The sequence below is a fragment of the Pedobacter sp. AK013 genome (genome assembly GCF_014205835.1).
Classification (GTDB): Bacteria; Bacteroidota; Bacteroidia; order Sphingobacteriales; family Sphingobacteriaceae; genus Pedobacter.
The window spans coordinates 57,672-115,342 of record NZ_JACHCQ010000004.1; the positions used below are offsets into that span (position 1 = coordinate 57,672).

Genomic DNA, 57,671 nt, shown 5'->3' on the forward strand with positions numbered 1-57,671 from the left:
ATGGTCCTTATCAAACGTTTAAAGGTTCTCCATTGTCTAAAGGTAAATTCCAGTTCGATTTATGGAATGTTACGCCAGATAGCGGCCGTTGGGACTGGAATGCATTGCGCAAAAAAGTAGTTAAAGATGGGGTTTACAACTCATTATTGGTTGCGCCAATGCCAACTGCATCTACTTCTCAGATTTTAGGTAACAACGAATGTTTCGAACCATATACCTCTAACATTTACACCCGTCGTGTATTAAGTGGAGAGTTTGTAGTGGTAAACAAACATTTATTGAAAGACTTAGTTGCATTAGGTTTATGGAACAATGATATGAAAAACCAGATCATTTTGGCTAACGGTTCAATCCAGGCTATTGATTCCATTCCAGATTATATTAAAGAATTGTATAAAACCGTTTGGGAGATCAAGATGCGTAATATCATCGATATGGCTGCCGATCGTGGTGCCTATATCTGCCAGTCGCAATCGTTAAACTTGTTCGTAAATGCACCAAATACATCAAAATTAACTTCAATGCACTTCTATGCATGGGAAAAAGGTTTAAAAACTGGTATGTATTACTTGCGTACACAAGCCGCTTCTCAGGCAGTTAAATTTACAGTAGAGAATCAAGGTGGTAAAGCAATTGAAGCCGTTATCCCTGCTGAAATGACACAAGATCAGGTTGCAGAAGAAATCGTTGACGGACCAGTTTGTTCAATGGAAGAAGGTTGCATTAGTTGCTCAGGTTAGTCTCGAATAATCGTCATGCTGAATTTAGTTCAGCATCTATCAAGCAGATCCTGAAACAAGTTCAGGATGACGAATCTAATAATATCGTAAGGTTTTGGGCAAATGCTCAAAACCTTATTTTTTGTCCTTACTTTTGTGTTTAGTTCAATAGTTCATTCGCCATTGGTTCATTGGTTTTAAAAAAGCCAATAGAGAATTTCACTAATGACTAATGAACCCGCGAACAATTGAATATTAAAAATGTCTGCACATTTCCATAGCGCCAAACACGAAATCATTCCCTGCGAAAGATGTGGAACCGCTATTGAGTGCAAAGCAAATGCTTATACCAAGTGCCAGTGCAGTGTGGTACAGCTTAGTATAAACGAAGTACAGCATATCTCTGAGCTGTACGATGGCTGTCTCTGCGCCAAATGCCTGTTTGAGTTACAGCAAGAGTATCGGGAAGAAATTGGCTTATAAAACTTATGATCTCTGTATCTTAGTGTTTAAAATCATTTGAAAAGTGAGTTCCTGCACTTTTGGGTTAGCCCCAAGTCTCACAGGTGTACTCCAATCTGGTCATTGATATAGGTCTAAAAAAGGACATGTTTTTCCTATTAATTGTAATTTGTACATTTAAAATTTCCCCCGCTATATCATAAAACCTAAAAGGGTAGTTTTTAGCGTTTATAAGCGTTTAGCTGGGGTAATCTTCAAAATGTCATCTGCAGTTGGTTCTTTACTTTCATTCGATCCTACATCGTCTTTTAGGCCTTAGAATCAATAAAAAATAGTTTAAAAATAAGTGTTAAAAACAGTAACAAAGCACACCGTTTGATATCTATATCGTGCTTGATAAATGGTTTATCGAGTTTAAAAAACAGAAAAATACAAAACATTATGGAAGCGCTCATTTCTAATTATTGGTGGGTTTTAGTGGCACTGTTGTGCGTGGTTTTATACAAATATATTTTACGTTTCTTATTCGGGATGGTGATTGTACCCGAAGATAGAATTGGGTTGATTACCAAAAAATTCGTGCTCTTTGGCTCCGACCGGGAGCTGCCCGATGGACGGATTATCGCTATTAAAGGCGAAGCTGGTTTCCAGGGAAAAACTCTGGCGCCAGGGTTATATTTTGGGATGTGGTTCTGGCAGTACAGCGTAACCATGGAACAATTTACCATCATCCCGGAAGGTAAAATCGGGCTGATTATGGCCAAAGATGGAGCAGAGATCCCAACAGGGAATATCCTCGGACAAAAAGTGGAGTCTGATAATTTTCAGGATGCCGTGAAATTCCTCGAAAATGGCGGTCAGAGAGGTCGGCAAACCTCTTATATTACCTCGGGTTCTTATCGTATCAATACCATGTTATTTCAGGTCTCGGTTACTGATATGATCCGGATTCAGGAAAGTATGGTAGGTATTGTAACTACTTTGGATGGCTTGCCTATTGAGGCCAATCAGATTGCCGGTAAACTGGTAGAGGGGCATAATAATTTTCAGGATTTTGATGCCTTTGTTAAACAAGGTGGTAACCGCGGTTTGCAGCCGCAGGTAATTTTAGCCGGTTCTTATAACCTCAATCCCTGGGCTATTCAGTTAGAAGAAATCCCCATGACTGAAATTGCCATTGGTTATGTAGGAGTAGTGATTTCATTCATTGGTAAAGAAGGAGATGATTTAACTGGTGTCGATTTTAAACATGGAAATATTGTGGCTAAAGGATCGAAAGGGGTTTGGCTGGAACCACTTGGCCCTGGTAAATACCCAATTAATAAGTACATTATGAAGGTAGAACTGGTGCCTACAACCAATTTGGTATTGAACTGGGCATCGGCACGCAGCGAAGCACACAATCTGGATAAAAACCTATCCACCATTACTGTGCGTTCGAGAGATGGTTTCCCGTTTAATTTAGATGTGGCACAGATTATCCACGTGCCTACTACCGAAGCACCTAAAGTAATTGCCCGTTTTGGTAATATGGTAAATCTGGTTTCGCAGGTTTTGGAACCTACTATTGGTAACTATTTCCGTAACTCTGCACAAGGCAGTGATGTAATTGCTTTCTTGAGTACCCGTAAAGAGCGTCAGGAATCGGCTAAAGAACACATTCGGAAGGTGCTTGATGAATATAATGTAAACGCGGTGGATACGCTAATCGGTGATATTGTTCCGCCAGAGTCTTTAATGAAAACCTTAACTGACCGTAAAATTGCGGAAGAGCAAAAGGTTACTTACGAAACCCAAAAACAGGCCCAAGAAACACGTCAGGGGATGGAGAAAGAAACAGCGATTGCTGATATGCAAAAAGATATTGTGAAAGCACAACAAAGTGTAGAGATTGCCGAACGTACTGCAAGTGCAACGGTAAAAAAATCAGAAGGTGATGCGGCCGGAGTAAAACTGGCAGTAGGAGCAGAGGCTGAGGCCACTAAAATGAGGGCGCATGCAGAAGCAGAAGCAACCAAAGCAAGAGCACAGGCCGATTCGGAAGCGATTAAGTTAAGAGCGTCAGCAGAAGCAGAGCAGATTTCGTTAACTGGCAGTGCCGAAGCGGGTAAAATTTTAGCCGTAGGTAAATCAACTGCCGAGGCTTATGAGCTTGCTGTTAAGGCTTTGGGTGGCGAAAACTTTACCCGTTATAAAATTACAGAAGAGTTATCTAAAGGTAACGTGAAACTGATTCCTGACGTGTTGATTGGTGGTAGTGGCGGTAATCATGGAGGATCGGCTATGGATGGCCTACTGGGCTTGAAACTAATGGAACTCATGGATCCCGAAAAACGTAAAGAGGTAGTTGCCGTAGCGGGAATTGTAGAAACAAAACCAAAACCTAAAAAGGATAATATTAATCCTTAATCGGTTTTAAATTAAAACCGAAAGCCCTGGCGTAAACTGGGGCTTTTTATCTTAATTTTCGATGCTTTAATTTCCAACTATAAAACTAAAAATGAATAATAGGAAGATTACGTTTTTTATTGTTTTACTAATTGCTATTAGTGGCTTTTTAATTTTCTATCCATTACGGTTTGATTTATATGAATGTGCCAAAGCGAAGAAGATAATCGATTATATCACTTTATCAGTGGGTATATCTGGAATGATATATTTTATTTATCGCAAACTTAAAAGTGGCGATTACATTTTATTGGATTCGATGGTGAAAACATTATTCCTCATCATTATAATCTATTTTATTGTAGTGAGGAGTTTGTTAGGTTGCGCATTAACTTTTATGAATTCGATATATGAAAGAAATGAAGTTGTTAAAATTAAGGGGGTTGTAATAAAGAAAATCGAAAAAAAAGGGCGTTATAAATCAGTTGATTTATATGAACTTACCATACAGGACCAAACAGGGAGGGAAATAATCCTTGAAACGAAACCCAGTATCCTTAAAAACTATGTTTTAAACGATAGGGTAGAGATCGACATGAAAAAAGGAATCTTAAACTTGTTATACAGGTAGGCAACAGTAAAAGAAAGCTGGTTCTAATTACATTTACTTTTTTATATAACTTACAACCGCAGCCCCTATACCTTAAACCTTTTTAGTAACTTTGCAGCCGATTTAGAATGATAGAATTTTGAATGGCTGAATGATACTGTGAAAGTACACATTCAACCGTTCTCTCATCCAATAATTTTAAAAAATGAAGAAGGTAAAAGTTGGCTTGGTGCAGATGAGCTGTACTAAAGATAAGCAGGAAAATTTAGATAAAGCGATTACGAAAGTAAGGGAAGCCGCTGCAAAAGGTGCACAGATTGTGTGTTTGCAAGAGCTTTTTACTTCTTTGTATTTCTGTGATGTTGAAGATTACGACAATTTCGACTTAGCTGAAGCTATTCCAGGGCCATCTACTGATGCTTTACAGGTGGTAGCGAAAGAATTGGGTGTGGTAATTATTGCTTCTTTGTTTGAGAAACGTGCTGAAGGTTTGTATCACAATACCGCAGCTGTTTTAGATGCCGACGGTTCATATTTAGGTAAATACCGTAAAATGCATATTCCTGATGACCCTGCTTTCTACGAAAAGTTCTATTTCACCCCAGGCGACTTGGGTTACAAGGTATTCCAAACCAAGTTTGCTAAAATTGGTATCCTGATCTGTTGGGATCAATGGTATCCTGAAGCTTCACGTATTACGGCTTTAATGGGTGCCGATATCATGTTCTATCCGACCGCAATTGGCTGGGCGACTGACCAGGATGAAGAAACCAATCAAGATCAATACAATGCTTGGCAAACGATCCAACGTTCGCATGCAGTTGCAAACGGTGTGCCTGTAGTAAGTGTAAACCGTGTAGGTTTTGAGCAAGATGGTGCAATGAAATTCTGGGGTGGAAGTTTCGCCACAAATGGACAGGGCAAAATACTTTATTTGGGTTCTCACGATCAGGAAGAAACCGAGGTGGTTGAACTCGATTTATCAGAATCTGATTTCTTCCGGAAACACTGGCCTTTTTTAAGGGATAGAAGAATAGATTCTTACCAGCCGATTACTAAGAGATATATTGATGGCGACTAAGCTTAAAGACCAAAGCATAAAACGAGAATCCATGGTTCGTGTCCTCACGGACCATTCATTTTATAAATTAAATCAGATGTCAAATTTCCCTCCTAGAGAAAATTTAAATATTAATCAATTCGATTATTCTCCAAAGCAGCAGGGTTATGCTTTTCCTGCCGAGTGGGCCAAGCATGAAGCTACCTGGTTGAGCTGGCCGCATAAAGAAGCTTCATGGCCTGGAAAGATCGAAACAATTTACGAACCGTATTGCCAGTTTATTAAAGCTGTTGCTGAAGGTGAAAAGGTACGCATCAATGTTAAGGATGAAGAAATGAAAGCTTTTGCGGTTTCTGAATTAACAAAAATAGGTGCCGATTTAAGCCAGATTAAATTTTATTTCAACGAAACCAACGATGCCTGGTGCCGTGACCATGGTCCTGCAATTGTGCTGAAAGGAAATGAAAAAGCTGTTGTAGATTGGGGATACAATGCCTGGGGTGGAAAATATCCACCATTTGATCTAGACGACGTTGTGCCAACTAAAATTGCCAAACATTTCAATCTGCCTTTATTTACACCAGATATTGTGATGGAAGGAGGTTCAGTAGAGTTTAATGGTGCCGGAACAGTTTTAACCACAACAGCCTGTTTATTGAACAAAAACCGTAATCCACATTTAACCAAAGCGCAGATTGAACAATATTTGCTAGAATATTATGGCCAAGATCAGGTATTATGGTTGGGTGATGGAATTGTTGGAGATGATACGGATGGCCATATTGATGATATTACGCGTTTTGTAAATGAAGACACGGTTTTAACTGTTGTAGAAAGCAACCCGCTGGATGAAAATTATATCTTGTTACAAGAGAATCTAGAGGCCCTAAAAGCCATGAAGCTTAAAGATGGTAGACCATTGAACATTGTTGAATTGCCAATGCCTTCGCCAGTTATTCATGAAGATACTCGTTTGCCTGCCTCATATGCAAACTTTTACATTGCCAATGCAGCAGTAATTGTTCCGATTTTTAACGATGTAAACGACCAGAAAGCTTTAGATATTATTCAAGATTGTTTCCCTGATCGGAAAGTGATCGGTATTAATTCAGTAGATATTATCTGGGGATTGGGAAGCTTTCATTGTTTGAGTCAGCAGGAACCTGCAGTATAATTTATTGATATGAAACTGAGCAGAATAATTTTATTCGGTAATGATATTAGTGCGCTAAAGGTCTTTTATCAGTCCATTTTTAATTTTTCGTTAATCGAAGAAATTGAAAACGAATGGCTAGTTTTCAACGCAGGAGTTATCGAAATTGCATTTCATCGGATTGGGGACTCATTCAGAAATGAGGATTCTTTTCATGCAGAAAGTAATGTTAAACTAGTTTTCAGTATTGAAGAAGATATTGAAGAGGTTCGAAAAAAACTTATAGAAAGAGGTGCAAAAATGAAAGATATCAAATCTTTTGAAGGCATTGATTTTCTTTTTTGCGACGGGGAGGACATAGAGGGAAACGTTTTTCAGCTTAGCCGGAAAAAAGCATAATCTTTTATTGCTTTAAATTATAACTTTACAACATTAAAATATTTCAATTTTACAACATTTCATAATGAAATTATTAGAAGGAAAAACAGCGTTAATTACCGGCGCATCTAAAGGAATTGGCCGTAAAATAGCGGAGAAATTTGCAGCGCAGGGTGCTAATGTAGCATTCACCTATTTATCATCAGTAGAAAAAGGTGAAGCCTTGGAACAAGAATTACAAAGTTTTGGAACAAAGGTTAAAGGTTACCGTTCTGATGCGTCTAAATTTGCTGAAGCTGAGCAATTGATCAATGATATTGTAGCTGAATTCGGGACCATTGATATTGTGGTAAACAATGCTGGTATTACTAAAGATGGTTTGTTAATGCGTATGAGCGAAGAAAACTGGGATGATGTGATTAATATTAACTTAAAATCGATCTTTAATGTAACCAAAGCAGCTTCTAAAGTGATGATGAAAGCGCGTAAAGGTGTTTTTATAAACATGAGTTCGGTTGTTGGTATTACTGGTAATGCAGGTCAGGCAAATTATGCAGCTTCTAAAGCAGGTATTATTGGTTTTACCAAATCAGTAGCTAAAGAATTAGGTTCGAGGAATATCCGTGCTAATGTGGTTGCACCAGGCTTTATCCGTACCGAAATGACTGAGGTTTTAGATCCAAAGGTTGTTGAAGGCTGGGAAAAAGATATTCCATTAAAACGTGCTGGCGAAACGGAAGATATTGCTAATGTTTGTGTGTTCTTAGCATCAGATATGAGCGCTTATGTAACTGGTCAAACTTTATCTGTTTGCGGTGGGATGCTGTAGGGAGGTAGAAGGCATAAGGTTTAAGGTGGAGGTTTTCTTTCCAAAGCCGTAAAATAGTAAAGGCGTAAGGCGGGTAGTTACCCTAAACCTTACGCCTTTTAGCTTTTACCTTGTTTAAGAACAGAACTTTATAACATTTCAACTACTTTACAACATATTTCCCTTTTACCTCACTTACATTAGCTTGGTTTTTATTTTTCTCAAAAGCTAAATACCCTGGCTGCAATGATTTCCAAAAACTTGCCTGAGCCGGAAACTGTGCTGAATATTTCTTTAAATTTTCATTTGTCATTTTGAAAGGATAGATGTTAACAGGAATCTTCTCCTGACCTGCATTTCTGGCTTCAACGCCCAAAACATAAACTTCTTTAATTTTTTCGTCCGTTAATGGAATACAGCCCACAGTAACACAATTGCCGTGGATGTAAATATCACCTCCAGGTTTTCTATCTTTTCCTGTTCTGGCATAATCTACCGTATTTGGGTAATTCACCCCAAGAGATAAGTGAAAATTACTCATTGGGTTGAAAACGTTAACGTAGTAGAAACCTTCCGGCGTTTGTCCGTCGCCTTCAATTACTTTTGGACCAATAGTACCAGAATGTGCACAGAAATCGTAAGTTCTGAATAAAGAATAGGTTTTAGCAGAATTACTCCTTAACCATACTTCCAGTTTGCCTTCAGTTTTGTAGGCATTGATTATCATAGAGAATTGATCTCCATAACCACCAGCCTGAATAAATTTTTTCAGCGTTTCCCATTTTTCATTATAGGCCTTTTCTACTCTTTCAAATTTGATTTGAGTTTCTTTAAAATTATTTTGGGCATTCACCATGAGGCTTAGAGATAGCAGAAACGTTAAACAGATTAATTTCATAAAGATTGATTTGGTTAAAACTAACGAATTTATCTTTTTTAACCGCTAAGGTCGCCAAGATTTTCTAATTGTCGCGCGCAAAGGACGCTAAGTTTTGAAATTGCAGGATGTACATTTTCATTATGGTACTTTACGTAAATTCTTTGCTCAATTACGGTTAATACCCTTGAAAATTTCCTCAAAATTACCATCTTTATAAAAGTATGAATAGTTTTTTTTCAGGTACATCTATTTTGTTTTTTCTCGGTTGCTTGGCTTTGGGTGTGCTGTATGCCTGGTTGCTTTATCGCGACAACAAAAATTTAGATAAAAAACTTCAGTATGGCTTAACTGCATTACGGATTATCGCAGTAACTACCATTGCTTGGTTAATATTTGCACCACTTATCAAAACGCTAAATTACACCTTAGATAAGCCCATAATTATTATCGGACAGGATAATTCCCTCTCTGTAGGTCAGGTTAAAGCGGTTGGTTTCGACCAAAAATTATATGAGCAAAACCTCAAAACTTTACAAGATAAACTATCAGACAAGTACGAAGTGAAAACGCTTCACTTTGGCGACCAGGTATCAGATGGTTTTGATTTTAAAAATCAGGGAAAATTAACTGATGCTTCGGCCTTTTTTCAGAAAATTAGAGATGAATATACCAACAGAAATGTTGGTGCCATTATTTTAGCTACGGATGGTATTTTTAATCACGGTGGAAATCCGCTGTATAGCGTTAATCAGATTAATGCCCCGGTATACACGGTTGCCTTGGGTGATAGTATTCCAAAGCGTGATCTATTGATCTCAAATGTAAATTACAATAATATTGTGTATTTGGATGATGACTTTACGGTTGAAGTTCAAGTGCAGGCTTTTCAAAGCAATGGTGAAAACACCTCTTTAACGGTTAGTCAAAACGGAGCTAAGATTGAGCAACAGAACATAGCCATTAATGGAAGCGCTTTTGTTAAAACGATTCCTGTTAAGATTCATGCAGGTAAAATTGGCGTTCAGAAATATACAGTGCAATTGGGAGCCCTACAAAATGAAATCACGACCAGAAATAATAGCCAGACCTTTTACGTAGAAGTTATTGACGGTCGGCAGAAGGTATTGCTTGCAGCGGCTGCACCACATCCCGATTTAAGCGTATTAAAAGAGGCCATTTCACTCAATAAACATTACGAAGCTAAATTAGCCCTTGCTGATGGCTTGAATGCGGCAGATCCTTCTAAATTCGATTTAATTGTATTATATCAATTGCCAGATGCGCAGAATATTTCATCAGCCTTTCTCAAGAAGTTGACAAACCTAAAAAAACCACTTTGGTATATTTTGGGTGCACAGAGCAATATCAATACTTTTAACCAGATCCAAAATCAGGTGAATTTAAGTGCTACCAATGGTTCGCTCCAGGAAGTATATGCCGATCCTGCTAATGGATTTACTAGTTTTAATCTTACGGAGGAAGATAAAAAACAAATTTCTACCTTCGATCCTTTGCTTAGCCCATTTGGAAGGTTGAGCGTAAATGCAGGCGCAATACCTGTTTTTAACCAACGCATAGGCAAAGTAAGTACGCAACAACCATTGTTGTTTTTTGCTAACGAAAACGGCACTAAAGCAGGTTATTTAATGGGAGAGGGGTTATGGCGCTGGAAACTTTCAGAAGCCGAAAATGAAAGTAATCAATCAGTTTTAAACGACCTGGTTTCAAAAACAGTTCAATACCTTTCGGTTAAAGATGATAAGCGGAGGTTTAAGGTGTTTACTTCAAAGTCTGCTTACGATGAAAATGAAAGCATCCAGTTTAATGGCAATCTTTATAACGATAGCTATCAACCTGTAAATGAGTCGGAAGTTAACCTTCAGGTTAAAAATGAAGCAGGCAAAGTGTTTAGTTATATTTTTTCTAAAACAGAAAATGGTTATCAGCTAGATGCAGGAACCATGCCTGCAGGAAATTATTCTTATTACGCCAATACCGAACTGGGCGGAAAGAAATTTACAGCTACCGGTAGTTTTTATATAAATGCGCTGATTTCGGAATTCCAACAAACAACAGCCAATCACCAGCTTTTAAATACCCTATCTAAACAAAGCAATGGCAAATTGTTTATGCCAGAAAACCTGCTTAAAATAGCCGACGAGATTACTAAAAATGAAAATATTAAAACCATCAGCTACGAAGACCGTAAGTACGATGAACTGATTAGTATGAAATGGCTGTTCGGCTTAATTTTGATTTTGCTAGGAGTTGAGTGGTTTTTAAGAAAGCGGAACGGGGAACTCTAAGTTTGGAGTTGGGTGGGCAGTCAGATGTTTTCATCTGACTGCTAGATATCTTCTGATAAATAGTTGAAGCTCTTAGATTAATTCGAAAAGTGTCAGCTGGTAACACCTGACACTACGGAAATTAAAACCCCCAACTGTTTTAGTGCCATTCGTCCCGGTAAACAAACTTGGGCATGTGCCATTCGAAACGTATGGAAAGCAACCTTAGTGTTAAGCCTACTATGGCAGCCAGAACAGTAGCCAGCATTTCTGAACCATGAAAATGCTCTATGCCGATATAAATGGCACCGGTAACAATAGCTGCACTGGCATAAATCTCTTTTCTAAAAAGAAATGGAACTTCATTACAAAGTACATCGCGAAGCACGCCGCCTGCACAACCGGTTATCATGCCGCTAAAAAGTACAATTAAATAAGGTAAATGGATTTGCTGCGCTACCTGACAGCCAATAATGGTAAATACCACTAAACCTAAAGCATCGAGATAAAGAAATAACTTTTTAAGCTTAGTCATGATCGAAGCAATAAATGCAGCAAGCAAGGCTGCGGCAGCGGTAATCACTAAATATTCAGGGTGTTCTACCCAGCTCATCGGGTAATGCCCAAACAGTACATTTCTAACTGTTCCACCACCTAATGCTGTAACCCAGGCAATAATACAAACACCAACCCAATCCATATCACGTCTACCAGCAGAAAGCGCAGCAGTCATAGCTTCGGCTGTTATGGCGATAATGTAAAGGATGTGGAGCATTCGAATGGTTAACTGTTTGAATTGGTTAATCGGTTAACTTTTTGGCGAATTGTTTAATAGTTGGATTGTCAACTGCCAATTGAAAATTGTCAACTGAAAACTAATCTTTTTTCTCTTCCTGGATAATCACAAAAACATCTTCATTGTCTTTTTTCATGAAATATTTTTCGCGGGCAAATTTTTCAGCTGTATTCAGATTGGTGTTTAGTTCGTTTAAATCTTTTTTAACCTGAGCGGTTTCTTTCTCAAAATATTCTTTTTCTTGCTGCAATTTGTTGGCCTGACTACGGTATTCGTATTGCGACATCATATCGTTTTTATCGAAAAATAGCATCCACATCGCAAAAGCGACAGTTGCAAGGAAATATTTATTGCGGAAAAGATCTATTAAACGTTTCATATTTTTCTCGAAAACCGTTATTAAGCCTGTAAGGTTTGTAGAACAAATATAGTATTAAAATAAAAACATCCGAAGATTTAAAATCTCCGGATGTTTTCCAAATAAGTTTTTCAACTTGTTAACATTAAATTGGATTGTCATGTTGAGCCTGTCGAAACATCTATCGAAAAGTTCTTCGACAAGCTCAGAATGACACTCAACATAAGGACTATTTCTTAGCGTATTTGAATTTTGAACCGATGAAACGTGCATTTTCACCTAATTCTTCTTCAATACGTAATAATTGATTGTATTTTGCAATCCTGTCTGAACGAGATGCAGAACCGGTTTTAATCTGTCCGCAGTTTAATGCAACAGCTAAATCAGCGATGGTAACATCTTCAGTTTCACCAGAACGGTGACTCATTACCGAAGTATAACCACTGTTTTGCGCTAAAGTTACTGCATTGATGGTTTCAGTTAAAGAACCAATCTGGTTTACTTTTACCAAAATTGAGTTAGCAGTAGCCTCGTCGATACCACGTTGTAAACGCGTAACGTTGGTTACAAATAAATCATCACCAACCAACTGAACATGGTCGCCGATTTTATCTGTTAAGCTTTTCCAGCCAGTCCAGTCGTTCTCGTCCATACCATCTTCAATAGAGATAATTGGATATTTTGCAGAAAGATCGGCTAAATACTGTGCCTGCTCTTCGCTAGAACGAATTACACCAGTAGCACCTTCAAATTTAGTATAGTCGTATTTACCATCTTTGTAGAACTCAGACGATGCACAATCTAAAGCTAAACAGATCTGTGATCCTGGTTTGTAACCAGCAGTTTCAATTGCTTTTAATACGGTTTCAATTGCATCTTCAGTACCATCAAAAGTTGGTGCAAAACCACCTTCGTCACCTACAGCAGTAGATAAACCTCTATCGTGAAGAATTTTTTTCAAGCTATGGAAAACTTCAGTTCCCCAACGTAAAGCCTCAGAGAAAGAAGGGGCACCAACTGGCATAATCATAAATTCCTGGAAAGCGATAGGCGCATCAGAGTGAGAACCACCGTTAATGATGTTCATCATCGGAATTGGTAAAGTGTTTGCATTAACACCACCAATATAGCGGTATAATGGTTGACCGATTTCATCAGCAGCAGCTTTAGCAGCCGCCAAAGAAACGCCTAAAATAGCATTAGCACCTAAGTTACTTTTGTTTTCAGTACCATCTAGGTCTAACATGATTTTATCAATTGTATTTTGCTCAAAAACATCAATACCTCTTAATGCATCAGCAATTTTAGTATTTACATTTTCTACAGCTTTTAAAACACCTTTACCTAAATATGTAGATTTATCACCATCACGTAATTCAACAGCCTCATATTGTCCAGTAGATGCACCGCTTGGTACAGCTGCACGGCCAAAAGCACCTGCTTCTGTTACAACTTCTACTTCTACTGTTGGATTGCCTCTCGAATCGAGAATTTGTCTGGCATGGACATTAACGATTATGCTCATTTTTATTTGATTTTTTATTGATTTTTTAACCTGCTTAGTGTATAAAGTACAATTACTAAGCGCAACATCAAAGTTAGTATATTTTTTAAATAAATAAAGCGTTTTAAGGCTTAATGTTACGATAGTTGTCTGAGTTAACTGATGGTTAATTTTAAGTTAATATTAGCGTTCTGTAATGCTGAGGTTATAATTTATTATATAAAAATCAATATAAATTGCAGAAGATTTCTATTATGGTGATAGTCTGTGATAAACCGTCATTGCAATGACGATCTTTCTATCCCCTTATTTTTTAGCCTCGGCCAAAAGTTCAGAATTTAAGCGCACATATTCATCAATCTTTTGTGCTTTTGCAGCCTCAATTCCCTGTTGTGCTGTAACTGCTGCACTTGCTTTATCGCCCATTTTTAACTGGATACGGCCTTTCCATAGCTTAAACCAAGGTGCTTTTAGATCTGATTTTTCTGCTTCAGTCATCCACTCTAAAGCTTGTTTTAAATCTTTTCCATTTTGAAAATAATATTGTGCGGCCGCAAAATATGGTTTCTTTTCACCTTTCATCGCTTCAACAATATTAGCCATTACTTTTTCATCAATAGAAGTAGTAATATTAATGGCGTATGCACTATTCTCCCACATCATATTTAAAGTAGCCGAGGTTTCGCTTACAGCCGAAAATTGCATGGTTAAGGTTTCTACTTTATCCTTTAAAGCTGTCGTTTTTACTTTTACACGCAGTATATCGTCACTTTCTTTATAAGTGTAGGCTCCCCATTGATCGGGCGTTTTGCTAAAAATAACCGTCCATTCGTTTTTACCTGGGATGCTGAACAGGCCATATTCGCCCGCAGGCAGATCTTTGCCCTCAATTTTAACATCATCGGTAAATTTGATGCGTGTTGCTGCATTTGCGCCATTGCGCCAAACCACGCCCATAGGTTCCATACCGCCAAAAATTTTACGGCCCTTAACATTAGGACGTGAGTAGGTTAAAGTTATTTTGCCCAATCCAAAATCCTGGATTAAGGTTTGCCCACTACTGGCTTGTGGGAATTTGACCCCCTGGGCATTGGCAAGATCTATTGCACCCAAAAGTGCAATAAACAGCACTACTGATTTGATCGATAATTTCATTGTTTTGTTGTTTTTGGTTTGTACGAATTTACGCAATAAGCTTTGAGTTTAACAAAATGTTTTAATTCCGTTCTTAGCTTAGCTGATGTTTCCTGAACCCGAAAATTAATTCATCAAAGTATTCGCCATTTTTAAAAATGGTTCCTTTCAACTCCGCCTCGAAAACAAAACCAGCTTTTTTTAAAACATGTTGTGAGGCCAGGTTGGTATGTGAAGTCCTGGCGAAAATCCTTTCGATATCAAATGTTTCGAAACCGTATTTAAGCATTTCTTTTATAACAAGTGGAACAATGCCCTTGCCCCAGTGTTCCTCAGCAATCCAATAACCCATTTCTGCACTTTTGCTGTAGATATCTGCAAGTTGATGCACACCTATCGATCCGATTACTTCATCATTCAACACAATAGCTTTGATCTGTAATGGATCGTGACTCTGAGCTAACTGTATAAAAGCCTCTCCATCTTTTTCTTCGTATGGGAAAGGGAATTTATTGGTCAGGTATTTAGAAATATTAAAATTATTGGCATGTTTAACCAAATTTTTAACATCACTAGGTTGATAAGGGCGTAAAACTAATTGCATCGTTTATAATTTTATCAAGATAAATAAGATCTGTAACTTTTTATTAAAACTAAAGTCAGAAATAAAATGGTTTTATGTTACACTTCAATCAATTTGAAAAATCTTATTTCAATCATCTTATTTTAAAGATAGATAATATTAAAATCCCGGAAGGCATTTTCTGGATAAAAGGTAGCAATGGGGTAGGCAAGAGCACGCTGCTGAAAGCAATTGCTGGAATATTGTCTTTTAAGGGCGATATCGCAATTGGTACAGTCTACTTGAAACATCATGGCGTTTCTTATCGAAAGCTTGTAAATTTTGCCGAAGCCGAACCGCTATATCCTGAATTTTTAACCGGATTTGAAATGGTCGATCTTTTTGCTAAAGCAAAAGAAGCTGTCTCCGGCCAAGGAGATACTTTAATAACTGATATGGGAATGAAACCATACATCCATAACCCGGTGGGTTCATATTCTAGTGGCATGTTGAAAAAGCTATCGTTGGTTTTGGCTTTTTTAGGGCAACCAAGGTTAATCTTGTTAGACGAACCTTTAAATACAATTGATGTAGAATCTTTAGAAATATTATACCGTTGGATCAATAAAAAGTATCAAAATGAAAAAATCAGTTTTCTATTGTCTTCACATCAATCATTAGATGAAGCGAAACTGCCTGGATTAAAACAGATTAATATTGAAGATAAAAAAATAACATTGAATTTTTAATGTCTTTGCTTTCTAACACCGCCTTAAAGAAAATATTTGTTGATGGATTTTACCGTACCCATGCAGGTATGTTGGTATTCATCTTCGTGATACTGATCAGTTACTGTTTGTTTATTAATACTTTGGGCACTGTTCGGCCAGAGCAAATAGATTTTTGGCAGTTTTTCTTTACCGTTAGTATAGTGAGTAACCCACTTATTTTAACTTTTTACCTGATAGGAAGTTCTCTTTATGCGTATAAAAGCTTAAAATATGTTTTAAGCCAGCTTGCTTTGCCCCAACAAGAGTTTCTCTATTATAGTTTTACCGCATCAAGTAAAAAACAGCAGTTTAAAAATTGGTTTATTGTACAAGTATATATTTTCATCCCGGTTTTAAGTTATACCTTATATGCAATAACCATTGGACTGATATTTGGTTTCTATTTTATTTCTATAGTTATATTACTTTTTCAGCTGCTTCTGATTATGGCCGGTGCATATATCTGTTTAAAAGAAAGTAATTGTTTAATCGATGCTAATAGACCCAGTTGGTTGATCAGGATTACCGGAAAATGGAATAAGCCGGTCTTTTTGTTATACAGTTTTCAGGTTTTCAATCAATCGAAGTTGGCTTATACGCTTACCAAGCTGCTTTCATGGGGATTGATTTCGAGCGTGTTTTTCGTTTTTATTGATCTTAAAGATAATGACAAGTTACTTATGCTGATTACTTCCTGTATTGTAGTGGCACATGTGATACTCATTTATCAGGAAAAGATCTTTAACGATCGCTACCTGTCTTTCCTCTCAAATTTTCCATTTACCAAATCGAAGATATTTTTTAGCTTTTGCTTAAACTATCTCGTTTTATTATTGCCCGAAATATGTTGGATATTTACCAACTTTGGCATTTTAACATCGTTTGAGTTAATCATATTTGCCTTTTCTGCAATCTTGTTGTTTAGAAGTTTGCTTTTACTGAATGGAATTCAGGTTAAAGGATTTTTGATAAAAGTTTTTAGCCTGTTTTTCTTTTTTTACATCGTTATTATGTTTGGCTTAGGCTTAGTGCTAATTCCTGTAAATATTATTGCTGCTTGGATGGTGTTTAGAAGGAATTATTTGAATGATAATGCGATATCGTAAAAAGTAAATAATTAATTTACGAATGTTCTGTGAAAACACAGATCATGGAGTGGGAGAGTAATGTTTTGTGTTGATATTACTTCAATTCATCTAATACCCTAAACAGCTTCTTGTTAATCGCGCTTCCGCTATAATTATTAATATTAATCACTACCACATATTTGTTGCCTGCAGCATCAGTATGGTAACCTGCAAACGCCGAAACGTCATTTATCGTTCCGCTTTTAATCTTCATGCCATTGTATTCTGGCAGGGCTTTATAATAATCAGGAAACCAATTTTCTTTTTGAATCTGGAAAAGTATACTGGCCATTGACGAGGTTGTTATCCTGTCACCTGGAGAAAGTCCGCTGCCGTCGATAATATTCAATGCCGTTCTATCGATGCCTTTATCAGCCCAAAAATTGATTTCGGTTTCTGCTCCCTTGCTTGTTGTACCCGTTTTTCCTGATTTTACAGCAATGGTTTTCAAAAGTGATTCGCCATATAAATTGATGCTTTTCTTTAAAAACCAATAAGTGATCTCGCTTAAACCTGGCGAACTGATCGTGTTGATTTTCTGTGTAACAGAAGGAATAACCTGATTGTTTAAAGCCATTAACCTCGTAGTTGTGGCCTGTAGACCGGTCGAAATGCCCAATCTTTTTAAAGTATCCTGTAAACGGTAGGCGCAATCAAAAGCAGGGTCGGGGAGGGCGACTGAAATGCCCGCTTTAGCGATGCCAATTCCCCAGCTTCCACGGAGATAGGCAACATTACTATAAGGTGGAAGAAAAGCATAACTTCTATCTCCCGTACCAGATGCGCCGGTTTTTAGTTCATTTACTAGCTGCACATAAGGTGTAGCCGGAACTGTTTTTATAATTTTTACCTCGTCGTCAGTGCTATTTCCAGGTTTCAAATGGATATCGAACTGATTTTCGCGCCAGGCTAAGCCAGAAGTTCCGGCACCGTAGTAATTGCCTATATCCTGCCAAACCCAGCCTTCGGGTGTAGTTTGTGTACCAAAAATACGGTCGTCGCCAATTACGGCGCCTTCAATTTTTTTTATGCCAGCCAATTTTATAGCTGCAACCCATTGTGTTAAAACGGTATTTTCTTTGTTTTGGTAACGCCACGAACCTAAGGTAGGATCACCGCTGCCAATAATCATTAAATTCCCTTTTAATGTGCCATCAGCACTAACTATACCCGTGTAAGCCAAAGTAGTTTGGAACTGAAAATCTTTTCCTAATATACTAAATGCAGTGGCTGCGGTAATGGTTTTTAAGGTTGAAGCGGTAGCCAAACCGATCTGCTCATTTTTGGCATAAAGCGTTTTACCTGTATTGGCATCCAAAACACAAAGTGAAACAATAGCATGCTTTGCCTGTTCGTCGTTCAATAAATTATTAAAAGCTTTTTCGATGTTTTGAATTCGGTTTTGGGCATCAACAATGTTTGCAGCAAAAATTAAAAGGAATAGTGAATATATTTTTAATCGCATGGGGATTTTATCTGTTTGAGGATTAGCAAAGATAAAATTAATTAAAAGGTGATGGTTGTTATGATAACATCTTTACAAATGTTTGAGCCTGCGGGCAATAATACCATCAACTACATTAGTTAGCAAACCAATGAATATTAATATAATGGCTAGAGAGGGGTAATGTACAGCCTTAAAAACACTGAGTAGAATAGTTGCAAAACCAATCAATTGCCGCGAGTAAATTAAGGCCAGCGGAATATTTTTTTATAAATGGAGCGCATAAAAAAGCCCCCCGATTTTACATCGGGGGGCTTGTATTTATTGATTAAACCAATTCTTTTTGAACCAGGTATTCGGCAATTTGAACTGCATTGGTTGCAGCGCCTTTACGTAAGTTATCGGCAACAATCCAAAGGTTTAATGCTTTTGGTGCCGATTCGTCTCTACGGATACGACCTACAAAAACTTCATCTTTTTCATGTGCATCTTTTGGCATCGGGTATTTTAGGTTGGCAACATCATCTACAACAATTACGCCTGGTGCCTTTTCTAAAATGCTGCGTACTTCAGCTAAATCGAAATCATTTTCGAACTCAATATTAACAGACTCTGAGTGACCACCCATAACCGGGATACGAACGGTAGTAGCGGTAACTTTAATGGTATCATCGCTCATGATTTTGTTCGTTTCCTTAACCATTTTCATTTCTTCTTTGGTATATCCGTTGTCTGTGAAAACATCGATATGCGGAAGAACATTCAAATCTATTTCGTATGGATAAGCCTTAGGACCATCAACGCCTTTACGCTCGTTCATTAACTGCTCAACTGCTTTAACGCCTGTACCGGTAACCGATTGATAAGTAGAAACGATTACACGTTTAATTTTGTATTTATCGTGCAAAGGTTTTAAAACCACAACCATTTGAATGGTAGAACAGTTCGGGTTAGCAATTATTTTGTTGTCGATAGAAAGTTCGTGTGCATTAACTTCTGGTACAATTAATTTAATTGCAGGATCCATTCTCCATGCAGATGAGTTATCGATAACGGTTGTTCCGGCTTCTTTAAAACGTGGCGCATGTTCCAATGAAGTATTTCCACCTGCTGAAAACAAAGCGATATCTGGTTTCATGCTGATTGCAGTATCCATGCTAACAATTGGGAACTTCTTACCCTTAAAAGTAATTTCCTTGCCAACACTCTTTTCTGATGCTACGGGAATTAACTCTGTTAAAGGGAAATTTCTTTCCTCCAATACTTTTAACATGACAGTGCCCACCAATCCGGTGGCACCCACTACTGCTACTTTCATTTTAAATTTTAATTATTTTTTATTAAACATTTGATATAAGGCCAAATATGCTAAAAATTAAGCTTATATCCCTATCGTTGCCAATTTAATTTGCTTTTAATGGCAGAAATATTATTTTTTCAATAAATAATGCGGTTTTTTGAAGAAAACGCAATAGAATCAGGTGGGAGACGGCTTCAAGGCCGGAAAAGGGAATAAACCTTGCAGGGTATTAACCTGCAAGGTTGAGAAAGTTTATATCAAATTGGCTTTGATGTAATCGCAGCTTGTTTTGATTGAACCAATAGGATCAGGTTGATAATTGGTTTCGTGCTCTACAAAGAAATGTTGCATGCCCGAAAGTTTTGCCTGGGCAAAAATGCTTTTAAAATCAATAGAACCTTTACCTACTTCGGTATTCCATTCAGGTTTGGCTTTATCCATATCTTTAACATGCCACATTGGGAAGCGGCCCGGATATTTTTTAAACAAAGCAAGCGGATCATTACCCGAGCGTACTACCCAGTATAAATCCATTTCGAAATTGACCAGATTTTTATCGGTTTCGCTTAAGTAAACATCATAACCGGTGGTATCGCCTAATTTTTTAAATTCGAAATCGTGGTTGTGATAAGCAAATTTTAGGCCCGATGTTTTTGCAATTTCGGCAACTTTGTTAAAAGCTTCAGCAGTTTTCTTAAAGCCATCCACACCTTTGCTCGTATCTACGTGTGCACCAGCAATGGTAAAGAATTTACCACCAATAGCTGCTGAAGATTCGATATCTGCTTTTAATTTATCAGTTTTGCCTGTTTTTAAAAAATCATCCATACCATAATGACCGCTTGGTGCTTTTAAACCATTGGCATTAAGTAATGCTTTAAATTCTTTTGGTGTTAAGCCCCAAAATTTTCCGTTAGAAAAACCATAGGTTTCAACTTCTTTGTAACCGGCCTGTGCTACTTTTTCGATAATGCCTTTTACATCTTTTGGCAATTCATTACGTAAAGAGTACAGTTGTAAACCAATATTTTTATTTGCTTTATCAAAGGCAAAGGAAGGGATTAAGAATGCTGCTCCGGCAGCTAACCCTGCTTGCTTTAAGAATGTTCTTCTTGAATTCATCTCTTTTAAATAATCTCCTTTTTAATATAAGCACAACTTGCTGCAACAGATGCCATTGGGTTTGGTTTGTAGTTGGTTTCGTGCTCTACAAAGAAATGTTTCATGCCCGAAAGTTTAGCATCGGCAAAAATTGGTTTGAAATTTATAGCGCCGGTTCCAACTTCAGCATTTAAGGCTGGATTAGCTTTATCCATATCTTTAACATGCCACATGGTAAAACGGCCCGGATTTTCTTTAAACAGTTTTATAGGATCGTTTCCTGAACGTACCACCCAATACAGATCGAGTTCGAAATCGACTAATTTTTTATCGGTACCTTTTAACAAAATTTCGTAACCGGTGGTATCGCCAATTTTTTCGAATTCAAAATTGTGGTTGTGGTAAGCTAAACGGATGCCAGCTGCTTTACACATTTTCCCGGCTTCATTTATTCTGGCTGCAATTTTCTTATAATCCTCAGCATTCTTTCTGATGCTTGAATCTAACCAGGGAATAGTTACATATTCGCTTTTAAGTACTTTTGCTGCTGCAATTGCAGCTTTTAATTCGGTGGTATTGCCGTCGCTTAAATAAGTGCCTAAACCGTAATGACCACTTGGAGCTTTCAGTCCATTATCATCTAGCAGTTTTTTAAATTGAGCAGGCGTTAAACCCCAAAACTGATCCTTTATTGAAAAACCATATGTTTCAACTTCTTTAAAACCAGCTTTGGCAATTTTTTCTATTGTCCCTTTTACGTCTTTTGGCAATTCTTCTCTTAAAGAGTACAGTTGGAGGCCAACCGCTCTTTTATCGGCTGCTGCAAAAACAAATGAAGGAACTAAAAGTGCCGCTGCCGCAGCCATGCTGCTGTTGATTATAAAATTTCTTCTTGATATCATAGTGTAGATTAAATATCGCAGATCTCAACAGCCTTTTTTAATGAGGCAATTTTATCTGCTTGTTTAGGTATAAATTCTTGTGCCACGTAACCTTTAAAGCCGGTTTCGGCAATGGCTTTCATAATAGCTGGGTAATATAGCTCCTGGGTATCGTCTATTTCATTACGGCCAGGTACGCCTGCAGTGTGATAGTGTGCAATATACTGGTGATAATCTCTGATGTTTCTGATTACATCACCTTCATCAATTTGCATGTGATAGATATCGTAAAGCAATTTGAAGTTTTCTGAACCCACACGTTTGCAAAGCTCAGCGCCCCATGATGTTCTATCGCATTGGTAATCTTTATGGTTAACTTTGCTATTTAGCAACTCCATAACCAATACCACATTGTGCTTTTCGGCCAATGGAATTAACTGTTTTAATCCTTTAACGCAATTGTTCCAGCCAGTTTCATCATCTTTACCCCGACGGTTTCCACTAAAGCAGATCAGGTTTTTATAACCAGCTTCGGCAACAAGCGGAATCATTGCGGTATAATTTTGAATTAACTTTTCGTGGAATTTTTCGTCGTTAAAGCCGTCTACTAAATTGATCTCTGCACCATTACACATGGTCGATTCTAAACCATGTTTTTTTAAGGTAGGCCAATCTTTCGGTCCCACCAAATCAATGCCTTTGATACCTATTTTTTTTGCTTCGATGCAGAGTGCTTCTACCTCGAAACTACTAAAACACCAGCGGCATACGGCATGGTTAATATTTCCTTTTAGCCTAAGCGGCTCGTTTGATTCTCGTTTATCCATTGCGAGGGCAGATAGTCCTGAAGAAACTCCAATCGCAGCGGTTCCTGCGACGATGTTCTTTAATGCATTTCTCCTATTTATGTTTGAGGTCATGTTAAACTGCTTTAGCGTCTATTTCAGACTTGGTTTTATCGTTAAAAACTAGTGCAAATAATAAAAATACCACTAGGGCAATCCCAGCGGGTATAATCCAGATCATTTTCCAATCCATTACCCCATCTGCAGCTTTGTAGGCGTCAGAAATTCTACCTGCTACAGCAAATCCAATCAACATACCAACACCATAAGTAGCTAAGGTAATTAAGCCTTGCGCTGAACTTTTAAAACGTTCACCAGCTTTTGAATTGGTATAAATCTGCCCTGAAACGAAAAAGAAATCGTAGCAGACGCCATGTAAAGCGATTCCTAAAATTAACATAAAGCTCAATTCGCCTGCGTTACCGTAAGCAAATAATGCATAACGTACTGCCCATGCCAGCATACCGACCAAGATGGTCATTTTGAAACCGAATCTTTTAAAAAATATAGGAATAAACAATAAGAAAATAACTTCTGAAGCCTGGCCAATAGTCATTTTTCCGGTAGGGTTATCCATACCAATATTTGAAAGGAATGGATTTGCATTTTGGTAGTAAAAAGCAAGAGGAATACAGATCAAAATAGATGAGATAAAGAAAATCAGGAAGTTCCTGTCTTTTAATAGTTTTAAAGCATCAAGGCCTAAAACATCAGAAACAGTGATTTTTTCGTCCGCAGAAACTTTTGGTGGTGTTTTAGGCAGTGTGAAACTGAATAAGCCCAGGGTTAAAGAAACAATACCTGCCATTAGGAAAGTGTTTTTCAATAAACCAGCTTCGGTACCTTCTTTTGAATCCCAGTGAAAAAGGTAACTGATTAATAAACCAGCTGCAATCCAGCCAATGGTACCGAAAATACGGATAGAAGAAAATTCTTTCTCGGGATCTTTCATTTGATTGAAAGAAACAGAATTTACCAGGGCAAGGGTAGGCATGAAAAGGATCATGTAACCTAAAACGTAAGGATAAAATACGCTTATATCGGTGGCATTGTACATTTGATACATTAATATTGCACCAATGATATGAAGTACGCCTAAAATTCTTTCAGCGTTAAAATACCTGTCGGCTATTAAGCCTACAATAAAAGGTGCGATGATGGCGCCCCATGATTGTGTTGAAAATACGGCTCCGGTTTCTGAACCAGTAGCTTTAAGATTGTTTCCTAAGAAAGTCCCAAGTGTTACAAACCATGCGCCCCAGATAAAAAATTCTAGGAACATCATGGCAGAGAGTTTAAAGCGGGTAGTGCTATTCATTTGGTTATATAAGGTTATTAGGTTAGGGCGGAGGATTTAAAGTGTAAGGTTTAGGGGAGAAAAATCCCCAACCTTTTACCTTATGCCTTTAACTTCGGTTATAGTTCTTTTATAGAGATATTTTTGTACCAAACTTCATCTCCATGATCTTGTAGGGCAATTTTACCAGTCTTAAAAGTTCCCCAGTTTTCCCAGGTAGCAAATTTACTGCCAGCAACAATCTTTTTCCAGTTATCATCCCAAAGGGTGGTTTTTACCACTTCAACACCATTTAAAATTAGCGTTAATTTGCCTTTTTTGCTGATAATTTCGGCTTTGTTCCATTCGCCAACCGCTTTAACAGGTTCTGATGAGCTTTTCACCAGATCGTACAGATCGCCGGCACGGTGTTTAGTGATTTTTCCATCGGGGTGGCCATCGTTATCAATAACCTGCATTTCTAAACCTGTAGAATAGGTAGCATGGTATTTAGGTTCTTCGTGAACATAAAAAATCAGACCGCTATTTGCTTTTGGAGCCACTTTCCACTCATACTTCAAATGGAAATCGCCGTATTCTTTATCGGTAACCAAATCGCCGCCACCATCAGTGCCCTTTTTAGCTAAATCTAAGTGTAATGCACCATCCTGAACTTGCCAACCGCTACCAACAGTAGTTTTGTTGTAAGTATGCCAACCTGTTGTTGTTTTACCATCAAATAATGGCTTAAAGCCTTTTTGTGCTTTTGATATTTGCGTAACTGCTAATAGGATAAAAGCAGAAAGAAAGATTTTTTTCATTTTTTTAAATTTAAACCTGATGGGCTTTAAAACCCATCAGGTTTGTAAGTACTTTTTATTAAAGCGTTAAATTGTTCCAGCCTTTACGATATTCGCGTTTTACAAACTGGTTTGCTTCATCAAAATTGGTCACTTTCATATTATCGTTATCCCATAGCATTTTGGTATACCTGCCTGGATAAGTAATTTTATTGTTTACCGTTTTTTGGATATCGAAACTTCTGATTGCCAGGTTAGCCATCAATAAAGCTTCTGTTAATGGACCTGCAATTTCGAAAGGCGAACTCACCTCTTGTTTGCCATAACCAGCAATTGCAGCTTCAACCCACTGCTTGTAGTGGCCGTTTGCGCCATCTGGTACGCGGGCATATTTTGGTGCAACTTTAATGTCTTTGTTTTTACTTAAAGGCAATAATTTTGGATTTGCACTATATGTTTCAGACATCATTTTACCTTTTGTTCCGATAAATAAGGTTCCGTTACCACCATCGCCAAAAGTTTCGTTTGCTTCTAACTCCTCTGGGCGTTCTGGTTGAATACCGCCATCCATCCAATGTAAGGTTACATCACCTTTGGTTTTGTTGGTTTTAGGGAATTTTAAGGTAACATGGCTTGATGGCGGACAGCTTTCAGGGAAGTAACCGCGTTTAAATTCATCTACATAAACAGAACCTACGCTGGCCTCAACTTCTTTGGCGTATTTTAAGTTTAACACACTAAAAGGAGCTTCGATCAAGTGGCAACCCATATCGCCCAAGGCACCGGTTCCGTAATCCCACCAGCCACGCCAGTTAAAAGGAACTAATTTATCTACAAAATCCTTTTCAGGGGCCGTTCCCAACCATAAATTCCAATCTAACTCTTTAGGTATTTCTGCTTTTTTGCTTGGCCAAGGAATACCTTGAGGCCAAACCGGACGGTTGGTCCAGGCATAAACGGTATGTACGTCGCCGATTAAACCAGCTTCGTACCATTCTTTCATTTGCCGTGGGCCGTCATTTGATGCACCTTGATTACCCATTTGCGTAACCACTTTATATTTTTTTGCAGCTGCGGTTAGAATACGCGCTTCATAAATATCGTGTGTTAAAGGCTTTTGAACGTAAACATGTTTGCCCAACTGCATAGCTGCTAAAGCCTGGATGGCATGGTTATGGTCAGGAGTTGAAACAGAAACAGCGTCGAAGTTTTTATGTTCTTTATCCAACATCTCGCGCCAATCTTTATAATATTTTGCTTTAGGGAAAGCTTTTACACTATTGGCTGCACGGCGATCGTCTACATCACACAGAAAAGCAATATCTGCTTTTCCGCTTTTGTAAAACATGTCTAAATCGCTCTGACCTTTTCCGCCAACACCAATGCCGGCAACCAATAGGCGATCGCTTGGTGCTAAATAGCCTGTTCCGCCCAAAACATGGCGCGGAACAATCATAAAGGCAGCGGCAGCGATTGCCGAAGTTTTAATAAAATCACGACGGTTACTCGTGTTTTTATTTTCTTGCTCTGTTTTCATATGTAGTAAATCGATTTGCTAACGGAATTCGATTATTTTTTCTTTAGAGATAAAATATACTTTACCATCAATTTTGCATCGTCTTTTTTTAGCGTAGCATGAGCGCTCATTGGCATGTTGCCCCAAACTCCTGTTCCACCTTTAATAATCTTATCTGCTAACATGTCGATGTTTTTCTCTGTAGCCGGATATTTTTTTGCAATGTCTACGTAAGCAGGACCAATAATTTTGTTGGTCTTATTGTGGCAACCTAAACAATCTGATTTATTGATCAGTTTTTCGCCTGGATTTGATTGAAAAGCTACATGGTTTGTTGTTGTCGTTGCAACCACGGTTTTCTCTTTCGCTAAATCTGCTTTTGAAAACGACGCCATAAAAATGACTACAGCGCCTAAAATTAAAAATGTTTTTTTCATGTGTGTTTATTGTTTTTATTGATATTCAAGCTTTGCATAAGCAGTATTGTTTGTTAGTTGATACTTATGCATGTTTTTGTGTGTCCTGTTATTTTTATAATCCTAATATTCTTTTATTGAAAGCACTATCACTACCTGATGCCGCAAAATCGTCAAATGCTTTATCAGTTACGTTAATGATATTCTTTTTGATAAACGCTGCACCTTCGCGGGCACCATCTTGCTGGTTTTTGATACAACATTCCCATTCCATAACGGCCCAACCTTTAAAATCATACTGCGCCAATTTACTAAAAATGGTTTTAAAATCAACCTGACCATCACCAGGCGAGCGGTAACGACCAGCACGGTTTGCCCAACTCTGGTATCCACCAAAAGTGCCTTGTTTGCCTGTAGGGTTAAATTCTGCATCTTTAACATGGAAAGCTTTTATGCGTTCGTGGTAAAAATCGATGTATTGAATGTAATCCAATTGTTGCAACACAAAGTGAGATGGATCATACAATAAGCATGCCCGAGGATGATTATTTACGGCAGCGAGAAACATTTCGTATGTTTCGCCATCAAATAAATCTTCACCTGGATGTATTTCGTAGCAAACATCAACACCACACTGGTCAAATTCGTTTAAGATGGGGGTCCAGCGTTTTGCCAATTCCGCAAAACCTTCTTCAACTAATCCGGCAGGGCGTTGTGGCCAAGGGTGGAAATACTGCCACAACAACGAACCACTAAAAGTAGCGTGTGCATTTAAACCTAGGTTTTGAGATGCTTTGGCAGCATATTTCATCTGTTGTACAGCCCATTCCGTTCTGGCTTTTGGATTTTTATGTACTTCTTTTGGTGCAAAGGCATCAAACAAGTCGTCGTAAGCAGGATGAACTGCAACTAACTGTCCTTGTAGGTGTGTAGAAAGTTCAGTAATTTCTAAACCGTAAGTTGCAATTTTACCTTTTAATTCATCAGCGTAGGTTTTACTTTCAGCTGCTTGTTTAAGATCAATAAAGCGGGTATCAAGCGTTGGCATCTGGATACCTTTAAATCCTAAATCTGCAGCCCATTTGCAAATATTATCAAGTGAATTAAATGGAGCTTCGTCGCTTATAAATTGGGCTAAAAATACTGCTGGTCCTTTTATCGTTGTCATGCCTGATTATTATATTTTATAATCGAACCATTTTTGATCTGATTGGCTTGAAGCCACTACATTTTCAATAAATGCCATTCCTCTGATTCCATCCGAGGTACCAGGGAAATCGAGCATTTCTGCTGTTGGTTGCTCATTATTTAATTTTGCATTTACGGTAAGTGCAAAGTTTTTATAAATGTTAGCAAATGCCTCTAAATAACCTTCAGGGTGACCACCTGGTGTACGGGTATTGTGTTTTGCAAAGCTACCCATATAGCCATTACCGGTTCTGTAGATCTGGGCAGGTGCATTTAACCATCTTACAATTAGTGTATTTGGTTCCATCTGGTGCCATTCTAAACCACCTTTTTCGCCGTAAACCCTAATTTTTAGTGCGTTTTCTTCGCCGGCAGCAATTTGTGAGGCCACCAATACGCCGTTAGCTCCATTATTGAATTTCAACAGTACGTTACCGTCATCATCAATGGCTCTTCCAGGCACTACAATATTCAAATCAGCACAAATTTTAGTAATTTTTAATCCCGAAATATATTCGGCAAGGTGTGCTGCGTGTGTACCAATATCACCCATACAACCACTTTTTCCGGTTTTAGATGGGTCGGTACGCCAAGCTGCCTGTGCATTGCCTTCGCGCTCAGAAAGTGTACTTAACCAACCTTGTGGATATTCTACCACAATTTTACGGATAGCACCTAATTCACCTTCACTTACCATTTGTTTGGCTTGCTTAACCATCGGGTAGCCCGAGTAAGTGTGTGTTAAACAAAGGGTTAATCCGGTTTCTTGTACTTTAGCCTGTAGCTGTTTAGCTTCTTCTAAGGTTAAAGTCATCGGTTTTTCTATTACCACATTGAAACCTTTATCCAATGCCATCATTGCAGGTGCAAAGTGAGCAAAATTTGGGGTAACAATGGTTACAAAATCAATTCTTTCATCAGCTGGCAATTCACTTTCTTTTGTCAGCATTTCTTCGTAACTGGTATAAATCCTATTGTCAGGAAGAAAAAGGATCTTTCCTGATTCGTAACCAATTTCGGGATTTATACTAAGCGCTCCGGCAGATAATTCGATTAGGCCGTCCATATTGGCAGCCAAACGATGTACGGCACCGATAAAGGCGTCTTTTCCACCGCCTATCATGCCCATTCTTAATTTTCTTTTCATTTTATAAAGGTGTGAGGTTTAAGGTAAAAGGTTTAGGGTGATTTCCCTATGCCTTAAGTCTTCGGCCTCTTGCTCTGTTTTTTATTAGGTTTTGATTTTAATTTTAGTGTTATGGTGTAAGGTTTACGGTAATTTTCCTGTTCCTGCTACCTTAAAAAGGTTCAGGGTAAAGGTTCATGGGTTTCGGGTTATTAAACCTTATATCCTATGCCTTCTACCTCGAACCTTTTACCTTAGACCTTTCTAGATATTCTTTTTCTTTAATTCTTTTACTGCGTAATCTGCAGCGCGTGCAGTTAGTGCCATAAATGTTAATGAAGGGTTTTGGCAAGCAATTGATGGCATGCACGATCCGTCAGTTACAAAAACGTTGTTTACTTCGTGCATCTGGTTCCATTTATTTAACACGGAAGTTTTAGGATCGTTACCCATTCTAGCGGTACCCATTTCGTGGATCGCCATACCTGGATAACAGCCATTATCGTATGTTTGGATATTTTTCATGCCAGCTTTTTCTAACATTTCAGCCGCATCGTTCATCATATCCACACGCATTTTTTTCTCGTTCTCTTTGTATTCGCAATCGATAGCCAATACAGGTTGTCCCCATTTATCTTTTTTATTATGGTCGATATAAACCTTGTTTTCGTAGTAAGGAAGCATTTCTCCGAAGCCACCCAAGCCCATGGTCCATTTGCCTGGTTTGGTCATTTTCTCCTTCAGGTCTGCACCAAATGATAATTCGGCCACATCACTTTGCCAGTTGGCCCTGCTTGCACCGCCCTGATATCCGAATCCACGCAAGTAATCGCGTTTATCGTTACCGATGTTCTGGTACCTTGGTACGTAAATACCATTTGCACGGCGGCCATAAGTATATTTATCGTCAAAACCTTCTGCTTCGCCAGATGCTCCACAACGGAAATGGTGATCCATTAAATTGTGCCCCAACTGGCCACTTCCATTGCCCAGTCCGTTTGGATGTGCTTCTGATGTAGAGTTTAACAAAATGAATGTTGAACCTAGTGTAGAACCATTTACAAAAACAATTTTAGCATAAAATTCCATCGTTTTGTTGGTCTGTGCATCAATAACCATTACGCCTTTAGCTTTTTTGGTATCTTTATCATAAATGATATGATTTACGATAGAATATGGCCTTAACGTTAAACGTTTGGTTGCCATTGCTGCAGGCAGGGTAGAAGATTGTGTACTGAAATATGCACCAAACGGACAGCCACGGCTACATAAATTTCTGTACTGGCAATTACCGCGGCCTTTATGCGGAACAGTAAGATTGGCTGTACGGCCAATCATCATGATCCGTTCTCTCTTATAATACTCTTCAATGCGCGCTTTTACCGATTTTTCTACAATGTTTAAATCCATTGGGGGTAAAAACTCCCCGTCAGGGCAGGTAGGCCAGTTTTCTTTCGAACCGCTGATCCCTGCGAAACGCTCTGCATAATCGTACCACGGTGAAAGTTCTGCATAACGAAGCGGCCAATCACTTCCGTGACCATCTTTTGCATTGTCTTCAAAGTTATGGTCGCTTAAACGGTAACTCTGACGGCCCCACATCAAGGATTTACCACCTACATGGAAACCACGGTACCAATCGAAACGTTTATCTTCAGTATATGGACATTCTAAATCGTTTACCCACCATTTTTCGTTTGCTTCCTGGTAAGGATAATCTCTTTTTTGTACTGGGTGGGTACGTTTTTGCTCTTCGGTAAGTTTACCTGCATGTTTAAAATCCCATGGATTTTTCATAGCATTTTCGTAACCGGTAATGTGCTCGATGTTCATTCCTCTTTCGAGCATTAACACGCGCAAGCCCTTCTCGGTAAGTTCTTTCGCAGCCCAGCCGCCACTAATCCCCGATCCTATAACAATAGCATCGTAAGTATTTTCTGCTTTTAAATTTGTATTTAAATTCATGATGTTTTGTAGTTGTTGTTAGAAATTACGTTGCCCAAGATCTTTGGCCGGGTTTTAAAGGTGCGTTGCCGTCATATCGGCCTGGAATAAGCACATATTCACGTGCTTTGGTGCAACCAATTTCTGAAGAATAATAACCGAGTAGGGTTAAATCTCTTGCGGTAATAAAAAAGTAGGCTAAATCTTTGTTCTCTTCCGATTTGCTCTCTTTTTGGGCAAGTGCAATTGTTCTCAAATCGATCATTAGTTTTTTACGGTCGGCAGGTGTTAAGGTAATGTAGCTTTTTCCGAAATCTTTCATTGATTTAGCCTGAAGATCTTTAAATCCTTGTGCAAATGAGGCTTGCATTGTAGCAGGATAACAATCTTTCATCATCATAGGAATAAACTTTCCTAAGCCTGCAGCTTTGGCTCCAGCAGATGATTTGGTCGTCGGGACAATAATATCAGCGAATTCAGCAAAGATCTTTTCATCTTCGAGTGAATAAAGTACAAAATTCTTTTCGTTTTCCGGGAGCGTAAAACTTTCAAATAAAACGCCCATTGTACTTGCCGAGATTGCTCCTCCCAGCAAAAATGCAACGTTTTTGAGTGCTTCTCTTCTGTGCATTGTCTTTATGATTTTATATATTGGTTACATATGTGTTGAATTAGTAATATTAGAAAAAATATAGCGGAAAGAATAAATTTTTTAAGTTAAATTATTAGTATGCAATGTGATTGTTACCGAGTAGAATTATTCTAAATAGACGGTATTTTACCGCTCTATTGTGGTTTAAAGCATGTTTTTACGTGGATTTTACTTGGTGTAAAAAGTACATTTAGTATAGGTGAACATATTATTTACCAATAAATTTAAAAACACCGATTTTTTTAAGAGAAAATCGGCCTAAAGTAGATTTTTTTTGATGTAATTATAGCTTTCTGTTATACTCTCGTAGGGTGGTTTTTTAATAATGTCTTGCTCTATGAAAATATAATCTACTCCGGCGAGTTTCGACGCTGCAAAAATGCTTTTGAAATGGATCCTTCCAGAACCCACTTCTACAAAAACGGCTTTATCTGTTTTGTCCATATCCTTAACATGGAACATTTTAAAGCGTCCGGGATTTTTCTTGAACATATCAACCGGATTTAAGCCTGCATTCACTGCCCAAAAAATATCGAGTTCAAAACCTACCAGGTTGGTATCGGTTTCGTTGAGCAGGATTTCGTAACCCGTAACACCATTTCCCTGATCTTTAAATTCGAAGTTGTGATTGTGGTAGGCCAATTTTAAACCTGATTTTCGGCAAAGCTCGGCTGCCCGGTTAAATTTTGCGGCCATGTGTTTATAATCATCCAATGTTCCATTGGCTCTGATATCGGTGGGCAAGGCAGGGATAACGAAATATTTCTGTCCAACAGTGGCCGCAGTTTCAATGTGCGATTTTAGCACTTTATCATCACCTGAGGATAAAAACTCCGTTACATTGTAATGGCCGCTGGGAGAGGAGAGACCATTTGCTTTTAACAACGCATTGAAGTCTTTTGCCTCCAAACCCCAAAAGCCTTTTACCTCATATTTGCCCGGATAGCCATAATAGGTTTCTACCTGATTATAACCAATTTTGGCAACCTGCTCAATGGTGGCTTTTACATCTGCCGTTAATTGTTCGCGTAGGGTAAAAAGACCGATTCCGATTTTTGAGACTTTGGCAGATTGGGCTAAAGCTGTTGTAATGATAGATGGACTTAAAAAAGCTGCTGCACCAGCAACGCTTACCTTTTGTAAAAATGATCTTCTTGTTGTCATGATGTTTTTAGAATTAAAAAAACCGGAGCGTAAACTCCGGTTTTATTTGTTAAAATGAATAAGCTAATGATCCCCAGAAGGTACGTTGAAGTAAAGTTCTGCCAATCATTAATTGACCAGGGCTTACTGTTGAGAAATCTCTAAACTGATCTCCACGAACATCACCCTCTGTCAACACTTTTGCATTTAACAAGTTGTCTGCCCAAAATCTTATTGCTATTTTCTTAGTAAAGTTATAACCTGCACCAGCTTTCATTACTACGTAACTTGGTAGTTTATAACTTTCGCTAGGTGAAGTGAAACGGCTGCCAACGTAATTGGCTGCTACATACAGGTTGAAGTTTTTGTAGTCGTAATTGGCACCAAGTTCTGTGTTGAGTACTGGAACACGTTCGGTTCTATTGCCTGTGAAACTGTAAATACGATTGCCAAATTCGGCCGCAACAGCAGCATTTCCACTTGTGTTTGCTTCGTAATCTGTGTATTTAGAATCTTGCAATGTTCCTGTCAAACGTAAGCTTAGTGGTTTGGCAATTTTGTAAGAAACCTCATACTCGGCACTCCAGGTACGTGTAGAACCAAATGCCACCAGTGCCTGTAAGCCCGATGCAACTGTAGGAACATTGATGGTTAATGATGTGTTTTTAATTGCCGAGTAACTGCCGGAGGCAAATATAGCCAGGTTATTTTTAGCATATTTAAAACCAACTTCACCTAAATAAACAGGACGTTTTTTAATGTTTGCCGCATTGTAAGCTGACGCGTTGTAATCGCCAATGTTTGGTGCATTGTAAGCTTTGGTTGCTCTGGCGAAAATACTTGATGTTGCATTTATTTTATAGTTTGCACCTATTGAAGCTGCCCAATTGGTTAAAGTTTCATCATAATGCGTGTAACCTAAAATTGTAGGGGTTGCACTGGCGGTTGTATTAACTGTGCCATCAGCCTTTAATGCATAGTATGGCCGGTCGCCTTTAACATTCTGATTGTCAATCCTTGCTCCAATATCCAAACGCCATTTTTCTGATATTTTAATTTCATCGCCTGCATAAGCAGATAGCGTTCTGGTATCGCCAATGAAAGTGTTTTTTGTTTGAATGGTGCGTTCTGCCGCTGTTGGTGATTGTAATAAAATGCTTGGATGTTCTTTAAATTCGGTAAATGAACGGAAAGCATAACGTAAATCATCTCTGTTATATTGGTGAATGCCCAATCCGATGTTAATGCTATGATCTTTTACTTTTTTTCTTAAATCCAGGTAGTTAATGATCTGAACATCACTGTTAATTTGTCCCTGTGCGTTAGAGGTAATTACATAATCTCCGGCTACAAAAGGCGCTACTGAACCACCGGGGTAGTAATAAGGTGTTGCTGCTGTTCTCGCTACAATGCCTGCAGGGGCTGTATAAGTAGAATTAGTATGTGTATTTTGGTAGCGGAAATTGTTAACAATCTGCCAACCGTTATCGGTTAAGTAGTTGAATTGAAATCCGCCTGAACCCAATTTAGTGTGGATTCCATCTGTTAAACTAAAATTATGGCTCCCGTTGGTAGGATCATTGTAGCTCCAATCGGTTTGAATCGGTGTAATTGATTGCGTTGCCATATTATAATCGCGGTAAGTAGTTGGTTTTCCGGTACCATCGTAAGGATAATAACTCGTTAATAAGAACTGGACCTTATCATTGAGGTATTTGCCATATACCCTGATAAAGCCTTTGTTGTTCTTAAAATTGAAAGTCATGTTTCCTTTAATCTGCCCACCCTGGTTAGCCGGATTGAAGCCCTGATCTACCACGCCATTATCAGTACGGTAAAAGCCACCTATATTATACTTAATCTGATCGTTTATTTTGCCACCGGTGTTGCCATCAAAACGGTATAAACCTTGCGAAAAACCTGTGGTAAACTTAAATTGACCATACTGTTTATCTGCACCAACATAACTGATGTTGTTTACCACAGCGCCTGGTGTATTGGCTTGTACAATTGAAGCATTACCACCTCTAATGGCTTCGATGTTCTGGATGGTTAAATCTGTTTTGTAATATTGATCTACAGAGGGGTTGGTGTTGAAACCTGTTGGCAAAAGCGGTAACCCATCTTCTTGTATGCCTAAGAAAATGTAGCCGCCCTGCTGTGGAAAGCCCCTCACCCAAACGTTACCTGGTCCGTCGCCACCTGTACTTTCTACTGTTAAGCCCGGTATCGCCTTTAATAAATCGGTGCTGTTTAATGGCGCCCTGTTGGTAATATCTTTATTGCTTACGGAGGTTAAAGCCACACTACTTTCTAATTTTTTCTTTGGGTTACCGCCGGTTACCATCACACTTTCCAATTGTAGGTTATCTTCTGATAGGCTGATGCTCAGGTTTTCGTCGGCATTGCCTGGTGATAGATTTACCTCCTTAGAAATAAAACCTACGTATCTTACCACCAGTATTCGGCTATCAACAGTTAGGCCCTTTAAAGCAAAGGCTCCATTTTCGTCGGTTGTGGTTCCTATTGATTTCCCCTTAACAGTAATCGATACACCGGGAATGGCATTGCCTTTACTATCGGTTACTTTTCCGGTAACAATACCCTCGAAGGCTTTGAGTAGTTCGAGGTTGTTATTTGCGGGAATAGAATAGAGCAGAATCTGATCCTTAACTATCCTATATCCCACGTCATAACGTTTTAGCGAATTCTCAAGAAAGTATTTAAGTTTTTGGTTAACCACATTAATAGAAACTTTACGGTTAGAGTTTATTAACTGTGGACTGTAAACAAATTTAACATTGGCTAAGTGTTCTGTTTTTTCAATAATGGTTTTAATATCAGTTTGATCGGCTTTGATCGAAATGGGTATATTCAAAAAATCCTGTGCACCTACATTATTTGCAAATGCAGCACAAGTAAAAATTATTATTGCAAGTATTTGGTAAATCGAGACTCTCATTGCATATATCGCCAGCGAAATAAGTTGATTTTTTTTCATAAATTTGGTTATTGTTCATTAAATGATTGGATTTATTGGACATAGAAATACCATGAATACATTTCTGATGTATTTAACTCGCCGGCAATGCCCCACATTGTCGGCTTTGTTTTTAGAAAAATATTATGGAAAGCGGAGCCGCGCTTACGAGCTGTTAGTGTTGTGGTTCTTCTTCATCATGTTTATATATTTGGTTAGTTTTTATTGGAAACTATAATACTAGTTCCCTGAATATAATATTTGCTTGATATGGTTCCGCAGATCAGGTCGAGTTGCTCATATAGACCTTTTTTGCTTAAATCTCCGGTAAAAGTATAGGCCGCAATCTGCTCATTATCCGATTTTATCTCTATCCCATAAGCTTCAGTTAAAGTCTTGAAAATTTCCTTAACGCTTTCTTCTTTAAAATTGTAGCTCAAACTTGTGGGTATATTATAAGCTTCGGCCAATGGGATGGGTTTGCTTACCAATGTTTTGTTTAATTGGTGATCAGCAAAAATGCCCTTTTGGTTTGGTGTAAGTAAAATTGGTTTAGCCAATTTCTCTTTAGCGAAAGTAAACAGCGCACTTTTCTGATTTTCGGCTACCTGAACTTTACCCGTTCTTACCGCAACCTGGGCTGTAAGTTTATCAGTTGACGATTTTACCCAAAAGCTGGTACCCAAAACCCGAACAACCAATTTTTGATTATATACATAAAACGGGCGCTTAGGATTTTTGCTTACCGAGAAAAATGCATCTCCTTTTAGGTAAACCATTCTTTTGTTAGTTGCAAAAAACTTAGGGTAAATAATGTTTGCCTGTGGTTTAAGTGTTACCGTACTTTCATCACTAAGTGTTATAACCAGACTATTGTTGCTCTCGTTTGTTTTGCTGATTAAGCTTAAACCTTCATTTTCATCAATGAAAGATTGTTCGGCATGGTTGTAACTGGTTAAATATAAACCTGCAATAAAAAATGCAATGATGATAGATGCTGCAATGGCGAATTTTGGCCAAAGCTTTTTGACTCTTAATGTGTTTGTTGGTTTCTGCTCAATGCTATTGATGTTAAACCAGGTCTTCATCCGCATTTCTTCGAGCGCAGTTGATGATAAATCTTTAAAATTCTGGTTATTTAAGTTATGGTACCATTTATCTACCCATAGCCTTTCAGCTTCAGTACAATTTCCGTTTTCGTAACGGCTTAGTAAATCGTAAAATGATTTCTGGTCCATAAAAAAGAATATTTGGTCTTATACTGTACAAGTAACACAACAGGAGCGAACCCCTAAAGCTAGATGCGATAAAAAACGAAATAAATTGTAAATTGCTGATATTCAGTTATAAAAAGATGTAGAAATTTTTGATATATTCTTTTATCCTTTTAATAGATTGGGTGATATGATACTCTACAGCCTTTTCGGAGATATTTAGACCAGCAGAAATATCTTTAGTAGATTGGTGTTGGTACCGGCTAAGCCTGAAAACTTCTTGTGTTTTTTCAGGAAGTGAGTTGATACCTTCTTCAATGATGGAAGATAGATCATGAAGATCGACCAGATTTGCGGTATCCTGATGGTTTTCTGAATAGGTTAGGGTTTGGTACTCCATGTATTTGTTTTGCATCACCAAACTCCTAATGTAGTTGATTACACTTAACTTCAAGGCACCGAATAAATAAGCCTGGAGATTATTGATCTGTGCTTCTTGTCGTTTTTCCCAAAGCGAGATAAAAATATTCTGTACCAGTTCTTCAGCAATTACCTTATCGCCTGTTTTTTTGTAGGCTGCCAATAAAAGTTCGTTACTGTAGGTGAAATATATTTTTTCGTAAGCCTGCTTATCGCCTAATTTTAGGCGTTTAATTAAATCTTCAGATTTTTCAGGCTCAGGGAGAGTCATTTGTTATTTGGTTATACGGTACGCGTGTAGTAAATGTATAAAATTAATGTTGAAGTTTCAGTTGGCAATTTGCAGTTAACCATTAACCAGTTTATTCAATTAACCTATTTTAAACAATTCACCACTATTCTATACACTAAGTATAAATATTTTATCGCCTTTTATCTCATTTTTTTACCTTTGCTCAATCTCAAAAAAAATATGCAAGAAAAAATTGTTGTTTTAGGCTCTAACGGGCAAATTGGTACCGAGTTGGTAACCATGTTACGTAAAATATATGGTGATGATCATGTTGTTGCATGCGATATACGCAGGCCAGATTATGATATCAAAAACTCTGCACCGTTTGAATTTGTGAATGTACTTGATAAGGAAATGATCAATGGCATTTTCCATAAATACAGACCAACACAGGTTTACCTTTTAGCGGCTTTATTATCGGCTACGGGCGAGCAAAATCCAAAGCTAGCCTGGGATTTGAATATGAATGGCTTATTGAATGTTTTAGATTTAGCTTTAGAATACAAAACTGCAAAAGTGTATTGGCCAAGTTCTATCGCAGTATTTGGCCCGAATTCGCCAAAAGATAATACTTCACAATATTGTGTAATGGATCCGAATACCGTTTATGGAATTAGTAAACTGGCAGGTGAGCGTTGGTGCGAATATTATAACCAAAAATACGGATTAGATGTCCGTAGTATCCGGTATCCGGGATTAATCAGCTGGAAAGCTGCACCAGGTGGCGGAACAACAGATTATGCCATCCACATTTTCCACGATGCGTTGAAAAAAGGTAGTTACCAGAGTTTCTTAAATGCAGAAACAGAATTGCCTATGATGTATATGGATGATGCCATCCGTGGAACAATTGAGCTAATGGATGCCCCTGCAGATCAGATTTCAGTGCGCAGCAGCTATAATTTTGCCGGGGTAAGCTTTACGCCAGAGGTTTTAGCGGCCGAGATCAGAAAACATATTCCAGATTTTACACTAACTTACAGCGCGAACGATCCTCGTCAGCAAATTGCAAACAGCTGGCCACGTTCTATTGATGATAACTATGCAGCAAAAGATTGGGGATGGAAACCAGAGTTCGATTTATCGAAACTGACGACTGATATGTTAAATAATTTAAAAAAATAATGTAAAGGTAGAGGGTTTGAAGGTTGAAGGCTTAAGGTCTCACATCTCAAATCTCATATCTCAATACTCCAAAAAATGGGAAGAGCATTCGAATTTAGAAAAGAGAGAAAATTTAAGCGTTGGGCCAAAATGGCGGTTCAGTTTACGCGTATTGGTAAAGATATCGTAATGGCGGTTAAGGAATCAGGACCTCATCCTGAAACCAACTCTCGTTTACGTACGGCTATGCAAAATGCGAAAGCCGTAAACATGCCAAAAGATAGGGTGGAGGCAGCAATTAAACGTGCATCTGATAAATCTTTGGCTAACTATGAAGAAATTGTATACGAAGGTTATGCACCGCACGGCGTAGCCGTTTTAATTGAAACAGCTACTGATAATACCAACCGTACCGTAGCAAACGTTCGTAGTTATTTTAATAAAACGAATGGAACTTTAGGAAAAACCGGATCGTTGGATTTTGTTTTTAACCGCAAATCTATTTTCCGTTTCGTACCTGCAGAAGGTTTAGATCTGGAAGAATTAGAGTTCGAACTAATTGATGCGGGCCTAGAAGAACTTTATGTTGAGGCTGATGAAGAAGGAAATGATATTGCGGTAGCACAGGGTGCATTCGAAAACTTTGGTTCTTTGCAAAAAGCTTTAGAAGAAAAAGGCATCGAGTTAAAAAGCTCTAAATTGGAGCGTATTGCTTTATCTCACCACGAGGTTACAGAAGAGCAGGCTGCTGATGTATTAAAATTGATCGATAAGTTGGAGGAAGATGATGATGTGCAGGCGGTTTACCATAATATGGCTGAGTAATAGTAAATTGATATTTATAGAAAAAGGCTTGGGGATCTTCCTCAAGCCTTTTTTTTGCACTTCATCGTCAATGCTGAACTTGTTTCAGCATCAATGCTAAGAAAGACCCTGAAATAAAAGGGTGACGATAGCGAGAAACCTGCGAGGTTTGATTGATGTCTATTATTTCTTATGTGAAAACAACCAGCTCAACAACTCCGGTTCGGCAAAGGCATTGTCCCAGCTATTGTGGTTGGCATTTGGATACAGGGTGAATTTCACTTCATCGCCAACGGTTTTTAGTCGCTCGGCAATGGCAATCGAAAATGCAGGGTCTACGATATCATCTTTTGCACCATGAAAGATCCAAAGTGGTATTTTTTGATATTTTTTAATGTTGTTGGTATTATCTCCACCACAAATAGCAATAGCTGCGGCAAATTTACGCCGTTCCCTTCTTAACAATTCGTAAGTACCCATTGCTCCCATAGACAAACCGCCTACGTATACTTGATCTTGGTTTATATAAGGTTTATTAAGGAAATTTCTAACCATTCCTTGTAGCGCATGCATAATTTTAGTTGGTTTTCCACCTTCTACAAAAGTGATTTTCCTTTTACCTTTGGCATCTTTCTCAAAATTGGCATTTGCCCAAAAATCGTTAGGTGGGCACTGAGGGAAAACCACAATAGCAGGGAAATTTTTACGCACATCGTTCTTTAAAAACAGTTTTCCTCCGTGCAATAATTGATTGCCATTATCGATACCCCTTTCTCCAACACCATGCAGAAAAATTACGAGTGGATATTTTTGGTCGGGATTAAAATTCTCTGGAAACAGGATTCTATAATAAATAGAGTCTTTTCCTTTGATATAACTTCCCTTGTCGTATTTTTTTAAGTCTTGAGCGTTTAAAAAGAGTACAGAAAAAAGAATGCAGGTAGTTAAAATAATCTTTTTCATCTGTTTAATTATTAATTGGTTACGTGTTGTTTTCAGCAGGATTAATGAGTGCTTAAGCTCGATTTATTTTTAATGGTAATGAAACTGTTATGAATAGTTATTTTTATTTAATAAATCATAACGGTTTCATTCAACAAAAATAGAAAACCCTGGCTACTTTACAATAGCTCAGGGTTTATAAACAAACCAAATTGTCTTTATCTTAACGTAAAAGATGCTTCTTTTACATCGCGTGAATTTGTACCAATAAATACTTTGAAATCGCCGGGTTCTGCAACAAATTTTAGATCAGAATTGTAAAATTTCAGGTCGTTTTCGGAAATATTGAAAATAACGGTTTTACTTTCTCCAGCTTTTAAATTAATTTTTTGAAAACCCTTTAGCTCCTTTACCGGGCGGGTAATGCTACCCACAAGGTCTTGAATATATAATTGAATAACCTCTTTACCCTCATATTTGCCTGTATTGCTTAATGTAACCGATGCAGTGATCGATTTCCCTTTGGTTAATGTATTTGCGCTCAGTTTAACATCACTGTAATTAAATGAGGTATAGCTTAAACCAAAGCCGAATGGATATAATGGATCGTTGCTTACGTCTAAATAGTTAGAACGGAATTTTTCGAACCATTTGCCTTCAGCCAATGGACGACCGGTATTTTTATGTGCATAATACAATGGCACCTGACCAACATTTTGAGGAAAGGTTGCACTTAATTTGCCTGAAGGATTCACATCGCCAAAAAGGACATCGGCAATGGCATTTCCTGCTTCGCTGCCTGGAAACCATACATTTAAAATAGCCGGAATGTTCTCTTGTTCCCAATTCAATGCCAATGGGCGGCCTGTAAAGAGCACCAATACTACTGGTTTACCAGTTTTGGCCAAAGCTTTTAATAAATTTTTCTGTGTTTCCGGTATCTGTATATCCGTAACACTGCTACTTTCACCTGTAAATTCGGAGCCTTCGCCAATAGTAGCCACAATTACATCCGATTTTTTCGCTACTTCTAAAGCTTCTTTGATCATTTCGGCTTCTGTACGTGGATCGCGTTTGTAAGTAGGGTTATGGATATTTACATATCTGTGCTCCATGGTAGAATCGGACAGGAAGTTGGCACCACGTGCAGTTAATATTTTGGCATTATTGCCCAAAGCATTTTTTAAACCTTGAAGCACGGTTACCGATTGATCAAAAAGGGCAGCGACACTCCAGGTACCATACATATTTGCGGTATTATCGGCTAATGGACCAATTAAACCAATGGTGCCTGATTTTTTTAACGGAAGGATATTGTTATTGTTTTTTAACAATACAAAGCTTTCGCCAGCAATTTCACGCGCCACTTGGCGATTAGCCGGACTAAAAACCTCTTTTTCTGCTCTTTCTGCGTTACAGAATTTATAAGGATCTGTAAATAAACCGAGTTTGTATTTTGCCTGAAGTACCAATCTGCATGCTCTATCGATCTGAGCGATTCCTACTTTTTTCTCAGCTAATGATTTTTTTAGCGTTCCTAAAAAGCCTTCACCAACCATGTCCATATCAATACCTGCATTTAAGGCAAGTGCTGAAACGGTCTGTAAATCGCCCATACCATGTGCAATCATTTCGGGAATACCCGTATAATCGGTTACCACAAAGCCTTTAAAACCCCATTGATTGCGTAAAACATCTGTCATTAACCATTTGTTCCCCGTTGCAGGAATGCCATCAACTTCGTTAAAAGATGCCATTATGCTGGCTGCCCCTGCATCAATAGCTGCTTTATAAGGTGGGAAATATTCGTTGTACATGCGTACTTTGCTCATATCGGTGGTATTGTAATCTCTACCAGCTTCGGCAGCACCATAAAGTGCATAGTGCTTTACACAGGCTAAAATCTCATTATTAGCCTGAAGTTTACCCTGATAACCTTTTACCATGGCGGCAGCAATCTGCGAGCCTAAATAAGCATCTTCTCCACTGCCTTCTGAGATACGTCCCCAGCGTGGATCTCTCGAAATATCAACCATAGGAGAAAAGGTCCAGTTAATACCGCTCGCACTGGCTTCTATGGCTGCTACACGGGCCGATTTTTGTACAGTTGCCATATCCCAGATACAGCTTATACCCAAAGGAATCGGGAAAACGGTATTGTAGCCATGTATAACGTCCATTCCGAAAAGCAAAGGAATTTTCATGCGACTGTTTTCTACCGCTATTTTTTGAACAGCTTTGATCTTATCTACACCTTTGATGTTGAATAAACCACCAACCTGTCCTTCTTTTATTTTTTTAGAAATGTCACTGCTGTTGGCCTGTCCGGTGGTGATATCGCCAGAACTAGGCAGGTTCAGCTGGCCAATTTTTTCGTCAACGGTCATTTTCGCCATCAAGTTGCTGATGAAGGTGTTCATCTTCGCTTCTTCTGTCTTTTTGGTTTGTGCCGATCCGTTCAGCACAAACAGGGTTAAAAAAACAACCAGGATATTCGCTCTATTCATTATATGTGTGTTTTATTCTTTATTAATCAACTTTCTTTACTTCGGTTTTTGCTGATACACCATTCTCATTTATTGCTTCTATAGCAAAATAATATGCTTTTTGGCTGTCCATTGCTTTAAACCAGTATTCGTTAAAATCGTGGATCATAATGCAGTTGTACAGTTTATCTGGTGCAGTACCGTAATAAAGGTTGTAGGCAAAGGCATTATCAACAGGCTCCCATTTAATGTAGGCGCTGCGTTTGTCTTTTTCAGTCCTTAATACGATCAGATTTTTAACTTTCGTGGGTTTTTCACCATTGCCATTTCCAAAAACGCGTAAACCGCTAATGGCAAATTTCCCTGTAGGCATGTGTATATTCACCATTTTGATGAACCTGGTTTTTACAGGTTTTTGAAGTTCGATATAGTCATGCGGAACATCGGTTTTGTTCTGACTTTTATCAACAAGGGTTGTCCATTTTTTCCCATCTATTGAGGAAAGGATTTTATATTGGTGATAAATTCCGATCTGTTTTCCTAAAAATTCAGCATCCTGATCGGCATAATTGATCTGTATGGCGTTTACGGTTACCAAACTGCCCAAATCGGTCTGGATCCACTCGCCATTATTGGCGGTTTTGGCACTCCAGTAGGTTTTTATACTTTCATCAACGGCGTTGTTGGCATTAAAGCCTCCTAAAGTAGACGAAACGGTTACAGGCTTTTTATAATTGATGAGCATCCAGCCTGGGCCTGCCGGACCGTCCTCTTTTCTTTCTGATGGCAAATAAAGCGGGTAATCGCCAAAAGCCGTATTGGTCCACATCACGTCGTCTTTATCAAAACCAGTTGGCCAAATGCCCATTCTGCGCTCCCAGGTGTTTTTTACACAGATAATGCTGGTAGAGATGTGCCAGTAATTTTTGCTATTATCCTGGAAGGTTGCCCCATGACCAGCACCACGTGAAAATCCTCCGCCTTTATAACTCAAAGGGTCCGATTGGGGAATTGTAGGCGTATCGTAAAACAAAGGCTTGGTCCCAACTACTACGCCATCAGAATAGCCACTAAATTCGGTTCCCGGTGCGCCGTATTGAAAGTAATATTTGCCATTATGCTTGGTCATCCAGGCACCTTCGGCAAAAGGATCAAGGAAAGTATCGTCCATATATTCACCAAAACGCTGCCAGCCATACCTCCAGCTTTGGAGCAGGTACATTGGTGTACGGGTACCTTTCGGTTGAAAAGTTTTGCGGTCTAATTCTACACCATACATCGGATAGTTGTTGCTGCTTCCATTATACATGTAAAATTTGCCATCATCGTCGGTAAAAAATGCAGGATCCCATCCACCTATTTCTAGTGAATCGACCAATGGAAACCATTTATTGCCTTTGGGGTCGGTACTTCCCCATAAGGTGAAGTTTTTAGTGTAAGTGCTACCAAAAACCACCATGGTATCGCCAATAATGCCAACGCCCGGTGCACAGAGTTCGTCTTTGGTTTTGTTCCATGGACGGAGAAATTTTCTTTCGTGGAATTTCCAGTTCAGCATATCGGCGCTATGCCAGTAACCCCATTGGTTGGTGCTGAAAAGGTAAAAATCGCCTTTATAATTTACGATTACCGGATCGGCTGTAGCGCGGTGTTTGCCCCATTCGGTAAAAGATTCGAAAGGGGTATATCCATAATCCACATTAATCGGGTTGCAATAGGTTTTTTGCTGCGCCTGCAATCCAATAGTTAGGCTGATTAATATGATGAATAGAATATGCTTCATTTTGATATGCTGGAATTTTAATTATCGATTTATTTCTTCAACGTCGGACTTTCAAACCCAAGTTTGGTTAAACCTTGTTTTACATCAACATTATTCATAAATAATTTCCAAAGCAATCCCGATCGGTAATTCTCGATCATAACTACCATAGGTCCTTGGTCGATCCCCAAATATCTTTTTGGATACCAGTTATCGGTTTCTGAAAAAGCATCATAAAAGCCATACTTGCCCCATACTTTTGTGCCTAAATTTTCATAAAGGTGTCTGATTACTTTCATCGATTCTTTTGGCGTATATGGGATAGATGATATGGCAGCAGTAGGGGAAATTACGCCAAAATCTTCCTGAAGGCTATGAGCGGCATAACCCTTTACTGAATAACTTGCGGTTAAGCCCCAGTTATTTTCTCCATAACCTTTAAATTTTTTTGGATTGGCCACGCAATAATCGTGTATGGCCAAAGTTTGATTAACATTGTTCTGCCAATAATCGGCATAACGGTCTTTTAATCCTTTGGGATTTAAACCTAAATATGAGTAATGCGCCCAGAATAATGGACCCACAGAATTTTTCGCACCTTGATAATCCAAGGGAATGTGATGCCCATATAGATCGAAATTTGCCTTAATTGCACCACCTCTTGCCCAACCTTGGTGATAAACCTCGGCCGGTATCGTATGGGTAGGAGAGGAAGCTGCCATTACGTACATAATTAAACATTCGTTATAGCCTTTTACCGGGAAGTTCATTTCCCAGCTGTACTCTGGCGACCAATGCCAGTACAATACATTTTGTCCGTTACGGTACCAGTTAAAATCAATTCCTTTCCAAAGCTCATCGGCCTTTTTTGCTAATGCTTTTTCAGGTTCGGTACCATTTTTATAATACTCGTTAATGCAGATTAAAGCTTGCGCAACGAAAGAAGTTTCAACTAAATCACCTCCATTGTCTTTTCGTCCAAATGGGCGCACTTTTCCTGTTTCGCCGTTTATCCAATGCGGCCAGGCGCCATGAAAACGATCGGCTTTAGATAGGAAATCCAATATTTTATTTAACCTTTCCAATCCATCTTTTTTGGTTACATAACCTCTATCTATCCCGCTTAAAATGGCCATTAAACCGAAACCTGTAGCGCCTGTAGCCACAGTGTTTTTATCATTTTCTGGATATACATTATCTACGTGGAAACGTTCTCTACCTGCGCCAGATGTTGGTTCGGCGCCATCCCAAAAGTATTGAAAGGTTTGTTTTTGAACCAGATCTAACAGCTCGATATCGGAAAGGTTTTTTTTAATAGTGAGGTTGGGATTATATGTTTGTTTTTCACGCTGTGCACACGATGATAATGTGAAAAAGATAAATAATACTAAAAGGAAGTTGCGGAATATAATTTTCATTGGTGAGTTATAATATTAAAGATTAGGACTATTAAACCCTAGGTTTTTCATGCCTGCTTTTACTTCAGGTGCTGACATAAATAGGTTCCAGATTAATTTGGTTCTATAATTTTCGATCATGACTATGATTGGTCCTTGATCTATTGCTAATGTAGAAGAGGCAAACCATTGATCTTTTAAAGAAAATGCATCGTAAAATCCATATTCTCCCCAGGTTTTGTTCCCCAATTTATAGTAAAAATATTTTAGCGCCTGCATCGATTCTGTTGGCGTATAAGGAAAAGATGATAAGGCCGCGGTAGGCGCAATTACACCCACATCATTACCTGGTGCACTAGCGGTATATCCGTTTGGAATATCGCTTGCGGTTAAGCCCCAGCAGCTCTCGCTATAGCCATAGTTATTAAGTGGATTAGCTTTGCAGTAGTTATAATTAATTAAAGTATGCGCTTTGGTCTGCGTTTCGTAATTGGCATAGGTATCACTTAAACCTGTTGGATTAATACCTAAGAAAGAATAATGTGAAAAAAATAAAGGGCCGCCGTTAGCTGTACCCAAAGGAAGCTGTACACCATAATAAGTATTACCATTTTTCATTGCTCCATTTTGTGCCCAACCATTATCATAAACGGTTTTTGGAATAGAGAAAGTAGGGGAAGCAGCAGCCATAACATAAGTTATGAGGCATTCGTTCCACCCTTTAATCGGCAGATTCATATCCCAATTATAATTTGGGCTCCAATGCCAATATAGTGTATTGCTATTGTCCTTTCTGTACCAATTCCACTCTACGCCACTGTAAATTGCATTAATATCGGCTCTTAATGCTGTTTCTGCAGCATCGGTTCCATTAAAATATTGCCTGGCAGTAATTAAACCTGCCATTAAAAAGGAAGTTTCAACCAGGTCGCCGCCATTGTCTTTTGTACTGAAGGGGATTACTTTTCCGGTATTTCCATCCAACCAGTGTGGGTAAGCACCATGAAAACGATCGGCTGTTTTTAAAAAAGCTACTATTTTTTGCATCCGGGTTAATCCGTCGGCTCTGCTGATAAAATTACGATTAACACCAGTTATCATAGCCATAATGCCAAAGCCCGAGCCTCCTGAGGTAACAATATTACCTGATGTATTTCTTTCTCTTGCCAGACCACTTGTAGGATGACCGAAATCCCAGAAGTATTTAAATGTTTCTTTTTGAACTAAGGTTAATAGTTCATCATCACCGATACGGGCAAATTTATCAGCATCATCTATAGCAGTAATCAGATTTACCACAATGGCCGATTGCAGTTTGTTTCCTGCTTTTGATAATAGGCCTGTATTAATATTTAAGATATATTTTGTAATAGGTTGCAAAGCCGAAGGGCTAATTACAACGGTATTGTCGTTGTTTTCTAATTTGGAGGTAAATGCAGCCGGATTTCCAGAGGCATCTGTAAAGGTAATATTTTCGCCAACAGAAGATAGATTGATAGGCGAAGAGAACGTAATTTTAACAATAGGCGTGTTGTTTAGTCCATAATAGGTAAAGCCATTGTAAGTGCCGTTTACTTTTAAATCGGCAAAAGCATAAGTTGGTAGAGTGGTACCGGTTTCTTGAATAGGATTTTCAGTGCCTTTTTTACATGAGAAAAGCGTTGCGATAATTGCTAAATAAAGAATCCAGTTTTTAAGCATGAGAAAAGTGAAATAATAGGGCTGTTCGACCTTTTCGAACAGCCCCTTTTTTATTCGGGTACCTAATGGAGGGATTTTTCCTATCGCCAATTCTCAAATATTAATTCTCGCTTTGGATAACCCCATTAAGTATGTTAATTAAAAATTAGTATCCTGGATTTTGGGTTAATAAGCCACCGCTTAAATCAATTTCTGTTTGAGGAATTGGCCAAATTTCATTTTTGTTTGCTTTCCAACCTTTTACACCAAAAACAGCGGCCCCACGTCCTTGTCTAATTACATCAAAATAACGGTCGTATTCCATTGCTAGCTCTACGCGTCTTTCATTCCAGATGGCATTGCGCAATGTACTTTGATCGGTTGATGTGATTTTAGGTAAAATTGCAGGATTACCTTGTCTGGCTCTTGCTCTAACAATTTCTAAGGAACTGATGGCTTGTGTTGGATTTCCTAATTCATTGGCAGCTTCAGCATTCATTAATAATACATCAGAATAGCGCATTACGCGGAAATTTTGTTGACAACCTTCGTTGTAACCATCTTGAAACAAACTAAATGGCACATATGATTTTTGGTTATACATCGGATTATCTCCATCTGTTGGAATAACATCACCCTCTGGGGTAGTTTCTCCCCTAAAAATAATGGTTGCATCCCTTCTAGGGTCTGTAATATCAAAGGCTGCGGCAAGTGCTGCCGTTGGCACATTAAAGCCCCAACCTCCTCCTTTACTTCCCCTAACCCCTTGCACTTGCGAGTACTGAGAGTTTGAAGCCCCAGGATTTCCAACTACTAATGCGCACTGAATTTCAAAAATAGATTCAGGCCCGTTTTCATTTGCAATTCTAAAAACCTGTTCAAAATTAGGCAGTAAAGAGTAACCCATTGTCATTACAGAATTGGTTAACGATAATACGTCGGTCCATTTTTTCTGATACATGGCAACTTTCGCATGTAAACCCAATGCAGCTCCTTTGGTAGCGCGACCTAAATCGGCAGCACCATAACTTTGAGGTAAAACACTGGCTGCATCATTTAAATCAGCCTCAATTTGCGCGTATACCGTAGCTTTAGGTGATCTTGGGATGTTGTACTGATTGGTTTCTTTTGGAACTGTTAATCTTAACGGAACATCTCCAAAAGCCCTAACAAGACGAAAGTAAGATAATGCACGTATAAATTTTGCCTCTCCTAAATATCTTGCTTTCAAGCTGGCATCCATATTTATTTTTGGCACATTATCCAATACTTGGTTACAGTAATTGATATTTTGATATTGAGCACTCCAAAAACCAGATAGTTGACCATCAGAAGCGTCTACCGTAAAAGTATCATAACTGTTAAAAAATGTGGCATCAGTTGGACTGCTACCTTTTTCAGCCTCATCTGCTCCGGTACTTTCAATTGCAATTGCAGGGAAAGCGGTATTTCCCCATGCCCTAAGTCCGGCATATATAGCATTAACTCCTTTAGTCGCATCATCTGAGGTTTGCCAGAATATCTGACTTGCCTGTTGTGCTTGTGCAGGAACATCTAAAAAGCTTTTTTTGCAAGATGGAGTGATGGCTAAAATACCTACAAAACCAACTCCTGCTATAGCTTTAATATATTTATTTGTTAAATTCTTTTTCATGATAAATGGGATTAAAAAGTAACGTTTACACCAAAATTGTAAGTAGCATAAAGTGGATAAACATTAGCATCAAGACCAGCGTTCAAAGTAGTATTGCTTAAGCTAGAACTTATTTTGGCGGCATTATCTACTGCAGAAGGACCAACTTCAGGACTAAAACCTTTATATCCAAAAATGTTCAGCGCGTTTTGTGCATTTGCATAGAATCTTATTTTTTGGATTTTCCATTTATTAAGAACAGTTTTAGGAAGTGTATAACCCAGCTGGATATTGCGTACCCTGAAATACGAACCGTTTTCTACATAAAAAGAGTTTGGACTTGAATTAGCTGCCGAACCCACATTTGCCGATGGATAAGTATTTGATGTACCCGCTCCATGCCATCTGTTATCATAAAAATCTTTAGTGAAGTTTTCATTTCCATAACGGAAAGCGATATTCGAATTATATACCTGAACACCAGCAACACCCTGGAAGTCTAAAGCCAGATCGAAGTTTTTATAAGAAAAAGCAGTATTAAAACCATAGTTAAATTTAGGATTTGGATTACCTAAGGTAACTTTATCTCTAGAATCAACTACTCCATCGCCATTGGTATCCTGATATTTAAAGTTACTTGGGGCGGCACCTGATTGGGTAGGAGATGCTGCTATATCGGCCGCGTTTTGGAAAATACCTATTACCTTGTAACCATAAAACTGTCCAATTGGTTCATTAACTACCGTTCTTGTAGCTAAATAGCCGTTGGTTACACCAATGCTTCCTGAATAAATTGGCGTTGCTCCTGATTCTACCGATAATACTTTGTTTTGGTTATAGTTTAGATTTGCACCAAATGAGTAAGCAAATCCACCATCTGTTTTATCACTCCAGTTTACAGAAACATCAACACCTCTGTTTTGAATATCTGCCTGGTTACCTAAAACTTGATTGTCAACCGTTCCTAAGTTAAAGAAAGTTGGAAGGAAGAAAATAGCCCTAGAAGTTTTTCTATTATAATAGTCTGCCTCAACCGTTAACCTGTTTTTTAAGAATGCTGCTTCGAAACCAATATTTGTTCCAACACCTCTTTCCCAAAAAATACTTGGAGGAACAACGGTGTTAATACTAGCGCCTGTTGCAGGTGTATTGTTAAAAATAGCAATTAATGCAGCATTTTGTGCTACCAATTGTGTTGCTGGGTTAGAAGGAACATTTGCATTTCCTACTTTACCCCAACTACCACGTATTTTTAAGTTGTCAAAAATATGTTGATCCTTCATAAAATCTTCCTGAGTTACCACCCATCCGGCTCCAACAGATGGAAAATATCCCCAAGTATCAAATCCAAAAAATTGAGAAGCCCCATCAGCACGGATTGAAGCGTTTAACAGGTATTTATTTTTGAAAGAGTAATTAGCCCTGGCAAAATAAGACGCAAAAGTTGTTAATGCACCAGCGTCAAGTACGCTCCGTGTTGCAGCATCTCCTAAGGCAAGATAAAGATCGCTTTCACTGTTATATGGCACATTGGCTGCTCCTGCATTTAAGGTGTATGTTTTTCTGCGCTGTGCCGATTGACCAACCAAAAATGTTAAGTTATGGTTTTCGTTAAATGTATTCTGATAAGTTAAAGTGTTTTCTACAATCCAGTTACGGGTTTCAATACGTTTAATGTCTAATTGACTAACGGCTCTTTTTTGAGCAAAGGTAGCGTAGTATGCAGGCGCATATGTACGTGTTTCTGATTGACCAAAATCGCCACCAAAACTGGTTTTAAAAGTGAAATGTTTTGCAAACTTTAATTCCGCATATACATTTCCTGTAAATTGATAGTTTTTTGTTTTTTGATTAAAGAAATCAAGTGTTGCCTGGGGATTGAAATTTGCCCCATCCCCAAGTTTTTGTGAGTTAGGGTCTCCATAACTGCCATCTGCGTTAAATACAGGTACTGTTGGTGACGCCGAAAACAATTGATGGAAAATGCTGGTTGGCGCATCATTAGAGTTATTCATCACACCTGTAACATTGTATCCAACTTTTAAGGGTTTAAATACTTGGAAATCGTTTGATAAACGTGCAGTATATCTTTTAAAATTGTTGTTTTTAACAATTCCATCCTGATTTAAGTAACCTAATGATAAATTATAAGTTGATTTTTCTGAACCTCCCATAATTGATATTTGATGGTTTGTAACCATCGCATCGCGAAGAATTTGGTTGTACCAATTGGTTCCTCCACCTAAGCTCGATGGATTTGCAAACAATGGCGCTGAGCCGTTAGAAGTGTATAGCTCATTAATAATTGTACCATACTCCGTTGCATTTGCCATTTCAACTTGGTTAGTTACTTTTTGAAAGCCAACATAACCATCATAATTTATAGTGGCCTGAGAATTAAGCTTTCCTTTTTTTGTAGTTACTAAAACTACACCATTGGCTGCCCTTATACCATAGATGGATTGAGCAGAAGCATCTTTTAATACGCTTAAGTTCTCAATATCTCCAGGGTTTAAGAAATTGATATCATCATACCAAACACCGTCTACAACATATAATGGTTTATCGTTACCGAAAATAGTACCTAACCCCCTAATTCGGATCTGTGGTGATGAGCCAGGTGCCCCATTGTTAGTAATAGAAACACCTGCAACTTTACCCTGTAATGCACTAACTGCATTTGTAGAAGCTTGTTTCGAAATCTCTTCACCTTTAAGTGAAGCTACAGATCCCGTAACATCAATTTTCCGCTGCGTACCATAACCCACAACCACAACCTGCTCTAATTGTTGGGTTGATGAAGCTAGTGATACATTAAGTGTAGTTTGATTATTTACAGCTAGTTCTAATGCTGTATAGCCTACAAAGTTAAATACCAATGTGGCGTTAGCTGGCGCACTTATGGAGTAGTTGCCATTTTCGTCTGTTTGCGTGCCATTTTGTGTTCCTTTAATTAAGATAGTTACGCCCGGTAATGATGTCTTATCACCACCATCAATTACTTTACCTTTTACAGTAATGTTTTGCGCTAATGCTACGTTAATTGTTAGCAAACAAAATGCAGCGAGAACAGAAATTCTTGTAAAGATTCTTTTCATGCCTTATTATAAATTTAGTTTAATTGTTAGTTAAATGTGGGGTTGTTTTTGCTGATGTGCAAGTGTTTTTACCTCAACATTAATACATCATGGTAGGAGACGGACTATCTCACTTAATAAAACCAAATGCGATTTTAGCCTAAAAATGCAGTTTTTTTTGATTTTAACATTATATTAACATATATATAAGTGTATTAATAACACTAAGTATTTTGTGGGGTGCAGAAATTAGCTATGAGAGGTAATGATGTAGTCTTGATCTGGTAGGATAACACTAAAAAGCTTCTAGAGCCGTTTTTTTCTTAGATGTTTCCGAGGCAGATTTAAGCAATTTTGATTTGCTGAATTTGACTACGGGTATAAGATTAAAGTTCCATCAAAAACTCTGTTAAATTTTTGTCGTGTGGCACTTCCAGTTTTTTGCGTAGGCGATATCGGCGGATTTCTACCCCACGTAAACTGATATTTAGTAACGACGACATTTCCTTACTGCTCATGTTCATCCTAAGGTAAGCACAGAGTTTTAAATCATTCGGAACAAGATCGGGATGTTGCGCTTTTAGTTTCTTAAAGAAACTTTCATGTGCCTCATTAAAGCTATTTTCGAAGAGATGCCAATCACGTTCATCGTTCATCCCGTCATTAATTACTTTCTGTATTTTACGGGTTTGATCATCAGAAAGTTTCTTCCCGTTCTCATCCTTTAACTTGGTGATCTCATCGCTAAGTTTTTGGAGCAGCTCATTTTTATATACCAATGTCATGGCAGAATTGGCCAGTTCCCTGTTTTTTGAGGCCAGTTCGGCCTGTAGTTTTTCTGTTTGGAGTTTAATAATCTGCTTTTCGTTGGTTTCTGCTTCTTGTCTTAATATTTCTTCTTGCTCGGCCTGTAAACGGTCGCTTATTTTCTGACTATCCCTATGGAGTTTTCTTTCGTAAATTTTCTTACCCAGAATCAATACCACCACAAATAATATAGTATAGCACAAAATGGCCCAGTTGTTTAAATACCAAGGGCGCAAAATGGTAAATGTGTAAACGGCCTCCTCACTTACTGAACTGTCATCCGTTTTTGCCCTAACTTTAAAAACGTAGTTCCCTGCACTCAAGTTGGTGAAATCTTTTTGTGTGGCATAGGTCCAATCAGACCAGGCTCTCGAATAGCCTTCTAAATAGAACTGGTATTTAACCTTAGCCTGTCGGTAATAGGGAAGGGCATAAGAAATACGGATATTGTTACGGCTGTTTTGGATCTCAGTAGCTCCCTCACCATTACCAGCTTCACTAATGAGCGAAAACTTATCAGTAATGTCTTCTACCCGTCTGATCAAGACTGCAGGAAGTTTTTGCTTTTGTGCATTGAGCTGTGAAGAGGAGTTGTAGATCACAAAACCATCATCAACACTGATAAGGTAAATAGAATTGCCTATGCGGCTAATATTTTCATAATATTGAACCATCCGACCATCTAAAATACTGAACTGGTTCGAATCTATTTCTACCTTACCTGGCTCACTAAAGTTAACCAGGGCCGTTTTTCCATGATTGATAAACCAATATTTTTTACCTCCTGCATTGATGATTTTGTTCGATGATTGGAATGACCCGAGTTCTTTATTTAACGCGGCATACTTCGTGAATTTATCACTTAACTCATCGTAAGTGTAAAAGCCTGCGTCTGAGGAAAAAACAATCTTATTCTCTAAATTGAAGATGTTGATATTGTAATTGCCTGGCAGGCCGTTCTTTTCATCAAAATATTTAGTACTCATTACGCTGGTGTAACTAGGACTTAAATTTAATTTATATAAACCCTTATAGGCATGGGCTACCCAGATATCGCCTTTGTTATCTTGCTCTACATATCTTGATGGAGCATCAAAGCCAGCAATTTTAGTAGTAAACTTTAATCCCGAGGCCGCAGATTCTATAAAAAGTGAAAGTCCGGTATAGGTACCCTGAATAAGGTAATTGGGATTTGAATTTAATTTTTTGATAGTCCATCCACCCGCCGATCTCGATAGCCAGTCAATTTTATCACCATTTACCTTAAATGTACCGCTGTTATGGCCACATATTAACTCATTGTCAATGATGGCAAGTTCCCATACCTGTCCCTGCGAGTTTGGGATCAGTCTAAAGTTAAAAGGCAATAGGTTATCAGGCGACCACTCGCTATAAAACAGCCCTTGATTGGTGCCGAGGTAAATTTTATTATTGAAGATAATACTGGAATAGACGGTTCCAAACTGACCTGTTTTATCGAAATAGAAATACAGGGGCGAATTAAGTTCTATCCGGTCGATTCCGTTATCCAGTCCGGTCCAAAGGTTTTGCTCGTTATCCGCATATAAACTTAAAACAGTATTATTCTGTAAACCACTCGATTTATTGATCCGCTGTACAACTTTTCCATTTTCATCTATAATGATCAGACCGTTGAGAATGGTGCCGAAAGCGAAATATTTACCCAGTAAACTTACTCCATTATTGAGCTGATAGGTTTTTAGGTAACTATTGGCCGGTGTGTTTAAAGGTATAAAATCTTTACCATCATAGGTAAATAGTCCCTGTTTGCTGGTTCCGATGATCAGGCCATTGGTTTTATAAGGAAGAATAGATAATATACCCTCTTTGCCTAGCTTTTCGCTATTCAGGATATAGACTAATTTGTTGCCAACGAGTTCGAACAAACCTTTTTCAAGCACTTCGATAAAATATCTGTTGTTTACCTTATGAAGGAAAAGAAATGAAGACGGTGATTTTATCACCTCTATTTTATTGTTTTTGTAAATGAAAACCTTAGAAAAGGATTGAAAAATTACCCGATCCTTGTCTACATAAATTTTCCAGACCTCATCATTGATTTTGATGCCTTTTGGCAGTAGATTGGTAAGTGAGCTATAGTTTAGTTTGTTGTTCTTAATAGACCAGTAGCCAAACTCTCCAAAGCTACCTGTATAAATTCTTCCCTTATTGTCTGTAGCTACTGATCTTACAATCTGTCGGTTGGGCATCTGGTATTTCTGCCAGTAACGGCCATCGAAAGTTAATAAGCCTTCTGCATTACCAAAGTACATTACCCCATTTTTATCTTTTGCTATGCTCCAGTTCTGGTTTCCTGATGAATAAACAGATTTAGGATAGTTTTCTATATAGGGAACACCTATGCTTTTAATTTCTGATGCATAGGTGTTTATAGCAAAGCAGAATAACAGTGTTAGAAGCCTGAAGTAGTTTAGCATAAAATGGTAATTGGGTAAACCCATTATTACACAAAGTAAATGAAAAATTGTTTAAATGGGCTAAGAACTTTCCAGAGACTGATATATGCGCAAAAATTCAGGAATTTAAGAAAGAATGTTAAAATTGAAGTTTATTCGTTGTCTTTTGTGATTTTAAAGCCGATTTTTTTACGATTTTGTTGATTGTCATTTATTTCCTGTTTTCCAACCAAAAAATTTAAAGCCTTGTAAACATCATTAAACTGTTGATCGAATTTTGTTTCTAATTCGATTAACTTTTGTGTTAAATCTGCATGTGAGAATGCATATTGCCTGATCAATACAAATGTTCGCATGATGGCAATGTTAATAGCTATTGCTTTTTTGCTCTTTAATACGCTAGATAACATGGCTATTCCTTGCTCAGTAAAAGCAAACGGTTTTGAAGGGGAGAATTTAGCTGTTGCAGGAAGGTTATCACAGTTTGTGATAACCTCTTGCCATTCTGCTTTTGTCAGTTGAAACATAAAATCTTTCGGAAAGCGGTCAATATTTCTATTAACCGCCTGCTTTAGAATTCTGGTTTCCGTTTCATAGAGTTCAGAAAGATCAAAATCGAATAATACATTCAACCCTCTGACCTGATATATCTTACTTTTTAAATTTGTATTTCCATTATTACGAGCGCGTTAAATTAATAATGGAATTTAAAATAATTTTTTAACTTTTCATAGCCACCGGCTGCGGAACCTTCACATAATACCCTGTGCCATCGTATGGGCGTTTACGCGGGTTTGTGGTGCATGCTGTTGAGCAACAACCCTGCAGCTGATCACCACATTCATCACATTGGGTAATATGCTCATTACACTCCGGATTGGCACAGTTGATCATTTTTGGAGTCGTTTTACCACAGTTATAGCAAACCGAAACGATAGTCGGATTTACCTCGTTTACATCAACTGCAATGCGGTTATCGAAAACATAACATTTGCCTTCAAAGTCTTTACCACCTGCTTCTTTTCCGTATTTAATAATACCACCATGTAATTGATAAACATCATTAAAGCCATGGTGTAAAAGCAAAGCAGAAGCTTTTTCGCATTTTATACCTCCAGTACAATAGGTTAATATTTTTTTGTCTTTATATTGGGCAAGCTGGTTAATCTGTTCAGGGAAATCGCGGAAATTCTCAATATCCAGGGTTACTGCATTCTTAAACTTACCAAGGTTATGCTCATAATTAGAACGCACATCAAGGATAACCACATCCTCGTCGTCTTTCATTTTCATAAAATCGACTGGCTCTAAGTGTTTACCCGTTTGTTTGTTCGGATCAATAATCGATGTATCCCTTAAACCCGAGTGCACAATTTCCGATTTGTAACGGCAGTGCATTTTCAAGAACGAAAGCTCTTCAACGTTATCGATTTTAAATTCAGTTTTTGCAAACCTTTCGTCAGCATGTACTGCTTTCATGTAGGCTTCGCAGGCTTCGGCTGTTCCAGAAACAGTGCCATTTAAACCTTCGTCAGCAACGATAATACGGCCAACTAGACCTAACGATTTACAAAATTTAAGGTGATCAGCAGCAAATTGTTCTGCCTCCGCTATGTAACTATAGCAATAGTAAAGTAGTGTTTGATATTTTTTCATAACGCTGTTGATACCGTTGCAAACGGCGTTTAAAGCGGTGCAAAGATAATAAAAAAAGGTAGAAGGCGAAAAGGTTGAAGTTAGAAGGTTTTACCACGTTTTCAAGGCCCTCCCTTTTTAGGGGAGGGTTGCGAGGGCTTAGAAGCCGTAAGAAATCCTAAATCCCTGTGTTAATTTACGTCCGCCATCATATGCAAAGCCATAACTTGCCCTTAACACCAAACGTTGGATACCAAAATAAAATTCTTTATAATTCCGCTTTTCTGGAGAAGATAGATAGCCACCTCCAATAAATTCTTCCAACTTGGCCTTACGCAACAATGGAACCTTATTCATGAAAAAGCCTGCGAAAT

General features: G+C 38.3%; 48 protein-coding genes (2 of these 48 cut by a window edge). 13 read left to right on the plus strand and 35 right to left on the minus strand.

The annotated features are described in order from the left end of the window. From HDC90_RS04120 to fabG, 8 genes are all read left to right on the plus strand, one after another. Positions 1 to 740, plus strand: the final stretch of a protein-coding gene (locus HDC90_RS04120; protein ID WP_184464145.1) for a ribonucleoside-diphosphate reductase subunit alpha. Its footprint begins 1,645 nt before the window's first position; only the last 740 of its 2,385 coding nucleotides appear in the window; its start codon lies beyond the left edge, outside the window; its stop codon occupies positions 738 to 740. 240 nt (positions 741 to 980) lie between these two features. Further along, on the plus strand, positions 981 to 1,202 hold the full coding sequence (locus tag HDC90_RS04125) for a cysteine-rich CWC family protein (protein ID WP_184464147.1): 222 nt from the start codon (positions 981 to 983) through the stop codon (positions 1,200 to 1,202). Positions 1,203 to 1,622: 420 nt separating this feature from the next. Beyond that, a complete protein-coding gene (locus HDC90_RS04130; protein WP_184464149.1) occupies positions 1,623 to 3,590 on the plus strand; it encodes an SPFH domain-containing protein in 1,968 nt (655 codons plus the stop codon). Positions 3,591 to 3,681: 91 nt separating this feature from the next. Then, a complete protein-coding gene (locus tag HDC90_RS04135) occupies positions 3,682 to 4,200 on the plus strand; it encodes a hypothetical protein (RefSeq protein ID WP_184464151.1) in 519 nt (172 codons plus the stop codon). A gap of 184 nt (positions 4,201 to 4,384) precedes the next feature. After that, the gene (locus HDC90_RS04140) at positions 4,385 to 5,260 is read left to right on the plus strand and encodes a carbon-nitrogen hydrolase (RefSeq protein ID WP_184464153.1); all 876 of its coding nucleotides are present in this window, start codon (positions 4,385 to 4,387) and stop codon (positions 5,258 to 5,260) included. Positions 5,261 to 5,336: 76 nt separating this feature from the next. Next, positions 5,337 to 6,413: an agmatine/peptidylarginine deiminase gene (locus HDC90_RS04145; RefSeq protein WP_184464155.1), complete on the plus strand. Its 1,077-nt coding sequence runs from the start codon at positions 5,337 to 5,339 to the stop codon at positions 6,411 to 6,413. Between the two features lie 9 nt (positions 6,414 to 6,422). After that, a complete protein-coding gene (locus HDC90_RS04150) occupies positions 6,423 to 6,791 on the plus strand; it encodes a VOC family protein (RefSeq protein ID WP_184464157.1) in 369 nt (122 codons plus the stop codon). A 64-nt stretch (positions 6,792 to 6,855) separates the two neighbouring features. Then, complete coding sequence (fabG, locus tag HDC90_RS04155) at positions 6,856 to 7,599, plus strand: 3-oxoacyl-[acyl-carrier-protein] reductase (protein ID WP_184464159.1); 744 nt, start codon at positions 6,856 to 6,858, stop codon at positions 7,597 to 7,599. A gap of 142 nt (positions 7,600 to 7,741) precedes the next feature. Here fabG and HDC90_RS04160 read toward each other — a convergent pair whose 3' ends face one another. Then, positions 7,742 to 8,476 (minus strand): murein L,D-transpeptidase family protein, encoded by a 735-nt coding sequence (locus tag HDC90_RS04160; RefSeq protein ID WP_184464161.1) that lies wholly within the window; start codon positions 8,474 to 8,476, stop codon positions 7,742 to 7,744. Between the two features lie 203 nt (positions 8,477 to 8,679). On the opposite strand from HDC90_RS04160, the gene HDC90_RS04165 reads away from it, so the two are divergent. Beyond that, positions 8,680 to 10,764 (plus strand): hypothetical protein, encoded by a 2,085-nt coding sequence (locus HDC90_RS04165; RefSeq protein WP_184464163.1) that lies wholly within the window; start codon positions 8,680 to 8,682, stop codon positions 10,762 to 10,764. 139 nt (positions 10,765 to 10,903) lie between these two features. Here the strand turns inward: HDC90_RS04165 and HDC90_RS04170 are convergent, their stop codons facing one another. From HDC90_RS04170 to HDC90_RS04190, 5 genes are all read right to left on the minus strand, one after another. Further along, positions 10,904 to 11,518 carry a trimeric intracellular cation channel family protein gene (locus tag HDC90_RS04170; protein ID WP_184464165.1) on the minus strand — a complete coding sequence of 205 codons (615 nt, stop codon included), beginning with the start codon at positions 11,516 to 11,518 and terminating at the stop codon, positions 10,904 to 10,906. Positions 11,519 to 11,618: 100 nt separating this feature from the next. Continuing rightward, the gene (locus HDC90_RS04175) at positions 11,619 to 11,918 is read right to left on the minus strand and encodes a septum formation initiator family protein (protein ID WP_184464167.1); all 300 of its coding nucleotides are present in this window, start codon (positions 11,916 to 11,918) and stop codon (positions 11,619 to 11,621) included. 208 nt (positions 11,919 to 12,126) lie between these two features. Beyond that, complete coding sequence (gene eno / locus HDC90_RS04180; protein ID WP_184464169.1) at positions 12,127 to 13,422, minus strand: phosphopyruvate hydratase; 1,296 nt, start codon at positions 13,420 to 13,422, stop codon at positions 12,127 to 12,129. 285 nt (positions 13,423 to 13,707) lie between these two features. After that, entirely contained in the window at positions 13,708 to 14,556 is an 849-nt protein-coding gene (locus HDC90_RS04185; protein ID WP_184464171.1) for a DUF2911 domain-containing protein, read from the minus strand. 73 nt (positions 14,557 to 14,629) lie between these two features. Continuing rightward, positions 14,630 to 15,139 carry a GNAT family N-acetyltransferase gene (locus tag HDC90_RS04190; RefSeq protein ID WP_184464173.1) on the minus strand — a complete coding sequence of 170 codons (510 nt, stop codon included), beginning with the start codon at positions 15,137 to 15,139 and terminating at the stop codon, positions 14,630 to 14,632. A gap of 74 nt (positions 15,140 to 15,213) precedes the next feature. Between HDC90_RS04190 and HDC90_RS04195 the strand changes: the two genes are divergently transcribed. Together HDC90_RS04195 and HDC90_RS04200 are read left to right on the plus strand one after the other, a co-directional pair. Continuing rightward, entirely contained in the window at positions 15,214 to 15,846 is a 633-nt protein-coding gene (locus HDC90_RS04195; protein WP_184464175.1) for an AAA family ATPase, read from the plus strand. Continuing rightward, positions 15,846 to 16,973 (plus strand): hypothetical protein, encoded by a 1,128-nt coding sequence (locus HDC90_RS04200; RefSeq protein WP_184464177.1) that lies wholly within the window; start codon positions 15,846 to 15,848, stop codon positions 16,971 to 16,973. The genes HDC90_RS04195 and HDC90_RS04200 overlap by 1 nt, the downstream gene beginning before the upstream one ends. A 76-nt stretch (positions 16,974 to 17,049) precedes the next feature. On the opposite strand, the gene dacB is transcribed toward HDC90_RS04200, so the two are convergent. The 18 genes from dacB to HDC90_RS04290 form a co-directional block, all read right to left on the minus strand. Further along, positions 17,050 to 18,459, minus strand: a complete 1,410-nt coding sequence (gene dacB, locus HDC90_RS04205; RefSeq protein ID WP_184464179.1) for a D-alanyl-D-alanine carboxypeptidase/D-alanyl-D-alanine-endopeptidase — start codon at positions 18,457 to 18,459, stop codon at positions 17,050 to 17,052. Positions 18,460 to 18,531: 72 nt separating this feature from the next. Next, positions 18,532 to 18,699 carry a CDP-alcohol phosphatidyltransferase family protein gene (locus HDC90_RS25665; RefSeq protein WP_370576570.1) on the minus strand — a complete coding sequence of 56 codons (168 nt, stop codon included), beginning with the start codon at positions 18,697 to 18,699 and terminating at the stop codon, positions 18,532 to 18,534. 67 nt (positions 18,700 to 18,766) lie between these two features. Then, entirely contained in the window at positions 18,767 to 19,756 is a 990-nt protein-coding gene (locus tag HDC90_RS04215) for an aspartate-semialdehyde dehydrogenase (RefSeq protein WP_184464183.1), read from the minus strand. A gap of 234 nt (positions 19,757 to 19,990) precedes the next feature. Continuing rightward, positions 19,991 to 20,860 (minus strand): sugar phosphate isomerase/epimerase, encoded by an 870-nt coding sequence (locus HDC90_RS04220; RefSeq protein ID WP_184464186.1) that lies wholly within the window; start codon positions 20,858 to 20,860, stop codon positions 19,991 to 19,993. A 5-nt stretch (positions 20,861 to 20,865) separates the two neighbouring features. Further along, positions 20,866 to 21,741, minus strand: a complete 876-nt coding sequence (locus HDC90_RS04225) for a sugar phosphate isomerase/epimerase (RefSeq protein ID WP_184464188.1) — start codon at positions 21,739 to 21,741, stop codon at positions 20,866 to 20,868. An 8-nt stretch (positions 21,742 to 21,749) separates the two neighbouring features. Next, entirely contained in the window at positions 21,750 to 22,640 is an 891-nt protein-coding gene (locus tag HDC90_RS04230; RefSeq protein WP_184464190.1) for a hydroxypyruvate isomerase family protein, read from the minus strand. A 1-nt stretch (position 22,641) separates the two neighbouring features. Then, positions 22,642 to 23,883 (minus strand): nucleoside permease, encoded by a 1,242-nt coding sequence (locus HDC90_RS04235; protein ID WP_184464192.1) that lies wholly within the window; start codon positions 23,881 to 23,883, stop codon positions 22,642 to 22,644. A 98-nt stretch (positions 23,884 to 23,981) separates the two neighbouring features. Next, positions 23,982 to 24,662: a DUF1080 domain-containing protein gene (locus HDC90_RS04240; protein WP_184464194.1), complete on the minus strand. Its 681-nt coding sequence runs from the start codon at positions 24,660 to 24,662 to the stop codon at positions 23,982 to 23,984. A gap of 58 nt (positions 24,663 to 24,720) precedes the next feature. Beyond that, entirely contained in the window at positions 24,721 to 26,178 is a 1,458-nt protein-coding gene (locus HDC90_RS04245; RefSeq protein WP_184464196.1) for a Gfo/Idh/MocA family protein, read from the minus strand. Between the two features lie 32 nt (positions 26,179 to 26,210). After that, positions 26,211 to 26,594, minus strand: coding sequence for a c-type cytochrome (locus HDC90_RS04250; RefSeq protein ID WP_184464198.1), 384 nt, complete (start codon positions 26,592 to 26,594; stop codon positions 26,211 to 26,213). A gap of 94 nt (positions 26,595 to 26,688) precedes the next feature. After that, positions 26,689 to 27,741, minus strand: coding sequence for a sugar phosphate isomerase/epimerase (locus HDC90_RS04255; RefSeq protein ID WP_184464200.1), 1,053 nt, complete (start codon positions 27,739 to 27,741; stop codon positions 26,689 to 26,691). A 9-nt stretch (positions 27,742 to 27,750) separates the two neighbouring features. Continuing rightward, positions 27,751 to 28,908 carry a Gfo/Idh/MocA family protein gene (locus HDC90_RS04260; protein WP_184464202.1) on the minus strand — a complete coding sequence of 386 codons (1,158 nt, stop codon included), beginning with the start codon at positions 28,906 to 28,908 and terminating at the stop codon, positions 27,751 to 27,753. A 243-nt stretch (positions 28,909 to 29,151) separates the two neighbouring features. Continuing rightward, the gene (locus HDC90_RS04265; protein ID WP_184464204.1) at positions 29,152 to 30,852 is read right to left on the minus strand and encodes a GMC oxidoreductase; all 1,701 of its coding nucleotides are present in this window, start codon (positions 30,850 to 30,852) and stop codon (positions 29,152 to 29,154) included. Between the two features lie 25 nt (positions 30,853 to 30,877). Further along, on the minus strand, positions 30,878 to 31,462 hold the full coding sequence (locus HDC90_RS04270; RefSeq protein ID WP_167296755.1) for a gluconate 2-dehydrogenase subunit 3 family protein: 585 nt from the start codon (positions 31,460 to 31,462) through the stop codon (positions 30,878 to 30,880). A gap of 279 nt (positions 31,463 to 31,741) precedes the next feature. Next, complete coding sequence (locus tag HDC90_RS04275) at positions 31,742 to 32,647, minus strand: TIM barrel protein (RefSeq protein WP_184464206.1); 906 nt, start codon at positions 32,645 to 32,647, stop codon at positions 31,742 to 31,744. Positions 32,648 to 32,696: 49 nt separating this feature from the next. Next, positions 32,697 to 35,627, minus strand: coding sequence for a TonB-dependent receptor domain-containing protein (locus HDC90_RS04280; RefSeq protein WP_184464208.1), 2,931 nt, complete (start codon positions 35,625 to 35,627; stop codon positions 32,697 to 32,699). Between the two features lie 194 nt (positions 35,628 to 35,821). Next, positions 35,822 to 36,844 carry a FecR family protein gene (locus HDC90_RS04285; protein WP_184464210.1) on the minus strand — a complete coding sequence of 341 codons (1,023 nt, stop codon included), beginning with the start codon at positions 36,842 to 36,844 and terminating at the stop codon, positions 35,822 to 35,824. A gap of 106 nt (positions 36,845 to 36,950) precedes the next feature. Further along, positions 36,951 to 37,511, minus strand: coding sequence for a sigma-70 family RNA polymerase sigma factor (locus tag HDC90_RS04290; protein ID WP_184464212.1), 561 nt, complete (start codon positions 37,509 to 37,511; stop codon positions 36,951 to 36,953). A 201-nt stretch (positions 37,512 to 37,712) separates the two neighbouring features. Between HDC90_RS04290 and HDC90_RS04295 the strand changes: the two genes are divergently transcribed. Both HDC90_RS04295 and HDC90_RS04300 read left to right on the plus strand, forming a co-directional pair. After that, positions 37,713 to 38,657 (plus strand): NAD-dependent epimerase/dehydratase family protein, encoded by a 945-nt coding sequence (locus HDC90_RS04295; protein ID WP_167296750.1) that lies wholly within the window; start codon positions 37,713 to 37,715, stop codon positions 38,655 to 38,657. 75 nt (positions 38,658 to 38,732) lie between these two features. Beyond that, positions 38,733 to 39,461: a YebC/PmpR family DNA-binding transcriptional regulator gene (locus tag HDC90_RS04300; RefSeq protein ID WP_167296749.1), complete on the plus strand. Its 729-nt coding sequence runs from the start codon at positions 38,733 to 38,735 to the stop codon at positions 39,459 to 39,461. Positions 39,462 to 39,623: 162 nt separating this feature from the next. On the opposite strand, the gene HDC90_RS04305 is transcribed toward HDC90_RS04300, so the two are convergent. From HDC90_RS04305 to HDC90_RS04355, 11 genes are all read right to left on the minus strand, one after another. After that, the gene (locus HDC90_RS04305; protein ID WP_184464215.1) at positions 39,624 to 40,403 is read right to left on the minus strand and encodes a prolyl oligopeptidase family serine peptidase; all 780 of its coding nucleotides are present in this window, start codon (positions 40,401 to 40,403) and stop codon (positions 39,624 to 39,626) included. A 197-nt stretch (positions 40,404 to 40,600) separates the two neighbouring features. Then, on the minus strand, positions 40,601 to 42,889 hold the full coding sequence (gene bglX, locus HDC90_RS04310; protein ID WP_184464218.1) for a beta-glucosidase BglX: 2,289 nt from the start codon (positions 42,887 to 42,889) through the stop codon (positions 40,601 to 40,603). A gap of 22 nt (positions 42,890 to 42,911) precedes the next feature. Beyond that, positions 42,912 to 44,651 (minus strand): discoidin domain-containing protein, encoded by a 1,740-nt coding sequence (locus HDC90_RS04315; RefSeq protein WP_184464220.1) that lies wholly within the window; start codon positions 44,649 to 44,651, stop codon positions 42,912 to 42,914. A 29-nt stretch (positions 44,652 to 44,680) separates the two neighbouring features. Continuing rightward, positions 44,681 to 46,048, minus strand: coding sequence for a glucoamylase family protein (locus HDC90_RS04320; protein WP_184464222.1), 1,368 nt, complete (start codon positions 46,046 to 46,048; stop codon positions 44,681 to 44,683). A gap of 15 nt (positions 46,049 to 46,063) precedes the next feature. Continuing rightward, complete coding sequence (locus tag HDC90_RS04325) at positions 46,064 to 47,818, minus strand: glucoamylase family protein (RefSeq protein WP_255497480.1); 1,755 nt, start codon at positions 47,816 to 47,818, stop codon at positions 46,064 to 46,066. Positions 47,819 to 47,873: 55 nt separating this feature from the next. Then, complete coding sequence (locus tag HDC90_RS04330) at positions 47,874 to 49,361, minus strand: RagB/SusD family nutrient uptake outer membrane protein (RefSeq protein ID WP_184464224.1); 1,488 nt, start codon at positions 49,359 to 49,361, stop codon at positions 47,874 to 47,876. 11 nt (positions 49,362 to 49,372) lie between these two features. Beyond that, positions 49,373 to 52,438 (minus strand): TonB-dependent receptor, encoded by a 3,066-nt coding sequence (locus HDC90_RS04335; RefSeq protein WP_184464226.1) that lies wholly within the window; start codon positions 52,436 to 52,438, stop codon positions 49,373 to 49,375. A gap of 365 nt (positions 52,439 to 52,803) precedes the next feature. After that, entirely contained in the window at positions 52,804 to 55,683 is a 2,880-nt protein-coding gene (locus tag HDC90_RS04340) for a triple tyrosine motif-containing protein (RefSeq protein WP_184464229.1), read from the minus strand. 131 nt (positions 55,684 to 55,814) lie between these two features. After that, positions 55,815 to 56,294, minus strand: coding sequence for an ORF6N domain-containing protein (locus HDC90_RS04345; protein WP_221451786.1), 480 nt, complete (start codon positions 56,292 to 56,294; stop codon positions 55,815 to 55,817). Positions 56,295 to 56,382: 88 nt separating this feature from the next. Then, positions 56,383 to 57,318, minus strand: coding sequence for a rhodanese-related sulfurtransferase (locus tag HDC90_RS04350; protein ID WP_184464230.1), 936 nt, complete (start codon positions 57,316 to 57,318; stop codon positions 56,383 to 56,385). A gap of 138 nt (positions 57,319 to 57,456) precedes the next feature. Next, positions 57,457 to 57,671: the final stretch of a DUF5686 and carboxypeptidase regulatory-like domain-containing protein gene (locus HDC90_RS04355; protein WP_184464232.1), read on the minus strand. It continues 2,233 nt past the right edge of the window; 215 of the gene's 2,448 nt are visible here — the last part of the coding sequence; its start codon lies off the right edge, out of view — the gene reads right to left on this strand; its stop codon occupies positions 57,457 to 57,459.

Excerpts from the sequence above, each read along its gene's own strand:
- HDC90_RS04190 (WP_184464173.1), bottom strand. The coding sequence starts at position 15,139 with ATGCAATTAGTTTTACGCCCTTATCAACCTAGTGATGTTAAAAATTTG.
- HDC90_RS04350 (WP_184464230.1), bottom strand. The coding sequence starts at position 57,318 with ATGAAAAAATATCAAACACTACTTTACTATTGCTATAGTTACATAGCG.
- HDC90_RS04125 (WP_184464147.1), top strand. The coding sequence starts at position 981 with ATGTCTGCACATTTCCATAGCGCCAAACACGAAATCATTCCCTGCGAA.
- HDC90_RS04330 (WP_184464224.1), bottom strand. The coding sequence starts at position 49,361 with ATGAAAAAGAATTTAACAAATAAATATATTAAAGCTATAGCAGGAGTT.
- HDC90_RS04175 (WP_184464167.1), bottom strand. The coding sequence starts at position 11,918 with ATGAAACGTTTAATAGATCTTTTCCGCAATAAATATTTCCTTGCAACT.
- HDC90_RS04195 (WP_184464175.1), top strand. The coding sequence starts at position 15,214 with ATGTTACACTTCAATCAATTTGAAAAATCTTATTTCAATCATCTTATT.
- HDC90_RS04220 (WP_184464186.1), bottom strand. The coding sequence starts at position 20,860 with ATGAATTCAAGAAGAACATTCTTAAAGCAAGCAGGGTTAGCTGCCGGA.
- HDC90_RS04290 (WP_184464212.1), bottom strand. The coding sequence starts at position 37,511 with ATGACTCTCCCTGAGCCTGAAAAATCTGAAGATTTAATTAAACGCCTA.
- HDC90_RS04315 (WP_184464220.1), bottom strand. The coding sequence starts at position 44,651 with ATGAAGCATATTCTATTCATCATATTAATCAGCCTAACTATTGGATTG.
- HDC90_RS04295 (WP_167296750.1), top strand. The coding sequence starts at position 37,713 with ATGCAAGAAAAAATTGTTGTTTTAGGCTCTAACGGGCAAATTGGTACC.
- HDC90_RS04215 (WP_184464183.1), bottom strand. The coding sequence starts at position 19,756 with ATGAAAGTAGCAGTAGTGGGTGCCACCGGATTGGTGGGCACTGTCATG.
- HDC90_RS04140 (WP_184464153.1), top strand. The coding sequence starts at position 4,385 with ATGAAGAAGGTAAAAGTTGGCTTGGTGCAGATGAGCTGTACTAAAGAT.
- HDC90_RS04230 (WP_184464190.1), bottom strand. The coding sequence starts at position 22,640 with ATGACCTCAAACATAAATAGGAGAAATGCATTAAAGAACATCGTCGCA.
- HDC90_RS04335 (WP_184464226.1), bottom strand. The coding sequence starts at position 52,438 with ATGAAAAGAATCTTTACAAGAATTTCTGTTCTCGCTGCATTTTGTTTG.
- HDC90_RS04300 (WP_167296749.1), top strand. The coding sequence starts at position 38,733 with ATGGGAAGAGCATTCGAATTTAGAAAAGAGAGAAAATTTAAGCGTTGG.
- dacB (WP_184464179.1), bottom strand. The coding sequence starts at position 18,459 with ATGCGATTAAAAATATATTCACTATTCCTTTTAATTTTTGCTGCAAAC.
- HDC90_RS04150 (WP_184464157.1), top strand. The coding sequence starts at position 6,423 with ATGAAACTGAGCAGAATAATTTTATTCGGTAATGATATTAGTGCGCTA.
- HDC90_RS04285 (WP_184464210.1), bottom strand. The coding sequence starts at position 36,844 with ATGGACCAGAAATCATTTTACGATTTACTAAGCCGTTACGAAAACGGA.
- HDC90_RS04185 (WP_184464171.1), bottom strand. The coding sequence starts at position 14,556 with ATGAAATTATCGATCAAATCAGTAGTGCTGTTTATTGCACTTTTGGGT.
- eno (WP_184464169.1), bottom strand. The coding sequence starts at position 13,422 with ATGAGCATAATCGTTAATGTCCATGCCAGACAAATTCTCGATTCGAGA.
- HDC90_RS04305 (WP_184464215.1), bottom strand. The coding sequence starts at position 40,403 with ATGAAAAAGATTATTTTAACTACCTGCATTCTTTTTTCTGTACTCTTT.
- HDC90_RS04275 (WP_184464206.1), bottom strand. The coding sequence starts at position 32,647 with ATGACAACAAGAAGATCATTTTTACAAAAGGTAAGCGTTGCTGGTGCA.
- HDC90_RS04260 (WP_184464202.1), bottom strand. The coding sequence starts at position 28,908 with ATGAAAAGAAAATTAAGAATGGGCATGATAGGCGGTGGAAAAGACGCC.
- HDC90_RS04265 (WP_184464204.1), bottom strand. The coding sequence starts at position 30,852 with ATGAATTTAAATACAAATTTAAAAGCAGAAAATACTTACGATGCTATT.
- HDC90_RS04165 (WP_184464163.1), top strand. The coding sequence starts at position 8,680 with ATGAATAGTTTTTTTTCAGGTACATCTATTTTGTTTTTTCTCGGTTGC.
- fabG (WP_184464159.1), top strand. The coding sequence starts at position 6,856 with ATGAAATTATTAGAAGGAAAAACAGCGTTAATTACCGGCGCATCTAAA.
- HDC90_RS04200 (WP_184464177.1), top strand. The coding sequence starts at position 15,846 with ATGTCTTTGCTTTCTAACACCGCCTTAAAGAAAATATTTGTTGATGGA.
- HDC90_RS04280 (WP_184464208.1), bottom strand. The coding sequence starts at position 35,627 with ATGAAAAAAAATCAACTTATTTCGCTGGCGATATATGCAATGAGAGTC.
- HDC90_RS04135 (WP_184464151.1), top strand. The coding sequence starts at position 3,682 with ATGAATAATAGGAAGATTACGTTTTTTATTGTTTTACTAATTGCTATT.
- HDC90_RS04240 (WP_184464194.1), bottom strand. The coding sequence starts at position 24,662 with ATGAAAAAAATCTTTCTTTCTGCTTTTATCCTATTAGCAGTTACGCAA.
- HDC90_RS04320 (WP_184464222.1), bottom strand. The coding sequence starts at position 46,048 with ATGAAAATTATATTCCGCAACTTCCTTTTAGTATTATTTATCTTTTTC.
- bglX (WP_184464218.1), bottom strand. The coding sequence starts at position 42,889 with ATGAATAGAGCGAATATCCTGGTTGTTTTTTTAACCCTGTTTGTGCTG.
- HDC90_RS04245 (WP_184464196.1), bottom strand. The coding sequence starts at position 26,178 with ATGAAAACAGAGCAAGAAAATAAAAACACGAGTAACCGTCGTGATTTT.
- HDC90_RS04250 (WP_184464198.1), bottom strand. The coding sequence starts at position 26,594 with ATGAAAAAAACATTTTTAATTTTAGGCGCTGTAGTCATTTTTATGGCG.
- HDC90_RS04225 (WP_184464188.1), bottom strand. The coding sequence starts at position 21,741 with ATGATATCAAGAAGAAATTTTATAATCAACAGCAGCATGGCTGCGGCA.
- HDC90_RS04145 (WP_184464155.1), top strand. The coding sequence starts at position 5,337 with ATGTCAAATTTCCCTCCTAGAGAAAATTTAAATATTAATCAATTCGAT.
- HDC90_RS04235 (WP_184464192.1), bottom strand. The coding sequence starts at position 23,883 with ATGAATAGCACTACCCGCTTTAAACTCTCTGCCATGATGTTCCTAGAA.
- HDC90_RS04130 (WP_184464149.1), top strand. The coding sequence starts at position 1,623 with ATGGAAGCGCTCATTTCTAATTATTGGTGGGTTTTAGTGGCACTGTTG.
- HDC90_RS04170 (WP_184464165.1), bottom strand. The coding sequence starts at position 11,518 with ATGCTCCACATCCTTTACATTATCGCCATAACAGCCGAAGCTATGACT.
- HDC90_RS04340 (WP_184464229.1), bottom strand. The coding sequence starts at position 55,683 with ATGCTAAACTACTTCAGGCTTCTAACACTGTTATTCTGCTTTGCTATA.
- HDC90_RS04270 (WP_167296755.1), bottom strand. The coding sequence starts at position 31,462 with ATGCACAGAAGAGAAGCACTCAAAAACGTTGCATTTTTGCTGGGAGGA.
- HDC90_RS04160 (WP_184464161.1), bottom strand. The coding sequence starts at position 8,476 with ATGAAATTAATCTGTTTAACGTTTCTGCTATCTCTAAGCCTCATGGTG.
- HDC90_RS04255 (WP_184464200.1), bottom strand. The coding sequence starts at position 27,741 with ATGACAACGATAAAAGGACCAGCAGTATTTTTAGCCCAATTTATAAGC.